This window comes from Pseudomonas sp. LBUM1664 (assembly GCF_059695895.1).
Genome location: NZ_CP166791.1, coordinates 2569320 through 2625054, shown reverse-complemented (window position 1 = coordinate 2625054; position 55735 = coordinate 2569320). Strand labels below are relative to the sequence as shown.

At 60.1% G+C, this 55735-nt stretch carries 56 protein-coding genes (2 of these 56 only partly in view); 31 read left to right on the top strand and 25 right to left on the bottom strand.

Annotated features, from left to right (window positions below):
• Positions 1 to 468, top strand: partial view of a TRAP transporter large permease gene (locus ACA047_RS12425; RefSeq protein WP_497359469.1) — the 3' portion only. 813 nt of this gene lie to the left of the window's left edge; only the last 468 of its 1281 coding nucleotides appear in the window; its start codon lies off the left edge, out of view; its stop codon occupies positions 466 to 468.
• A 110-nt stretch (positions 469 to 578) separates the two neighbouring features.
• The gene (locus ACA047_RS12420) at positions 579 to 1448 is read left to right on the top strand and encodes an aldose 1-epimerase (protein WP_497359468.1); all 870 of its coding nucleotides are present in this window, start codon (positions 579 to 581) and stop codon (positions 1446 to 1448) included.
• Positions 1449 to 1533: 85 nt separating this feature from the next.
• Here the strand turns inward: ACA047_RS12420 and bkdR are convergent, their stop codons facing one another.
• Entirely contained in the window at positions 1534 to 2022 is a 489-nt protein-coding gene (bkdR, locus tag ACA047_RS12415; protein ID WP_003202929.1) for a Bkd operon transcriptional regulator BkdR, read from the bottom strand.
• A gap of 192 nt (positions 2023 to 2214) precedes the next feature.
• Between bkdR and ACA047_RS12410 the strand changes: the two genes are divergently transcribed.
• From ACA047_RS12410 to ACA047_RS12390, 5 genes are all read left to right on the top strand, one after another.
• Positions 2215 to 3450, top strand: a complete 1236-nt coding sequence (locus ACA047_RS12410) for a 3-methyl-2-oxobutanoate dehydrogenase (2-methylpropanoyl-transferring) subunit alpha (RefSeq protein ID WP_497359467.1) — start codon at positions 2215 to 2217, stop codon at positions 3448 to 3450.
• 1 nt (position 3451) lies between these two features.
• Positions 3452 to 4510 (top strand): alpha-ketoacid dehydrogenase subunit beta, encoded by a 1059-nt coding sequence (locus ACA047_RS12405; protein ID WP_497359466.1) that lies wholly within the window; start codon positions 3452 to 3454, stop codon positions 4508 to 4510.
• The gene (locus tag ACA047_RS12400) at positions 4511 to 5788 is read left to right on the top strand and encodes a dihydrolipoamide acetyltransferase family protein (RefSeq protein WP_497359465.1); all 1278 of its coding nucleotides are present in this window, start codon (positions 4511 to 4513) and stop codon (positions 5786 to 5788) included. It begins immediately after the preceding gene.
• An 11-nt stretch (positions 5789 to 5799) separates the two neighbouring features.
• Positions 5800 to 7185, top strand: a complete 1386-nt coding sequence (gene lpdA, locus ACA047_RS12395; RefSeq protein WP_497359464.1) for a dihydrolipoyl dehydrogenase — start codon at positions 5800 to 5802, stop codon at positions 7183 to 7185.
• 130 nt (positions 7186 to 7315) lie between these two features.
• Positions 7316 to 8335, top strand: coding sequence for a branched-chain amino acid aminotransferase (locus tag ACA047_RS12390; RefSeq protein ID WP_497359463.1), 1020 nt, complete (start codon positions 7316 to 7318; stop codon positions 8333 to 8335).
• A 75-nt stretch (positions 8336 to 8410) separates the two neighbouring features.
• Here ACA047_RS12390 and ACA047_RS12385 read toward each other — a convergent pair whose 3' ends face one another.
• A complete protein-coding gene (locus ACA047_RS12385; RefSeq protein ID WP_497359462.1) occupies positions 8411 to 9166 on the bottom strand; it encodes an ArsR/SmtB family transcription factor in 756 nt (251 codons plus the stop codon).
• A gap of 132 nt (positions 9167 to 9298) precedes the next feature.
• Entirely contained in the window at positions 9299 to 9640 is a 342-nt protein-coding gene (locus ACA047_RS12380) for an FKBP-type peptidyl-prolyl cis-trans isomerase (protein ID WP_497359461.1), read from the bottom strand.
• Between the two features lie 258 nt (positions 9641 to 9898).
• Here ACA047_RS12380 and ACA047_RS12375 point away from each other — a divergent pair, with 258 nt between their 5' ends.
• Together ACA047_RS12375 and ACA047_RS12370 are read left to right on the top strand one after the other, a co-directional pair.
• Positions 9899 to 10960: a M4 family metallopeptidase gene (locus ACA047_RS12375; RefSeq protein ID WP_497359460.1), complete on the top strand. Its 1062-nt coding sequence runs from the start codon at positions 9899 to 9901 to the stop codon at positions 10958 to 10960.
• On the top strand, positions 10960 to 11292 hold the full coding sequence (locus tag ACA047_RS12370; protein ID WP_497359459.1) for a protealysin inhibitor emfourin: 333 nt from the start codon (positions 10960 to 10962) through the stop codon (positions 11290 to 11292). The genes ACA047_RS12375 and ACA047_RS12370 overlap by 1 nt, the downstream gene beginning before the upstream one ends.
• On the opposite strand, the gene ACA047_RS12365 is transcribed toward ACA047_RS12370, so the two are convergent.
• Positions 11273 to 11581 (bottom strand): RcnB family protein, encoded by a 309-nt coding sequence (locus tag ACA047_RS12365; RefSeq protein ID WP_497359458.1) that lies wholly within the window; start codon positions 11579 to 11581, stop codon positions 11273 to 11275. The genes ACA047_RS12370 and ACA047_RS12365 overlap by 20 nt on opposite strands.
• Before the next feature lie 163 nt (positions 11582 to 11744).
• On the opposite strand from ACA047_RS12365, the gene ACA047_RS12360 reads away from it, so the two are divergent.
• Entirely contained in the window at positions 11745 to 12368 is a 624-nt protein-coding gene (locus ACA047_RS12360; RefSeq protein WP_497359457.1) for a DJ-1/PfpI family protein, read from the top strand.
• A gap of 69 nt (positions 12369 to 12437) precedes the next feature.
• On the opposite strand, the gene ACA047_RS12355 is transcribed toward ACA047_RS12360, so the two are convergent.
• A complete protein-coding gene (locus tag ACA047_RS12355; protein ID WP_497359456.1) occupies positions 12438 to 14516 on the bottom strand; it encodes a putative bifunctional diguanylate cyclase/phosphodiesterase in 2079 nt (692 codons plus the stop codon).
• Positions 14517 to 14808: 292 nt separating this feature from the next.
• Here ACA047_RS12355 and pncA point away from each other — a divergent pair, with 292 nt between their 5' ends.
• Positions 14809 to 15444 carry a bifunctional nicotinamidase/pyrazinamidase gene (gene pncA, locus ACA047_RS12350; protein ID WP_497359455.1) on the top strand — a complete coding sequence of 212 codons (636 nt, stop codon included), beginning with the start codon at positions 14809 to 14811 and terminating at the stop codon, positions 15442 to 15444.
• Positions 15445 to 15485: 41 nt separating this feature from the next.
• Entirely contained in the window at positions 15486 to 16127 is a 642-nt protein-coding gene (locus ACA047_RS12345; RefSeq protein ID WP_497359454.1) for a DUF1345 domain-containing protein, read from the top strand.
• A 78-nt stretch (positions 16128 to 16205) separates the two neighbouring features.
• On the opposite strand, the gene ACA047_RS12340 is transcribed toward ACA047_RS12345, so the two are convergent.
• The 7 genes from ACA047_RS12340 to ACA047_RS12310 form a co-directional block, all read right to left on the bottom strand.
• The gene (locus tag ACA047_RS12340; protein ID WP_497359453.1) at positions 16206 to 17507 is read right to left on the bottom strand and encodes an ATP-binding protein; all 1302 of its coding nucleotides are present in this window, start codon (positions 17505 to 17507) and stop codon (positions 16206 to 16208) included.
• Between the two features lie 4 nt (positions 17508 to 17511).
• The gene (locus tag ACA047_RS12335; RefSeq protein ID WP_497359452.1) at positions 17512 to 18213 is read right to left on the bottom strand and encodes a response regulator; all 702 of its coding nucleotides are present in this window, start codon (positions 18211 to 18213) and stop codon (positions 17512 to 17514) included.
• Between the two features lie 315 nt (positions 18214 to 18528).
• The gene (locus tag ACA047_RS12330) at positions 18529 to 21063 is read right to left on the bottom strand and encodes an autotransporter outer membrane beta-barrel domain-containing protein (protein WP_497359451.1); all 2535 of its coding nucleotides are present in this window, start codon (positions 21061 to 21063) and stop codon (positions 18529 to 18531) included.
• Between the two features lie 245 nt (positions 21064 to 21308).
• Entirely contained in the window at positions 21309 to 21803 is a 495-nt protein-coding gene (locus ACA047_RS12325; protein WP_497359450.1) for a hypothetical protein, read from the bottom strand.
• Positions 21804 to 21940: 137 nt separating this feature from the next.
• The gene (locus ACA047_RS12320) at positions 21941 to 24121 is read right to left on the bottom strand and encodes a hypothetical protein (RefSeq protein ID WP_497359449.1); all 2181 of its coding nucleotides are present in this window, start codon (positions 24119 to 24121) and stop codon (positions 21941 to 21943) included.
• A 312-nt stretch (positions 24122 to 24433) separates the two neighbouring features.
• A complete protein-coding gene (locus ACA047_RS12315; protein WP_497359448.1) occupies positions 24434 to 25621 on the bottom strand; it encodes a pyridoxal phosphate-dependent aminotransferase in 1188 nt (395 codons plus the stop codon).
• A 40-nt stretch (positions 25622 to 25661) separates the two neighbouring features.
• Positions 25662 to 27287: a methyl-accepting chemotaxis protein gene (locus ACA047_RS12310; RefSeq protein ID WP_497359447.1), complete on the bottom strand. Its 1626-nt coding sequence runs from the start codon at positions 27285 to 27287 to the stop codon at positions 25662 to 25664.
• A gap of 355 nt (positions 27288 to 27642) precedes the next feature.
• On the opposite strand from ACA047_RS12310, the gene ACA047_RS12305 reads away from it, so the two are divergent.
• Positions 27643 to 28656: an aldo/keto reductase gene (locus tag ACA047_RS12305; RefSeq protein ID WP_497359446.1), complete on the top strand. Its 1014-nt coding sequence runs from the start codon at positions 27643 to 27645 to the stop codon at positions 28654 to 28656.
• A 121-nt stretch (positions 28657 to 28777) separates the two neighbouring features.
• Positions 28778 to 29662 (top strand): EamA family transporter RarD, encoded by an 885-nt coding sequence (gene rarD, locus ACA047_RS12300; RefSeq protein ID WP_497359445.1) that lies wholly within the window; start codon positions 28778 to 28780, stop codon positions 29660 to 29662.
• 37 nt (positions 29663 to 29699) lie between these two features.
• Here rarD and hppD read toward each other — a convergent pair whose 3' ends face one another.
• Together hppD and ACA047_RS12290 are read right to left on the bottom strand one after the other, a co-directional pair.
• Positions 29700 to 30776, bottom strand: coding sequence for a 4-hydroxyphenylpyruvate dioxygenase (gene hppD / locus ACA047_RS12295; protein WP_497359444.1), 1077 nt, complete (start codon positions 30774 to 30776; stop codon positions 29700 to 29702).
• Positions 30777 to 31024: 248 nt separating this feature from the next.
• Positions 31025 to 31969 (bottom strand): DMT family transporter, encoded by a 945-nt coding sequence (locus ACA047_RS12290; RefSeq protein WP_497359443.1) that lies wholly within the window; start codon positions 31967 to 31969, stop codon positions 31025 to 31027.
• 217 nt (positions 31970 to 32186) lie between these two features.
• Between ACA047_RS12290 and ACA047_RS12285 the strand changes: the two genes are divergently transcribed.
• Positions 32187 to 33050, top strand: coding sequence for a LysR family transcriptional regulator (locus ACA047_RS12285; protein ID WP_497359442.1), 864 nt, complete (start codon positions 32187 to 32189; stop codon positions 33048 to 33050).
• A gap of 422 nt (positions 33051 to 33472) precedes the next feature.
• On the top strand, positions 33473 to 33838 hold the full coding sequence (locus ACA047_RS12280; protein ID WP_497359441.1) for a histone-like nucleoid-structuring protein, MvaT/MvaU family: 366 nt from the start codon (positions 33473 to 33475) through the stop codon (positions 33836 to 33838).
• Between the two features lie 94 nt (positions 33839 to 33932).
• On the opposite strand, the gene ACA047_RS12275 is transcribed toward ACA047_RS12280, so the two are convergent.
• The gene (locus ACA047_RS12275; RefSeq protein ID WP_497360321.1) at positions 33933 to 34469 is read right to left on the bottom strand and encodes a DUF4946 domain-containing protein; all 537 of its coding nucleotides are present in this window, start codon (positions 34467 to 34469) and stop codon (positions 33933 to 33935) included.
• A gap of 183 nt (positions 34470 to 34652) precedes the next feature.
• Here ACA047_RS12275 and gloA point away from each other — a divergent pair, with 183 nt between their 5' ends.
• Complete coding sequence (gene gloA / locus ACA047_RS12270; RefSeq protein ID WP_497359440.1) at positions 34653 to 35174, top strand: lactoylglutathione lyase; 522 nt, start codon at positions 34653 to 34655, stop codon at positions 35172 to 35174.
• 180 nt (positions 35175 to 35354) lie between these two features.
• Here gloA and ahpF read toward each other — a convergent pair whose 3' ends face one another.
• The 4 genes from ahpF to galU form a co-directional block, all read right to left on the bottom strand.
• Complete coding sequence (ahpF, locus tag ACA047_RS12265) at positions 35355 to 36917, bottom strand: alkyl hydroperoxide reductase subunit F (protein WP_497359439.1); 1563 nt, start codon at positions 36915 to 36917, stop codon at positions 35355 to 35357.
• A gap of 125 nt (positions 36918 to 37042) precedes the next feature.
• Positions 37043 to 37606, bottom strand: coding sequence for an alkyl hydroperoxide reductase subunit C (gene ahpC, locus ACA047_RS12260; protein WP_497359438.1), 564 nt, complete (start codon positions 37604 to 37606; stop codon positions 37043 to 37045).
• A gap of 237 nt (positions 37607 to 37843) precedes the next feature.
• Positions 37844 to 39199, bottom strand: coding sequence for a glutathione-disulfide reductase (gorA, locus tag ACA047_RS12255; protein ID WP_497359437.1), 1356 nt, complete (start codon positions 39197 to 39199; stop codon positions 37844 to 37846).
• Positions 39200 to 39420: 221 nt separating this feature from the next.
• Positions 39421 to 40260 (bottom strand): UTP--glucose-1-phosphate uridylyltransferase GalU, encoded by an 840-nt coding sequence (gene galU, locus ACA047_RS12250; protein WP_003182953.1) that lies wholly within the window; start codon positions 40258 to 40260, stop codon positions 39421 to 39423.
• Positions 40261 to 40491: 231 nt separating this feature from the next.
• Between galU and ACA047_RS12245 the strand changes: the two genes are divergently transcribed.
• Positions 40492 to 40704 (top strand): hypothetical protein, encoded by a 213-nt coding sequence (locus ACA047_RS12245; protein WP_497359436.1) that lies wholly within the window; start codon positions 40492 to 40494, stop codon positions 40702 to 40704.
• A 115-nt stretch (positions 40705 to 40819) separates the two neighbouring features.
• Complete coding sequence (locus ACA047_RS12240; protein WP_497359435.1) at positions 40820 to 41101, top strand: hypothetical protein; 282 nt, start codon at positions 40820 to 40822, stop codon at positions 41099 to 41101.
• Between the two features lie 3 nt (positions 41102 to 41104).
• Here ACA047_RS12240 and ACA047_RS12235 read toward each other — a convergent pair whose 3' ends face one another.
• Positions 41105 to 41335, bottom strand: coding sequence for a hypothetical protein (locus tag ACA047_RS12235; protein ID WP_497359434.1), 231 nt, complete (start codon positions 41333 to 41335; stop codon positions 41105 to 41107).
• 109 nt (positions 41336 to 41444) lie between these two features.
• A complete protein-coding gene (locus ACA047_RS12230) occupies positions 41445 to 41795 on the bottom strand; it encodes a hypothetical protein (RefSeq protein WP_497359433.1) in 351 nt (116 codons plus the stop codon).
• A gap of 208 nt (positions 41796 to 42003) precedes the next feature.
• Between ACA047_RS12230 and ACA047_RS12225 the strand changes: the two genes are divergently transcribed.
• From ACA047_RS12225 to ada, 5 genes are all read left to right on the top strand, one after another.
• Positions 42004 to 42306 (top strand): DUF1883 domain-containing protein, encoded by a 303-nt coding sequence (locus ACA047_RS12225; protein ID WP_014337810.1) that lies wholly within the window; start codon positions 42004 to 42006, stop codon positions 42304 to 42306.
• A gap of 31 nt (positions 42307 to 42337) precedes the next feature.
• The gene (locus ACA047_RS12220) at positions 42338 to 42508 is read left to right on the top strand and encodes a hypothetical protein (protein WP_497359432.1); all 171 of its coding nucleotides are present in this window, start codon (positions 42338 to 42340) and stop codon (positions 42506 to 42508) included.
• A 172-nt stretch (positions 42509 to 42680) separates the two neighbouring features.
• Positions 42681 to 43397, top strand: a complete 717-nt coding sequence (locus tag ACA047_RS12215; RefSeq protein ID WP_497359431.1) for a 2OG-Fe(II) oxygenase — start codon at positions 42681 to 42683, stop codon at positions 43395 to 43397.
• Positions 43387 to 44064: a DNA oxidative demethylase AlkB gene (gene alkB, locus ACA047_RS12210; protein ID WP_497360319.1), complete on the top strand. Its 678-nt coding sequence runs from the start codon at positions 43387 to 43389 to the stop codon at positions 44062 to 44064. The genes ACA047_RS12215 and alkB overlap by 11 nt, the downstream gene beginning before the upstream one ends.
• Positions 44065 to 44152: 88 nt before the next feature.
• On the top strand, positions 44153 to 45226 hold the full coding sequence (ada, locus tag ACA047_RS12205; protein WP_497359430.1) for a bifunctional DNA-binding transcriptional regulator/O6-methylguanine-DNA methyltransferase Ada: 1074 nt from the start codon (positions 44153 to 44155) through the stop codon (positions 45224 to 45226).
• On the opposite strand, the gene ACA047_RS12200 is transcribed toward ada, so the two are convergent.
• Positions 45190 to 45678, bottom strand: coding sequence for a GyrI-like domain-containing protein (locus ACA047_RS12200; RefSeq protein ID WP_497359429.1), 489 nt, complete (start codon positions 45676 to 45678; stop codon positions 45190 to 45192). The genes ada and ACA047_RS12200 overlap by 37 nt on opposite strands.
• 148 nt (positions 45679 to 45826) lie before the next feature.
• Here ACA047_RS12200 and ACA047_RS12195 point away from each other — a divergent pair, with 148 nt between their 5' ends.
• The 5 genes from ACA047_RS12195 (at position 45827) to ACA047_RS12175 (ending at position 50815) form a co-directional block, all read left to right on the top strand.
• Entirely contained in the window at positions 45827 to 46900 is a 1074-nt protein-coding gene (locus tag ACA047_RS12195; protein ID WP_497359428.1) for an NAD(P)H-dependent flavin oxidoreductase, read from the top strand.
• A gap of 233 nt (positions 46901 to 47133) precedes the next feature.
• On the top strand, positions 47134 to 47886 hold the full coding sequence (modA, locus tag ACA047_RS12190; RefSeq protein ID WP_497359427.1) for a molybdate ABC transporter substrate-binding protein: 753 nt from the start codon (positions 47134 to 47136) through the stop codon (positions 47884 to 47886).
• Positions 47887 to 48567 carry a molybdate ABC transporter permease subunit gene (gene modB, locus ACA047_RS12185; RefSeq protein ID WP_497359426.1) on the top strand — a complete coding sequence of 227 codons (681 nt, stop codon included), beginning with the start codon at positions 47887 to 47889 and terminating at the stop codon, positions 48565 to 48567.
• A gap of 3 nt (positions 48568 to 48570) precedes the next feature.
• Entirely contained in the window at positions 48571 to 49656 is a 1086-nt protein-coding gene (modC, locus tag ACA047_RS12180; protein ID WP_497359425.1) for a molybdenum ABC transporter ATP-binding protein, read from the top strand.
• Positions 49657 to 49777: 121 nt separating this feature from the next.
• Positions 49778 to 50815, top strand: coding sequence for a DNA topoisomerase IB (locus tag ACA047_RS12175; RefSeq protein WP_497359424.1), 1038 nt, complete (start codon positions 49778 to 49780; stop codon positions 50813 to 50815).
• 79 nt (positions 50816 to 50894) lie between these two features.
• On the opposite strand, the gene ACA047_RS12170 is transcribed toward ACA047_RS12175, so the two are convergent.
• Positions 50895 to 51428 (bottom strand): DUF3087 family protein, encoded by a 534-nt coding sequence (locus tag ACA047_RS12170; protein WP_497360317.1) that lies wholly within the window; start codon positions 51426 to 51428, stop codon positions 50895 to 50897.
• Positions 51429 to 51645: 217 nt separating this feature from the next.
• Between ACA047_RS12170 and ppnN the strand changes: the two genes are divergently transcribed.
• Complete coding sequence (gene ppnN, locus ACA047_RS12165) at positions 51646 to 53019, top strand: nucleotide 5'-monophosphate nucleosidase PpnN (RefSeq protein ID WP_497359423.1); 1374 nt, start codon at positions 51646 to 51648, stop codon at positions 53017 to 53019.
• A 131-nt stretch (positions 53020 to 53150) separates the two neighbouring features.
• Here the strand turns inward: ppnN and ACA047_RS12160 are convergent, their stop codons facing one another.
• Positions 53151 to 53810: an HAD-IA family hydrolase gene (locus tag ACA047_RS12160; protein WP_497359422.1), complete on the bottom strand. Its 660-nt coding sequence runs from the start codon at positions 53808 to 53810 to the stop codon at positions 53151 to 53153.
• 134 nt (positions 53811 to 53944) lie between these two features.
• Between ACA047_RS12160 and ACA047_RS12155 the strand changes: the two genes are divergently transcribed.
• Positions 53945 to 54403, top strand: a complete 459-nt coding sequence (locus tag ACA047_RS12155) for a GNAT family N-acetyltransferase (protein WP_497359421.1) — start codon at positions 53945 to 53947, stop codon at positions 54401 to 54403.
• Positions 54404 to 54413: 10 nt separating this feature from the next.
• Here ACA047_RS12155 and ACA047_RS12150 read toward each other — a convergent pair whose 3' ends face one another.
• On the bottom strand, positions 54414 to 55735 hold the 3' portion of the coding sequence (locus ACA047_RS12150) for an MATE family efflux transporter (RefSeq protein ID WP_497359420.1). Its footprint extends 34 nt past the window's final position; only the last 1322 of its 1356 coding nucleotides appear in the window; the start codon falls outside the window, past its right edge; it ends in the stop codon at positions 54414 to 54416.

The following is a 55735-nucleotide window of genomic DNA, read 5'->3' as shown; positions in this document are numbered from 1 at the left end:
ACGGTACGCACCATCTCCATCGTGATGATTCTGATCGGCTTCGCCGCCAGCTTCGGCTACATCATGACGCTGATGGAGATCCCGGCGAAGATCACCACTGCGTTCCTGACACTGTCGGACAACCGCTACGTGATCCTGATGTGCATCAACGTGATGCTGCTGATCCTCGGCATGGTGATGGACATGGCGCCGCTGATCCTGATCCTGACGCCGATCCTGATGCCGGTGATCATGGGCATCGGCGTGGACCCGGTGCAATTCGGCATGATCATGCTGGTGAACCTGGGCATCGGGCTGATCACACCACCTGTTGGGGCGGTGTTGTTCGTCGGTTCCGCCATCGGCAAGGTCAGTATCGAAAGCACCGTCAAGGCCCTGTTGCCGTTCTACGGCATGCTGTTCCTGGTACTGCTGCTCGTGACCTACATCCCCGCCATCTCGCTGTGGCTGCCGCATCTGGTGTTGTAACCCTATAAACGAGCAAGCCCCTTGTGGCGAGGGAGCTTGCTCCCTCGCCACAAAAGCATTCACACAAGAATCGTCCCGAAGTTTTTTCCAACCCAGCAGACAAGACCAACATGACGCCGCCTCTTCTCCAACTCGAAGACGAACAGACTCGCCTCACTCTGGCCCCGCATCTGGGCGCCAGCCTCGTTGACTGGACCCTACGCGGTAACGGCGCGCCGCTGTTACGCCCTCCCGCCCCGCAAGCCCTGGAAAACGGCCTGCCTGGCAAGCTCGGCGGCTTCCCGTTGATCCCATGGTCGAACCGAATCGCCAATGGCGGCTTCGATTGCCCGGCGGGTTGGCTCGCCCTGGAGGCCAACAGCCCCAACGATCCGTTTCCGATCCACGGCAGCGCCTGGCAACAGCCGTGGCAGGTGACCGAACAGAGTGCCCAAGAGGTGTTGTTACAACTCGACAGTCAGCACCCATTCGCCTACTGCGCCAGCCTGCGAATCCGTTTGAGCGGCGGTCAGTTGCAAGTCGCAATGCACGTCACCCACATGGCCGAACAGGCCGCCTGGCACGGGCTGGGCTTGCATCCGTACTTTCCGCGCACCGCTGGCACGCGCCTGCAAACTCGCGCCAGCGAAGTCTGGCTGTGCGACGAGACCAAACTACCGACAGCACTGAGGAACGTTCCTGCACACTGGGACTTCCAGCAACCCCGCTTGCTGCCGGACACCCTCGTGGACAACGGCTTCGGCGGTTGGGATGGGCATTGCCTGATCCAGCAACCGGACCTGGGTTATGAGCTGCAATGCCGGGCCAGCGGCAGCGAATACTTCCTGCTCTACTGCCCCGTGGGCCTGGATTTCTTTTGCATCGAACCGGTCAGCCATCCAGTCAATGCCCACCACCTGCCGGGGCGACCGGGGTTGCGCTTGCTGGAGCAAGGCCAATCAATCGCGCTGGGGTTTTCAATGCAGTGCCGACTGCTGTAACACCACACTCCTGTGGCGAGGGGATTTATCCCCGCTGGACTGCGAAGCAGGCCCGAAAGTGCCGAAGGTTGCGATCTTTTGATCGTCAGGTCCCCAAGGTCAACCCGTTCGCGGGCAACGGCAACGCCGTCTTATATCGCACCTGCTTGAGCGCAAAGCTTGAGCGGATGTTCGCCACGCCCGGGACCTTGGTCAAAAAGTCCATCATGAAGCGCTCTAACGACTGGATGGTCGGCACCAACACACGGATCAGGTAGTCCGGATCGCCGGCCATCAGGTAGCACTCCATCACCTCCGGCCGGTCGGAGATCGCCTCTTCAAAGTGCTGCAGCGCCTCCTCCACCTGTTTTTCCAGGCTGACGTGGATGAACACGTTGACGTGCAGGCCCAGCAAGTCTGCGTCCAGCAGCGTGACCTGCTCGCGGATCACCCCCAGTTCCTCCATGGCGCGCACCCGGTTGAAGCACGGCGTGGGCGAAAGGTTGACCGAACGGGCAAGGTCGGCGTTGGTGATGCGGGCGTTTTCCTGAAGGCTGTTCAGAATGCCGATGTCAGTGCGATCCAGTTTACGCATGAGACAAATAATCCTGTTTTTTATCGTTGTGCAGATTTTTTATCTGCAAATGATCTGAACAGCAAGCCAACAGAGAAAAATATTCTTCTTCGTCGAGCCTATGATTGTTGTAGGACAATTTCCCCTACCCGGGGAAATTCGTCAGCTAGCGCGCCCACTACAAGAAATTCACAAGATCGAGCGTAGAAAGCCATGAACCAAGCGTACGAACCGCTACGCCTGCACGTCCCCGAACCCTCGGGCCGTCCCGGCTGCAAGACCGACTTTTCCTACCTGCGCCTGACCGATGCCGGCACGGTGCGCAAACCACCCATTGACGTCGAACCCGCCGACACCGCCGACCTGGCCCGGGGCCTGATTCGCGTGCTCGACGACCAGGGCAATGCCTTGGGTGAATGGGCCGAGAACATCCCCGTCGAGATCCTGCGCAAAGGCATGCGCGCCATGCTCAAGACGCGGATCTACGACAACCGCATGGTGATCGCCCAGCGTCAGAAAAAAATGTCGTTCTACATGCAGAGCCTTGGCGAGGAAGCCATCGGCAGCGCCCAGGCCCTGGCGCTGAACATCGATGACATGTGCTTCCCCACTTACCGCCAGCAAAGCATCCTGATGGCCCGGGATGTGCCGCTGGTGGACCTGATCTGCCAACTGTTGTCCAACGAGCGCGATCCGCTCAAGGGGCGTCAGTTGCCGATCATGTACTCGGTCAAGGAAGCCGGTTTCTTCACCATTTCCGGCAACCTCGCCACCCAATTCATTCAGGGCGTGGGCTGGGGCATGGCCTCGGCGATCAAGGGCGACACCAAAATCGCATCGGCCTGGATCGGCGACGGCGCCACCGCCGAATCGGACTTCCACACCGCCCTCACCTTCGCCCACGTCTACCGGGCGCCGGTGATCCTCAACGTGGTCAACAACCAGTGGGCAATCTCCACCTTTCAGGCCATCGCTGGCGGTGAGGCCACCACCTTCGCCGGACGCGGCGTCGGCTGCGGCATCGCCTCGCTGCGGGTCGACGGCAACGACTTCATGGCCGTCTACGCCGCTTCTCGCTGGGCCGCCGAACGCGCCCGACGCAACCTCGGCCCGACCCTGATCGAATGGGTCACCTACCGCGCCGGCCCGCACTCCACTTCCGACGATCCATCGAAGTACCGCCCCGCCGACGACTGGAGCCACTTCCCGTTGGGCGACCCGATTGCGCGCCTCAAACAGCACATGATCCGTATCGGCCAGTGGTCGGAAGAGGAACACGCCGCCGTCAGCGCCGAGCTGGAAGCCGACATCATCGCGGCCCAGAAAGAAGCCGAGGCATACGGCACCCTCGCCGGCGGCCAAGTACCCAGCGCCGCCACGATGTTCGAAGACGTCTACAAAGAGATGCCGGAGCACTTGAAGCGCCAGCGTCAGCAGTTGGGGATCTGACATGAACGATCACAACAACAATATTGCGTTGGACACCGCCATGACCACGACCACCATGACCATGATCCAGGCCCTGCGATCGGCCATGGACGTGATGCTCGAACGCGATGACAACGTCGTGGTGTTCGGCCAGGACGTGGGTTACTTCGGTGGCGTGTTCCGTTGCACCGAAGGCCTGCAGAACAAATACGGCACCTCCCGGGTGTTCGACGCGCCGATTTCCGAAAGCGGGATCGTCGGCGTCGCCGTGGGCATGGGCGCCTACGGGCTGCGGCCAGTGGCCGAGATCCAGTTTGCCGACTACGTCTATCCAGCCTCGGACCAGATCATTTCCGAAGCCGCGCGCCTGCGCTATCGCTCGGCCGGCGAGTTCACCGCACCAATGACCCTGCGCATGCCCTGCGGCGGCGGCATCTACGGTGGCCAGACCCACAGCCAGAGCATCGAGGCGATGTTCACCCAGGTCTGTGGCCTGCGCACGGTGATGCCATCGAACCCCTACGACGCCAAGGGCCTGCTGATCGCCTCCATCGAAAACGATGACCCGGTGATCTTCCTTGAACCCAAGCGCCTGTATAACGGCCCGTTCGACGGTCACCACGATCGCCCGGTAACACCCTGGTCGAAACACCCGACGGCGCAGGTGCCGGACGGTTACTACACCGTGCCACTGGATCTGGCCGCCATCACCCGTCCAGGCAAGGACGTGACCATCCTCACCTACGGCACCACGGTTTATGTGTCCCAGGCCGCTGCCGAAGAAACCGGCATCGACGCCGAAGTCATCGACCTGCGCAGCCTGTGGCCCCTGGACCTGGACACCATTGTCAAGTCGGTGAAGAAAACCGGCCGCTGCGTGATCGTCCACGAAGCCACCCGCACCTGCGGCTTCGGCGCCGAGCTGGTGTCGTTGGTACAAGAACATTGCTTCCACCACCTGGAAGCGCCCATCGAGCGTGTTACCGGTTGGGACACCCCCTACCCGCATGCGCAGGAGTGGGCGTATTTCCCAGGGCCGTCCCGTGTGGGTGCGGCGTTGAAACGGGTCATGGAGGTCTGAATGGGCACGCACGTTATCAAGATGCCGGACATTGGCGAAGGCATCGCAGAAGTTGAATTGTCGGTGTGGCACGTCAAGGTTGGCGACCTGGTGGTCGAAGACCAGGTGTTGGCCGATGTCATGACCGACAAGGCCATGGTGGACATCCCCTCGCCGGTGCATGGCCGGGTCATCGCCCTGGGCGGCGAGCCAGGTGAAGTCTTGGCGGTGGGCAGCGAACTGATCCGCATCGAAGTGGAAGGCGCAGGCAACTTGAAGGAGAGCCTGGAGGAATCGCCACATCCGGCTGCGGCTGTACAAGCACCGAAGCCTGCATCGGTGGCGACGCCTGGAGCCGTGGTGGAAAAACCAGCCGCCGCGTCCTGTCCGGCCCCGCAAACCCCGGTAGCTCGTGAACCCGACGAGCGCCCGTTGGCTTCCCCGGCCGTACGCAAACACGCCTTGGACCTGGGCATTCAATTGCGCCTGGTGCAGGGCAGCGGCCCGGCCGGACGGATTCTGCATGAAGATCTGCAAGCCTATCTGGCCCAAGGCCCATCGATCCAGGCCAAGGGTGGTTCGGGCTACGCCGAACGCCACGACGAGCAGCAAATCCCGGTGATCGGCATGCGCCGCAAGATTGCCCAGCGCATGCAGGAGGCCACCCAACGCGCCGCCCATTTCAGCTACGTCGAGGAAATCGACGTCACTGCCCTGGAAGAGCTGCGGGTGCATCTGAACGAAAAACACGGCGTCAGTCGCGGCAAGCTCACCCTGCTGCCGTTCCTGGTCCGGGCGCTGGTCGTGGCTGTGCGGGACTTCCCGCAAATGAATGCCCGCTACGACGACGAAGCCCAGGTGATCAATCGCTCAGGCGCTGTGCATGTGGGTGTCGCCACTCAGAGCGATGTCGGCCTGATGGTGCCGGTGGTGCGTCACGCCGAAGCCCGCAGCCTGTGGGACAGCGCGACGCAAATCTCGCGCCTGGCAACGGCGGCCCGCAATGGCAAGGCCAGCCGCGATGAACTGTCCGGCTCGACCATTACCCTGACCAGCCTCGGCGCCCTTGGCGGCATCGTCAGTACGCCGGTGCTGAACCTGCCTGAAGTGGCGATTGTCGGCGTGAATAAAATCGTCGAACGGCCCGTGGTGATCAAAGGCCAGATCGTGATCCGCAAGATGATGAACCTCTCCAGCTCCTTCGACCACCGGGTGGTCGACGGCATGGACGCGGCGCAATTCATCCAGGCCCTGCGCGGCCTGCTCGAACAACCCGCCACCTTGTTCGTCGACCAATAATAGGAGCCGGCATGCAACAGACTTTGAACACCACGCTGCTGATCATCGGCGGCGGCCCTGGCGGCTACGTGGCGGCGATTCGCGCCGGTCAATTGGGCATCTCGACCATTCTGGTAGAAGGCCAGGCGTTGGGCGGAACGTGCCTGAACATCGGCTGCATTCCATCCAAGGCGTTGATTCATGTGGCCGAGCAGTTCCACCAGACGCGGCACCACAGCCAGGGCTCGGCCTTGGGCATCACCGTGTCGGCACCCACCCTGGACATCGGTAAAAGTGTGGAATGGAAGGACGGCATCGTCGATCGCCTGACCACCGGCGTCGCCGCGCTTCTGAAGAAGCACAAGGTCCAGGTCATTCACGGCTGGGCCAAGGTGGTCGACGGCAAGACCATTGACGTCGGCGACACCCGCATCCAGTGCGAACACCTGCTGCTGGCCACCGGCTCGAAAAGCGTCAACCTGCCGATACTGCCGATTGGAGGGCCGATCATTTCCTCCACCGAAGCCCTCGCCCCGACCTCGGTGCCCAAGCACCTGGTGGTCGTCGGTGGTGGCTACATAGGCCTGGAGCTGGGCATTGCCTACCGCAAGCTTGGCGCCGAGGTCAGTGTGGTCGAAGCCCAGGAGCGGATCCTGCCGGCCTATGACGGCGAGCTGACCCAACCGGTGCATGAGGCGCTCAAACAATTGGGGGTGAAGCTGTACCTCAAGCACAGCGTCGAGGGTTTCGATGCCCAGGCCAGCACCTTGCAAGTGCGTGATCCCAGTGGCGACACACTGAACCTGGACACCGACCGGGTGCTGGTGGCCGTCGGGCGCAAGCCCAACACCCAGGGCTGGAACCTCGAAGCGCTGAACCTGGCGATGAACGGTTCGGCCGTGAGCATCGATCAGCGCTGCCAGACCAGCATGCGCAACGTCTGGGCCATCGGCGACCTGAGTGGCGAACCGATGCTCGCCCACCGGGCCATGGCCCAAGGGGAAATGGTCGCCGAGCTGATCGCAGGTGAGCACCGTGAGTTCAACCCTACGGCCATCGCTGCGGTGTGCTTCACCGACCCGGAACTGGTGGTGGTGGGCAAGACCCCGGACGACGCCAAGGCTGCAGGGCTGGACTGCATCGTCTCAAGCTTCCCGTTCGCCGCCAATGGCCGGGCCATGACCCTGGAATCGAAAAGCGGCTTCGTGCGGGTCGTGGCGCGACGGGATAATCACCTGATCGTGGGCTGGCAAGCGGTCGGCGTCGGCGTATCGGAGTTGTCCACGGCGTTCGGTCAGTCCCTGGAAATGGGCGCACGCCTGGAAGATATCGCCGGCACCATCCACGCCCACCCGACGCTCGGCGAGGCCGTGCAGGAAGCGGCACTGCGGGCGCTGGGGCATGCGTTGCATCTGTAACCATACCTGTGGGGGCAAGGATTGCATTCCAGGCTGCGAAACAGCCCCGGAATGAAGTATTGTTGTCCCCATCCAAAAAACGTCAGAAGCCTTGAACCGTTTCGACGGTTGTTAAGAAATAGAGGGTGTCATGGGTAACGAGAGCATCAATTGGGACAAACTGGGCTTTGACTACATCAAGACCGACAAGCGCTACCTGTCGCACTGGCGCGACGGCGCGTGGGACGCCGGCACCCTGACCGACGACAACGTGCTGCACATCAGCGAGGGCTCCACCGCCCTGCACTACGGTCAGCAATGCTTCGAAGGCCTGAAGGCCTATCGCTGCAAGGACGGTTCGATCAACCTGTTCCGCCCGGACCAGAACGCCGCCCGCATGCAGCGCAGTTGCGCCCGCCTGCTGATGCCGCACGTCGAGACCGAACAGTTCGTCGAAGCCTGCAAGCAAGTGGTCCGCGCCAACGAGCGCTTCATCCCGCCTTACGGCACCGGCGGCGCGCTGTACCTGCGCCCCTTCGTGATCGGCGTGGGTGACAACATCGGCGTGCGCACCGCACCCGAATTCATCTTCTCGATCTTCTGCATCCCGGTCGGCGCGTACTTCAAGGGCGGCCTGACCCCGCACAATTTCCTGATCTCCAGCTTCGACCGCGCCGCGCCACAAGGCACCGGTGCGGCCAAGGTCGGTGGCAACTACGCTGCCAGCCTGATGCCCGGTTCCCAGGCCAAGAAGGCGAGCTTCGCCGACTGTATCTACCTGGACCCGATGACTCACTCGAAAATCGAGGAAGTCGGCTCGGCGAACTTCTTCGGCATCACCCACGACAACAAATTCGTCACGCCCAACTCGCCTTCGGTACTGCCGGGCATCACCCGCCTGTCGCTGATCGAACTGGCCAAATCGCGCCTGGGCCTGGAAGTGATCGAAGGTGACGTGTTCATCGACAAGCTGTCGGACTTCAAGGAAGCCGGCGCCTGCGGTACCGCTGCGGTGATCACCCCGATTGGCGGCATCAGCTACAAAGACAAGCTGCACGTGTTCCACAGCGAAACCGAAGTCGGCCCGATCACCCAGAAGCTCTACAAAGAGCTGACCGGCGTACAGACCGGCGACGTGGAAGCGCCGGCGGGCTGGGTCGTCAAGGTCTAACTCGCCACAGAAACATCCACTGTTCCACAAAAAAGCCCACCCCTGCCTCGGCACGGGTGGGCTTTATGCATGGGCTCACCGCAGCTCGCTTGTGGAAGCGAGCTTGCTTGCGATAGGGCTGGCAGGCGCAGCATCAATTTCTGTACTCACACCCAACCGCACCGCAATTTCCCTGCGACCGCTGGCCGTCAACCCCAGCGCCCGGCTATCCAGATCCTGGATCACCCACTTGCGCTTGATCGCCGCTTGCAACAACGCCGCCCCCAAGGCACCGCCCAGATGCGGACGGCGCATGCTCCAGTCCAGGCATGGACAGGCAAATCGGCGGCGCTGAGTGGCGAGGGCCTGGACGTCAACGCCCAACCCTTCGAACAGCGCCTCGCCGGATTCGCTCAACCGATAACCCTTCCCCTCCACCTCCACCAGCCAGCCGGCCTCGAGCATTCGATCATGCAGCCGCACCGCCAAGGTACCGGCCATGTGGTCGTAGCAGGTGCGGGAAAATTGCAGGCGATCCGGGGTACGTGGCGTGAAGGTTGGCGCGGTGTTCTGGCCAATCACCATCAACGCTTCGAGGGCCTGGGCAACGCGTTGGTCCGCCAGGCTGTAGTAACGATGACGGCCCTGGACGTGCAGCCGCACCAAGGCCAGGTCCTTGAGCTTGGCCAGGTGGGCGCTGGCTGTCGAGGCGCTGACATCGGCGATGCTCGCCAATTCCGTACTGGTTCGGGCATGGCCGTCCATCAACGAGCACAGCATTCGGGTGCGAGCCGGTTCGGCAATGGCCGCGGCCACCTGGGACACGCCAAGATCATGTTGCTCTGCGTTCATATTTTGCTCCCGGACGAATCAAGCCATGTCTCGACTGAAGATAGTAGCAACACTTTCCCCACTGCGAACAAGGCAGCGCTTCATGGACCCGATCACCGAGCACGAAAGCTCCAGGGCTCGTGCTTGAGGGATTCAATCGTCCCGAGTCAGCACTTGCAGCAACTCGATTTCGAAGATGAGATTGGCGTTGGGCTTGATGTGCGCGCCCATGGACCGTTCGCCGTAGGCCAGGTGGGCCGGCACCAGCAGCTTGCGCTTGCCACCGACCTTCATGCCCATCAGGCCCTGGTCCCAACCCTTGATGACACGGCCGGTACCGATCACGCACTGAAAGGGTTTACCGCGACTGTAGGACGAATCGAATTCAGTGCCGTCTTCGAGGGTACCTCGGTACTGGGTGGTAATCAGCGCACCTTTGACCGCCGCCTTGCCGTCGCCGGCGATGAGGTCGATGATTTGCAGTTCTTCGTTCATGGGGCATTCCCGTGTGGTTCAGGCGCGGGGTTTTCGCAGAATTGCGCGCATCTGGCAATTTTTTTGTGGCGAGGGGATTTATCCCCGTTGGGTGCTGTAGGCGCTGGCAAAGCCTGCGATCTTTTGATCTTGATCTTTCGCTCCAGACTCAATTGGCAGAGAAAAGATCGCAGCCTCGTATTCCATACAGGAGGGAACCGCAGCGGTTGCTTCGGTTCACATGGGTATTGACCCTTCATTTCAGATAAGGACTTTCTGATGATCGACTCTCGCCCGTTCCACGGTTTCATTCCTCCCTATATTCTCAATCGCATCATCGCCAACGGCTCCGAACAGCAACGTTCGGTTGCCCTCGGCACCCTGACCCACGTGAACAACCTGCGGCACAATCCCGGGCCACCCGGCAAATCTCCCGCCGCCGCGAAGCTGCCCAAGCCTGGCAAGGCCGGGCAGCCACAACGCAGCGTGCATGACGCACAAAACACCATGGAACTGCCCGGCCAGCCGGTGCGCCTGGAAGGCCAGCCGGCCACTGGCGATGCGGCCGTGGACGAGGCCTACGACGCCCTCGGCGCCACCTATGAATTTTTCTGGAAGATCCTGGGTCGTGACTCCATCGACAACAAAGGCCTCGCCCTGGCGGGCAGCGTGCATTATGGCCAGGGCTACGAAAACGCCTTCTGGAACGGCGCGCAGATGGTATTCGGCGATGGCGATGGCGAAATCTTCCAACGCTTCACCCGCTCCCTGGACGTAGTGGCCCATGAGCTGGCCCATGGCGTCACCGAAAGCGAAGCCGGGTTGATCTACGCCAATCAGTCCGGCGCGTTGAACGAGTCGATCTCCGATGTGTTCGGCGTGCTGGTCAAGCAATTCGTGCTGGAGCAGACCGCCGACCAGGCAGACTGGCTGATCGGCACCGACCTGCTCACCGACAAGATCAATGGCGATGGCCTGCGCAGCATGGCCAACCCAGGCACCGCCTACGATGACCCGTTGCTGGGCAAGGACCCGCAACCGGCGCACATGCGCGAATTCGTCATCACCCGCGAGGACAACGGCGGCGTGCATATCAATTCCGGCATTCCCAATCGGGCTTTTTATCTGGTGGCCACTACGCTGGGCGGATTTGCCTGGGAAAAGGCCGGCAGGATCTGGTATGAAACCTTGTGTGACAGAAGACTGGCCAACGACGCAACCTTTAGCGCCTTCGCCCGTCTGACCGTCGAGCACGCCCGCCAGCGCTTTGGTACGCGGGAAGTGCAGGCGGTGCAGAACGGCTGGATCCAGGTCGGCGTCGATCTGACAAAGGAGAACTGATGAAAACCCTTCCAGACCTCGACGATAAAGCCGTGGTGCGGCTGTCACGCCAGGGTGGCGTGGCGGCCATCCCTACCTTGGCCTACCCCCGGGAAATCGAGTTCGCCCAATGCGACCTTGATCAGCGTACCCGCATCTGCTCGGTGCTGGAGGGCTGCCTGCCCCTGGCTTCCGACACGTCAGGGCGTGGCGACCAACGTTTTTTCCAGATCGAAGTGCGCTATCGCACCAACGACCAGGACGACGAAATGGTGTTGCAGGTGCCTGAAGACCAGGCACCCGGCGAGTTGGTTCGTCTGTGGAACAAGGGGCTTAACGCGTGGCGGGAGTGATTTTGAGAATCCGACCGGAGGCAATCACAACCATCACGTACTTATCATTGATCTGCACCCATTGCGCGCCTTCCTCGGGCGCTTCGAGCCCCTTCTGCCGCCAGTTTTCCAGGGCATTATCCGCGCGCTGATATTGCGCCGGGGTTCGGTCGGCTTCTACCAATCTGCGGCCGTTGTTGGGCGAGTGCTCCACAGCATCTCCGGTGGGCTCGACCGCTTGCGCCACGGGGCCGAGGGCTGCGAGACCGGCGATCAGGACCAGGCTGGCGATCAGGGTTGGTTTGCGCATAGAAAAACTCCAGTTATTCGGGGTACTGGATCTCCGACTTCAACGACGGCAAATCATTCCTTTTTACTGTAGCGACGAATCTGCCGCCGACTGTACGGGGCGGGCCTATCTGGAACAGGCGTAGGCTGACGAAAAAACCACCCAAAATAAACCGGGGCTCGCCATGCACATCGCCATTTTGACCTTCGACGGCTTCAACGAACTGGACTCGCTGATTGCCTATGGCATGCTCAGCCGTATTTCGCTGGTGGGCGACAAGGATTGGCGCGTGAGCATCGCTTCACCCACCCCGCGGGTCACCTCCATGAATGGCTTGACCATTGACGCCCAGATCGACCTGGAAGAGGCGTGCGAGGCCGATGCGGTGCTGTTCGGAAGCGGCATGAAGACCCGGGAGGTCGCCGATGACCCGGCCATCATGAGCCGGTTGCGCTTAGACCCGGCCCGACAACTGCTCGGTTCCCAGTGCTCCGGCACATTCCTGCTGGCGCGCCTGGGCTTGCTCGGCCAGGCACCGGCCTGCACCGACACCACCAGCAAACCCTGGGTCGTGGCGGCGGGCGTCAACGTGGTCAACCAGGCGTTCCACGCCAACGGCAACATCGCCACCGCCGGTGGCTGTTTCTCTGCCCAGTACCTGTCGGCCTGGGTGCTCGCCCGGCTCAAGGGGCTGGAAACCGCGCGCGAAGTGCTGCACTACTTTGCCCCGGTGGGCGAGAAAGAGGCGTACGTGGAGCGTGGGCTGGGGCATATCCGCCAGTATGTGAATGAGGCGGTGGTTGCCTGATACTGGGGTGTGCAACTCGTGGCGAGGGAGCTTGCTCCCGCGCCACGGTCACATCCCCATAAAGCGGACTCAGGCCACTGCCACCCGTTGCGCCTGGCGGATGTCGTGCAGAAAACGCTCGGCCGGCAGCGGATGGCCCAGCAGGTAACCCTGCAGCGAATCGCAACCCAACTGGGTCAGGAAGTTTTGTTGCACATCGGTTTCCACCCCTTCGGCGACGATGCGCAAGCCCAGGGCCTGGCCGAGGGCAACGATGGCCGAGACGATAGCCGCGTCATCGCTGTCGTGCTCCAGGTCGCGGACGAAGCCGCGATCGATCTTCAGCTCGTTGGCCGGCAGGCGCTTGAGGTACATCAGGCTCGAATAGCCGGTGCCAAAGTCATCGATGGACAGATCCACGCCCATGTCCGAGAGCTGCTGCAGCACTGTCATGCTCGCGTCCGCATCGCTCATGGCGGTGGTTTCGGTGATTTCCAGGGTCAGGCTGTTGGCCGACAGATGATGGGTAGCCAGCGCCGTGGCCACACTCTGCACCAGGCCCACATGGCAGAACTGCAAGGCTGACAGGTTCACCGCAATGCGCCAGTCGGTATAACCCAGCACGTACCATTCGCGCATCTGGCGACAGGCTTCGTTCAGCACCCATTCGCCAATGGGAATGATCAACCCGGTCTTTTCCGCCAGGTCAATGAAGGCGTCGGGCATCAGCATGCCCTGGGTCGGATGCGTCCAGCGCAACAAGGCCTCGGCCCCGACTGGGCGACCGTTGGCGGCGTCGAACTTGGGCTGGTAATACAAGCTGAACTGCCGCTGCTCGACGGCCATGCGCAGGTCTTGCAGCAACTGCAACTGCTTGCGGGCGTTGCTGTTCATCGAGGCATCGAAAAAGCTGTAGCCGTTTTTGCCAGCGCCTTTGGCGTGGTACATCGCCGCGTCGGCATTCATCAGCAGTTCTTCGGCGCTCTGGCCGTTGCCCGGGTAAACCGCGATGCCGACGCTGGCGGAAATCTGCAAATCATGATCCGCGACCCGGAACGTGCGGCCGATCAGCCCGACCTGACGCGCTGCCAGTCGCAACGCATCGTCGGGCTCGGCCAGTTGCACCAGTAGCACGAACTCATCACCGCCGATCCGTGCCAGGGTGTCCTGGCTGCGCAAGTCTTCACGCAGGCGCAGGGCCACGTCCCGCAGCAACAAGTCGCCCATGTGGTGACCAAAGGCGTCGTTGACCGGTTTGAAGCCGTCCAGGTCGATGAACATCAAGGCGAAACAACCGCCCTGCTCTTGCACCAGATGCATGGCCTGGTCGATACGATCAGCCAGCAGAACGCGATTGGGCAGCCCGGTGAGAGGGTCATGCAAGGCCAACTGAGTCAGTTCCCGGTTAGCCAGGGTCAGCGATTGAGCCAGTCCGGCCGTACGGGCTTCCAGGCGCGCGTCGAGAATTGAAGTCAGCAAGGCAATGGCCAGCACCGCCAGGGTGGTGATCAGCACCAAATTGTCCAGACCCTTGCCGCTCAAGCCGTCCAGGGCACCGCAAAAACTGCCTTCGCTGAACCGCGCCCCAGCCATGCCGGTGTAATGCATGCCGACAATGGCGACGCCCATCACCACCGCGGCGCCGGCACGCGCCAGGCGCACGTGGGGGGTGTTCTGGCGCAGGCGAAAGGCAATCCACAATGCCGCCGCTGAGGCCCCGACCGCAATCACCAGCGAAGCCCCGAACAACGTCGGGTCATAATCGATACCCGGCTGCATTCGCAGCGCTGCCATGCCGGTGTAATGCATGGCACTGATGCCCGCGCCCATGATCAGCGCGCCGAAAGCCAGTTGCCACGCTGGCAATCGCGGCTGGCTGGCAAGCCACAGGGCAAAACCGCAGGAAAGGATGGCGATCAGCAGCGACAGCGCGGTGATCGGCGCATCATAGCCAAGCTCCACCGGCAAGGTGAACGCCAGCATGCCGATAAAATGCATGGACCAGACGCCCACTCCCATCGCCAGCGCGCCACCGGCCATCCACAGATGCGCCGCGCGCCCCTGGGTGGTGGCAATACGCCCGGCCAAGTCCAGCGCGGTGTAGGACGCCAATACCGCAACAAACAAAGAAATCGAAACAAGGGCGGGGGAATAACTGCCGATGAGCATGGGTTTTCTCGTGACTGGAAAGCCGAACTGCTTCCATGCCTGGTTGAAAGGCGGCGATTGTACTTAATCGTACCGAGGACGCACGAACCAAATGTCAAAAAGCCATCAACCCTGAGATATTTTCGACGAACGACATTTCGCCTGCTGAATAAATAAAGACAACCCAATCTTCTGTGGGAGCCGAGCCTGCTCGCGATAGCGGCGTGTCGTTTTGTGAAGATGTTGGATACAAACACCTGGGCCTCAGGCTGTTCGGCTAAGCTGTGGTGGGGCATTTTCAGGAGATCCCTCCATGACCACTCCAACCACCGCGTTAGTGGTAATAGACGTCCAGAACGACTTCATCCCCGGTGGCCAATTGGCCGTGCCAGGAGGCGATGAGATCGTGCCGTTGATCAACCAACTGGGCCGTTCATTCAGGCACGTCATCCTCGCACAGGACTGGCATCCGGCCGGGCATGCTTCGTTTGCGTCCAGTCATCCGGGCAAGCAGCCTTTCGAGATCATCCCGTTGCCGTACGGCGAGCAAAAGCTTTGGCCCGACCACTGCGTACAGGGCAGCGACGGCGCCGCGCTGCACCCGGCGCTGGACCTGGCCCATGCCCAACTGATCATTCGCAAGGGCTGCAACCCGGACATCGACAGCTATTCGGCCTTCATGGAAGCCGACCGCCAGACCCCCACCGGGTTGACGGGTTATCTCAAAGAGCGCGGCATCGACACGGTGTACCTGGTGGGCCTGGCCCTGGATTTTTGTGTGATGTTCTCGGCCCTGGACGCCCGGGTGGCAGGGTTCAATGCGTTTGTGCTGCTCGACGCGTGCCGGGGCATTGATAGCGAGGGTTCGGAGGTGGCGATCAGACGGATGCAGGAAGCGGGTGTGCAATTGATTCAGTCCACTGCAATAGCAGGCCAATCCTTCGCCTGATCGCTCATACTGTGTGCCCCTTTCCCGGACAATGAGCCCCCATGCCCTTCCTTGCCCGCACTCACCCGCGTCTTTCCAGCGCTACGGTCATTGGCCTGGCGGTGGGTCTTCTGGTTCCCGTGGATTCAATCATCAGCAAAATCCTGATCGGCTGGAATTCCGGGGTCTGGACGTACCTGGTGCTGATGTTCTGGCTGACCGTGCGGGCCAAGGCGCCCGACGTCAAACGCATCGCCGAAATCGAAGACGAAAATGCCGGGCTGGTCTTGCTGGTGGTCTGTATCGCGGCGTTGGCCAGCCTGGCAACCATCACCTTTGAACTGGCTGGCAGCCGCGACTTGCAAGCCGCTAGCAAGCTGCTGCATTACGGTTTCACGGCGATGACAGTGATCGGTTCATGGTTGCTGATCGGGATGATTTTCAGCGTTCACTACGCGCGGCTGTATTACACCTGGGAAGGCAAGGAACCGGCCCTGCGGTTTGCCGAGGGGCTGACCACGCCCAACTATTGGGATTTTCTTTATTTTTCTTTCACCATCGGGGTGGCGGTGCAAACGTCGGACGTGGGCGTCGCCACGCGACAGTTGCGCAAGATCGTGTTGGCGCAATCGTTGATCGGGTTTGTGTTCAACACGGCGATTCTTGGGTTCTCGATCAATATTGCGGCGGGGTTGTTTGGTTGATGCTGTTTGCTGACAACCATGGGGCCGCTTCGCGGCCCAGCGGGAGCAAGCTCCCTCGCCACAGGGACCGCATGAGGTTCAGGGCGGTGTTGGCAGCCATAGCCTGAACCGCGCCCCACCCAGCGGCGAGGCCTCGACCGCCAGCGTGCCGCCCTGGGCTTCCAGGGCACGGCGGCTGATGGCCAGGCCGAGGCCGAAACCGCCCGTGGCGCGATCGCGGCTGCGGTCCAGGCGGTAGAACGGCTCGAACACCCGCTCGCGTTCGCTGTCGGGAATACCGATGCCGTCGTCGTCGACCCAGATCTCACAGCCCCTTTCGCCGACCAACACACCAATCTGTATCCGCTTCTCGCAGTAACGCATGGCATTGCGCAGCAGGTTCTGCAAGGCACGGGCCGTCAGGCGCGGGTCCAGCGCAAAACGCTCCAGTGCCCCGTGCAGCAGCACATCGATCACCACGTCCGGCGCCGCCAGGTCCTCGTCGACGCTGCCCAAAATGCTGTCGATGAACTCGTCCAACGGCACTTCGACCCGTTCGGGCAAACGCTCGGGGTTCTGCAAACGGCTGTAGGACAGCAGTTCCAGCACCAGTTCATCCAGCTCGCGAATGTGTGCCACCAACCCTTGCAGACGCTCGCGACTGGCCGGCGGCAGGTCTTCGGACAACGCCAGGGCCAGGCCGAAGTCGAGCCGGGTCAATGGCGTGCGCAATTCATGGGACACCGCGTTGAGCAAATCCCGCTGCTGGTTGAGCAGGTTCTCAATGTCGCCAGCCATGGTGTCGAACACATGAGCCAGGCTGCCGATGTTCGAACTGGAGGCAATGTGCGTGCGCTCGCGCAGGTGGCCTTTACCGAAACGTTCAGCGGTGCGTTTGAGGCGTTCCAGATCGCGCCAGTGGGGCCGCAGCCACAGCAGCAGGCACGCGAGCAGCGTCGCGCCGACCAGCACGTTGATGCTCCAGTACAACCAACTGACGTCAGTCGGGTCGGGGGGCACGATCATCTTGACCGCTGTGTGCTCATCCAACGGCGCGGCCGCCAGGGTTCGCCAGGCCCAATCGCCGATGCGCACCACGTTCTCACCACGCTTGAGACGCGCCTGCTCATCGACGCTGAAACCTTCATCATCGATAGCCGCCAGTTCGATGTGCAGCGGCTCGAACTCCTTATCCATCTGCACCGCCAGCGCCGGCCATTGCTCGCTGGACACGGTGCGGAACTGCTTGACCATCAAGGTTTGCAGACCACGGGAAGAATCGAGGTTGTAGGTCATAAAACGCTCATGGAACAGACGGATCACCAGTTCCGGCATCAGGTACATGGCCGCGCTGTAGGAGACGATGGTGACCAGATAAAGGCGAATCAGCAGCTTCCACATCGGTTCAGCATTCCCACTCGGAACGGCTGAACAGATAACCCTTGCCCCACACGGTCTTGATCTTTCGCGCTTCCCCAGCGTTGTCGTCGAACTTGCGCCGCAGCTTGGAAATCGCCACATCCACCGAGCGATCGGTACCGTTGAACTCGATGCCCCGCAGGCGCTGCAGGATCTGGTCGCGGCTCAGCACTTCGCCGGAGTGACGGGCCAGCACCACCAGCAGGTTGTATTCGCCGCTGGACAGCTCCACCGCCTGCCCGCGCCAGATCACGGTGCGCTCGCTTAGGTCGATGCACAGATTGCCCATGAGAATCCGGTCGTTGGCCGTCTGCGGCTCGGTGAGGCTGCTGCGACGCAGCAAGGTTCGCACCCGCGCCAGCAACACCCGGGGCTCGCACGGTTTGGTGACGTAGTCATCGGCGCCCATTTCCAGGCCCAACACCTGGTCGTGGCTGTCGTCCCGGGCAGTGAGCATCAGGATCGGCAAGGTCGCCGAATTGGCCCGCAGCAAACGGCAGACCTGCAAGCCGTCCAGACCCGGCAGCATCAGGTCGAGGATCACCAGGTCCGGCGGATTGACCCGCGCCCGTTCAGGCACATGATCACCACGACTGAGCACACTGACCTGATAGCCGTTGCGCTCCAGGTAACTGGCGATCAGTTCGCAGAGGGAGGTGTCGTCTTCCACCAGGAGAATGTTGGGCATGGTGTTTCCAGAAAGTGCTGTGGCACCGGGCACGCCGCTATCGCGAGCAGGCTCGCTCCCACATTTGGTCTTCAGTGCGGCATAAAACCAGTGTGGGAGCGAGCCTGCTCGCGATGAGGCCCTGCCAGACGCAGAAAATCTCAAGCCACCAAGGATATACGCCCTCACCCACCCACGAGCAAAACCCTTACACAATTTCACACAGCCGCTACAAAGCTTCACGGCTGGGCCTGTCGCTGCGGACCTGGTCGAGAAGGCAAAAAAAATGCCCCGGCATTACCTGGGGCATTTTTTGTCATTCAGCTAAAGCGAAGATCAGAAGAAATAGCTCAACCTTAAGCTACCGCTCCAGTCCTGGCTGACCGTCGTGCCTTTACTGCCGCCGACCTGGCCGGAAACCTGCCAGTTGCGTTGGGCCGGCGTCCACTTCAGACCCGCTCCGTATTCGAACGCAGTGCTGGCACGGTCATCCTTGAAGCTGTCGTCGTTGATCTTGACTTCATTGGTCTTCACAAATTCGTGATTAACCCCCGCCGACAAACTTGGCTCCAGCAGACTGCCGTTTTCAAGAGTAATCACCCGGCCGCCCCTGACGCCCACATTGCCTTGTAATGAACGCATGGTGTCGGCTTTTACCTCAAGACCATTGTCGAGGCTATAGCTGTCACTTTGAGTGACGCCGGCCGAGACCCGAACCTGGGGCTCAATAAAGTAGTTGTCCTTCAGACGAATATGCTTGCCTACCGCCACCGAGCCGCTGGCGCCCAATGCCTTGTAGTCACCCTTGGCTCGCGTGCCGTCGCTCATGGTGACTTTGGCCTTGTTGTCAAACTGGTTGATCTTGGCCAGGACGTTGACGAAAACTCCACTTTGGGCATCGAACGTGCTGCCATAAACACCGGCATTCACACTATCGACGGTCGCGCTGGAACCGTACCTGAGGTCCATGTTGGTACGACTGGTGCCAACGAACCCACCCAGTACCCATGAACGACCGCCAAGATCCGCCAACGTATCGGCACCGCCTGTGATCCCGGTCTGGGTTTGCGAGTAACCGTCGCCATAGGCGTTATCGACGCTGTATTGATTGCCATAAGTGCGCACCCAGACGCTATTGCTCAGCTTCGTGGTGTCACTGTCGTTGGCCGAGCGCATCGCAGCATCGGGCCGGGCGCTGAGCCCACGATCGCCGATCTGGTCATTGAGCATGTTCATTTCCGCATTCAATACACTGCGCGCGCTACCGGCCAGCGCCAACGCGGTATTGCTGGAGGTACTGACCGTGTCATCGTCAGGATTGAGGTACAAGCCCTCCCCGTCCTGCTTCAACCGATAGACGAACGTACCGGCATCGACGGTATCGCGACCCGCGAGCGAGAAGCTCGCATCACCGGCAGCGATGTTCCCGACCTTCACCGCCTCGGCGGTATCCGGTGTGGTACCGGTCGCGGCAACTTGCAGTTGATATTGCCCGCTCGCAGTGCCGGTGACGTTCAGGTAGTCCGTGGCCCCGGTACCCAGGTCGGTGCCCATCACGAAGGTACCGTTCCCGGAAAGGTCACCCACGTTCAGTTGCAGGAACTGTTCGTCGGTGCCCATGCGAACCACGCCATTGCTCAGGCCAAGACTTTGCACCGTACTGTCGCCGGTCATCACCCATTGGGCACCGTTGTTGATATTCACGCTGCCCGAGTTGCCGATCTGGCCGGTCAGCACCGAGTTGTTATCCAGCAGTACGCTGCCATTGGTGTCGGTGAGCACGTCGCCAGTCAGGCTGCTGCCATTGTTCAACGACAGGTCAACCACGTTTTCTACGTTGCCAGTGATCGACGAACCGTTGTTGACGTTGACCGTAGCATTAGTACCTGCAACCGCCAGCACGTCGCCATTCAGGGTGCTGTTCGAATTGAGGCTGACCGTGGAGACGTTTTGCAGATTGCCATCAAGCGAGGAGGCATTTTGCATCAACAACGAAACAGTGCTGCCGGTATCGGCAATGACATTGCCGCTCAAAGAACTGGCATCAACAGTGAGGCTGGCCGTGGAGCCATTGGTGGCCAGCATCAGTGTTCCATTGCCGCTGTTCAGTTGCGAGCCATTGCGCACAGTGATATTCGCGACCGCGCCGGTACCGCCGAACGAACCCAGCACAATCGCCGAGCCTGTACCGCCCGTTACGCTGGTATTGTCCAAAGTCACCGAGCTGTTCGTGACGCCGGTGTTATCGACGCCGATTCGCAGGCCGTCCTGCCCACCGGAAATCGTGCTACCCGTTGCAGAGAGCGTTGCTCCTTCCAACTGGATGCCATAGCTGGTGGCTGCGGTGCCACGAAGGGTCGAATCGCTGACATTCAGGACGCTATGGCCGGTGAGATTGGCGCCGCCGGTGAGCCCGGTGATCGTGCTATTTCCTGTAACCGTCGCACTGGAGGCTGTCGTGGTACTGATGTAACGCCCCATCAAAAGCCCAACACTGTTGGCGCTGGTAATGGTACTGGCATCGATCGTGGCAGTGCTTTCTAGTAATTGGATCCCACCTCGTCCCGACGCGCTGTCAACCGTGGCGCCCGAGAGGTTTAATAAAGAGGAAGTGGCATCGATGCGTTGACTCTGACCACCATTGAAAACAACGTTGGCGTTTTGTGCACTGATGGTCAGCGAGGTACCGTTATCGATTGTGAGCGTTCCGCCTGCCGATACCCCCCAGCTTTCAACGGGGGATGTGCTATCGACCGTACCATCCTGCCCCGGTTGGAGTATGGCGGCGAACGTCTGGGAAGAAACTAAAAAAACTGAACCGAGCAAATAAAAGCTTGCTCTTTCACCTATTGAACCTGACATGCGAGACATAGTGCTTTCCTGACATTAGACATAACCGCAAAAATGATTTTCCAATAGAGCGAAAAACCATCTCCCGAATGCGCCCGACAGAATAGGGATCGTTTACCTAGCCGAATGTAGGAAAAGTCCGCCAATGACTAGGGATAATTCCGAAGTAACATGCACGATTTTATTCCTCTGCATCAACGAAAAAGCTTTATGCCAAGGGGGAAATCCCCTTGGCATAAACTCTCCTTGGCCAGAGACCTCAATTACTAAGGTGCAGGTGCAGTCATCCGATCGCAGTACTCAAAACTGGTATTGATAATGTCGAACGATTTGATGATCGGCGCAGAGCTTTGCATACCGCCAATATCCGCCTCATACCAGTATTTGCCGAAAGCCACCGCACCACGCGTAGGCTGGTTCAATTTAAACTTGTCAGCCGTGCCAACATGGGCAATGTCTTCAACGCCGGCAGCCTTGATCGTGTAAGGCTGCGAATCCGCAGTTCCCGACACTTCTGTCGCGCCGATCATGTCGGTCACACCGACGAAATGAACCGTGATGTCTTTCCCCACTGGCAAATACGTCGGATCTTTCGGTATCCCAATGGCCAACGTCCAGTTAGTCAGGGTGTCATCCATTGCATAGCAAGCTATTTCGTCACGACTACGGATTCTGATGGTGGGTGGTAATAGATCAATTTTCTTGGCATTGACAGTGACATCCCGCTCGGGCGACTTAATAATATTGTGGTCACTGCCCACATACTTGACCGTCCAATACGCCTTTACGATGCCAGTTGGCAATGCCGTGATGAATGCGGCTGTAACATCAGCTTTAAATTCTATTTCACCACCAAATGGCTGAAACTCACCGGCATGTTTGCCATCGATATAAAAGTCTATTTGCTCCCCCCCACCACGGCTGGCAAACCGAACCAGGCCGGCACACTGACTGTGCCAGCCTTGTCTCGATCGTCAGGTGTAATGATGTTGGCCGTACCAGAACGACCCGTCACCGTTACGGTGTCCAGGTTAGGATTGGTCAGATCGGGTAAGTCAGGGTTCGTCGGACCCGCGTGTACAAAATCCACATAAATGTAAATCACAGGGCTGTCTAGTATTGTTCCGGCTCGCTCGTGTTCATACCAGACTTTAACTTCCAGGGGATCTGTCGCGTCGGCAAACAGGCTTGCAAGGCTGGCGTAGTCGAGGGTGAATTCGAGATCAGTCGTACCGAGCGGTAGCGGACCAAATGGGACGCTCCTTGACTGATCGGCGGCATCTTCAACGTACAGTGTGATTTGATCCGTAGCGATGCCGTGCTCAGGCAATTTGACCACCGCAAGCACAGGGGGCGCCCCGGTCGCAAAGTCATCGAGCACAAGAGGAACGGTTTGGCCCGGATTGGTCTTGGGCACCTCAGGAGCGAGCAGGACGGGATCCTGTGCAAGCCGAAGGTCAAAGACAGTCGTGGCATCAGATTGCAGGCTCAGATTGCCTGGCAAATCCCTCCATTGATAAGAATGAGAGATTCGCGTCCCGTTGGGCAATCGGCGTAGCTCAGCACTGTCAACCTCGAACTCCCCAGCAGTCGTAACCGTGCCTTCATAGACCGTTAGAACAACGCTGGGGGACGCCGAAGACAGAAAGTAGCTCAGTACGTCATCATCACGCCGCAATGCGTAATTCACGGGTACTTCGCAAATCAATTTGGGGTTGGCTGTGATCCAGGCCTCATCCAAGATATAGCTCGGAGCTACGGGCCGATTGGTGATATTCACCGCAGGCGTGGGTTTACTTTTTTTCTTCGCTGGAGTTTTAACTTCAAACGGAGCCGTACGGTCGATGGAGAACTCAACAATATTTGACGCATCGGCGTTGCCACCGCCAGCTTTATATATCTCATAGTCGACTTCATAACGGGTGGGTGTAGCAGGTGTTTGCTCTTCGGGAAACCAGCTTGTTTCCACTTCTATTCGAAACGGGTCGTCACGTCCGGTAGCGGCTCCCATCTCAACGGTGCCTATTATCTTTCTTGTACCACCCGCCACCCTGTAATAGAGATCGAGTTCGTCATTATCCTGAGGATCGGCGAAATTTGTAGCAGTAAAAATCAAATTGCCCGAATCCAGAATACTGATCGAAATCGACTCGTCAGCGAGTTTTCCTTCTACGTCGGCATCGACTGTAACGACTCCTGAACGCACGGTACTGATACGTGTTTTGGGAGGTTGAAGTTTTGCGACCATTTCAAAATCTCCTATTGCATTCATTGAATTTGTATCCAGGCCGGACGGCCCGCTTTCTCCCGGTGTCACTCTGTCTATCCTCACCAACCCCTTCTTTGACTCAGCAATTAAACCTCCACCTCTGTAAAGACGACAAAACACCAGTGCCGAGTCGTTATCAATTAACGGTCGAATATGTGGTTCAAATGGAACAACCAACGAATATCCATTATTCACGTCATCCAGAGACAAGGTTCGGGACCATGTGCCATGCGCTTCCTGCACCGGTGCTCCACTACCGTTCAAACTGCGGTAGCCCGTCCAGTGCACCTCATTACGATCACCGGCAAGAGCAATACCCGCATCTACTGTGGCTCCATCAGTTAACGGCGGTACCGTATTGTTATTCAAATACCCCCACAACGTGGCGTCAGGAAAACTAGGTTCTTCCAATACCAACAACGCGGCATGGTTAATCGTTAATTTACGTCGTGGTGAATCATCCGAATTTCCGCCGCCACCTTTCCAGACCCGATAATAAATAAATGCCTCCCCGTCCATGGACATGTGTGCAGCTGTCAAGTCCACGTATATGAAAGGGTCGGTTACCGCCGTTGGATAAGTGTTGTCAAATATCGGGGCTTCCACACTATTTTGTAGCCATGACACCAGGAGTTGATCACCGGCCCCCGGATCTGCCCAGCGAGGAATGACCACGCGGGTACCTCGTTGCAATATATCCAGAGGCACATACCCATCGGGGTCATTGTCATTCACTCCTTCAACGGACAGCGGCTCAGCCGTTATCCCTGAAGAACTGCGCGTCGATACATTCAATAGGACCCCAGTCATAATTCAGCGCCTCAACGACGTTAACGTCATGGGGAAATTAGGCGCTGACATTTAATGGTTGCCTACTGTCAAATCTGACAGGTTTTATGACCATTCGTCGGTTTTTGAAGGACCATCGCTTGCTAGAACTTTAAACAGCGCACGACTTGAGCGAACTTAACGTGGAGGGTGTCGGGTTATTTTGAATTGGTATTTGAGGAGCCGCGGGATGTTCATTATCGGAACCTTGCCACGGCTGATCACACAGTTGAATAAGTAGACCGAGGTCACGCTGTTGGAGACCTCGCCGCCCGAAAGCGGATTTAGCGTTTGTCAGGCTCTGCGCATCTGAAGTAACTGCGCCGCACACAAGGCAATCCGCTGACACGCGTCCGCCAGTTTCACCCGGTCCACCACCAACCCGATGCGAATGTGCCCCGCAGCGCTCGGCCCGAACGCCTCGCCCGCCAGCACCGATACGCCATACCCTTCCAGTAGGCGCTCGGCAAATGCCTGGGCGCTGAGGCCGGTATGACGCACGTCGACCATCACGAACATGCCGCCATCGGGCCGCACGGGCTTGAGGCCCGGGCAGTCATCCAGCGCTGCACACACCAGGTCTCGGCGCTGGCGATACTCCTCGTACATATGCGCCACTTCCGGCAGATCCTCCTCCAGCGCAACCTGGGCCGCCCGCTGCACGAAATCCGGCAGGCCGAACAGCATGCACAACGACAGGTTCGCCAGATGCTCGGCCAAGGGTTCGGGGCCGATGACCCAGCCGATACGCCAACCGGTCATGGCGTGGGACTTGGACAGGCTGTTGATGGTGGCGGTGCGCTCGGCCATGCCCGGCAGGCTGGCCGGGCTGATGTGTTCGCCTTCGTACAGCAGATCGCTGTAGACCTCATCACTGATCAACCACAGGTCATGTTCGATGCACAACCGCGCCAGTGCTTGCCAGGTAGGCCGTGACAGGCTGGCGCCAGAAGGGTTGTTAGGGCTGTTGAGCAACAAGGCGCGGGTACGCGGCGTAATCAGGCGGGCCACGTCGGCCGGCTCGACCCGAAAACCGTTTTCCGAGCGCACCGCCACTGGCACCACCTTTGCGCCGCAGGCACCGAACACCGCTTCGTAGGTGACATACATCGGCTCGGCGACGATCACTTCATCACCGGGGTTGAGCAGGCACTGCGCCACCGCATACACCGCGCACTGCGCCCCCGGCAGCACGGTGACATGGCCAGCGCCCACCGGCTGACCGCAACGCTGGCGATGGCGTCGGGCAATGCTGGCGCGCAAGGTGTGCAGGCCACGGACGTCCGAATAGTGGGTATCGCCGGCCCGCAGGCTGCCCACGGCGGCGTCGACAATAGCGCGCGGTGTGTCGAAGTCCGGATCGCCCACCGAAAGCAGCAGCACGTCCATGCCCTGCTCGCGCATGGCCAGCGCCCGGTCGTGTATTTGCCAGGCGGCAGAGCCGTCGCCGGTGATACGTTGAGTTAAGGCTGAATAGCGCATGGTTTCTCCTGATTGCGCGGTGTCCAGCCCCAACCCTATCTCAAATCACAAATCGCGCCACCATCGCATTCAAACCCACCGCCAGGCGCGACAGTTCGTGGGTCGCGTCGCTGGTCTGTTTCGCGCCGCTGGCCGATTGGGTGGCCAGGTCGCGGATGTTCACCAGGTTGCGGTCCACTTCACGGGAGACCTGGGCCTGTTCTTCCGAAGCGCTGGCGATGACCAGGTTGCGTTCGTTGATCTGGTGGATCGACTGGGTGATCTGCTCCAGGGCCACGCCGGCGGCACGGGCCAGTTCCAGGGTGCTGTGAGTGCGCTGGTTGCTTTGTTGCATCGATTGCACAGCCTGACCCGTACCGTTCTGGATGCCAGCGACCATTTTTTCGATTTCCTGGGTCGATTGCGCAGTGCGATGGGCCAGGGCCCGGACTTCGTCGGCCACCACCGCGAAACCGCGTCCGGCCTCCCCGGCGCGGGCGGCTTCGATGGCGGCGTTGAGGGCCAGCAGGTTGGTCTGTTCGGCGATGGCACGGATCACATCCAGCACCTTGCCGATGTCGCGACCCTGGACAGCCAGGCCTTCGATCATCGAGGCAGTGGTTTGCACGTCGTGGGTCATGGTCTGGATCGCATCGACGGTTTCCACCACGCGCGAGCGGCCTTCCCGGGCGGCCTGGGTCGACTGGCTCGAGGCTTCGGAGGTGGACACCGCGTTACGGGCAACCTCTTCGACGGCGGCGGTCATTTCATTGACGGCAGTGGCGGCCTGTTCGATTTCGTTGTGCTGCTGTTGCAGGCCACGGGAAGATTCCTGGGTCACTGCGCTCAGTTCCTCCGCCGCAGCCCCTAGCTGAGTGGCGGAACCGGCGATCTGCTCGATGGTTTGACGCAGGCTGCCCTGCATCGCGGCCAAGGCCTGGAGCAACCGCGCGGGTTCGTCCTTGCCCTCGTCTGCGATGACCTGGACCAAGTTCCCACCGGCAATAGTCCGAGCGGCCTCCAGCGCCCGGTTGAGCGGCGTGACGATGCTGCGGGTCAACAACCACGCCAGCACCACAGTGGCCAGCGCGGCAATGATCGAGACAACAATGATGCCAGTGATGGCGCTGTTGTAGTTTTCGCCCGCCTTGTTCGATGCCTGATGGCCAGCGGCCACGTTCATCGCGATGAGCTTGTTGAGCTGCTCGCCCATCAGGTCGGTGCCTTCCTTGATCCGCGTATTGATATGGGTACGCAGTTGGTCGGCCTTGTCCTGTCGTGACAGCTCGAGCATTTCCTGCTGGGCTTGCAGGTATTTTTCGAGGGTCGCCGAAAAGGTCTTGTACAGCTCGATCTCTTCCGGGTCGGTCGGCAGCTTAGCGTAACTGTTATTAGCCTTGTGCAGCTTTTCCACCAGCACGCCGATGCGGGTCTCGGCTTCTTTCAGGCTGGCCGGGTCTCGGTTGACCAATATGCGAAACGAGAGGATACGCATGCGCAGCACGTTTTCCATCACGTTGGCCAGGTACCCGAGACTGGGTACTTGGGACTGCTCCATTTCCAGCGAGGCCTGGCGGATAACGGACATGCGACTGGCGGCGAACACGCCGAGGGCAACCACCAGTAAGGCAATGACGGCAAAGCCAAGAAAGGCTCGGGGCGCAATATTCAAGCGACGAAGAGACATGGGAGGACCTCGATGTGAGACGGTCGAGCATCCATGCAGTAACAGCGTATCGGTTGGGATAATTGTGTATACGCCTCCTCCTTATCGGCAGGGCTTGAGGCTTTTAACAGGGGGATGGTGAAATATATTTCGCGCAGTCCTTACCGGGCAGCCACTTGCCAAAACCGTGCAATGTCTTGGGCCCGCTCGCACAGCAGGCGTGGCGCATCGGCGCAGGCCTCTTGCAGCGTCACTGGCCCGTTGGCCAAGCAAGCCCGCTCCACATTTGATTCGGGATGTTCGATAAATCTGTTTGATCCGTGCGGTTGTTCTGGTATTTGATTGAGCCTTTCCCCTCGATAAAAGGATTTTGTCCATGAGCTACCGCACGCTAGGCCATTCCGGGTTGCAAGTCTCGACGTTGACCCTGGGCACCATGATGTTCGGCGAACAGACCAGCACCGAAGACTCGCTGCGGATCATCGACAAAGCCTGGGACCAGGGCGTCAATTTCATCGACACCGCAGACGTCTACACCAACGGTCGTTCCGAAGAGATCGTTGGCGAGGCGATTGCCCGTCACCGTCACGAATGGGTGCTGGCCACCAAGGTCGGCTTCGGCCCGCCGGACGGCGTGCCCAACCGCAGCGGTCTGAGCCGCAAGCACCTCTTCAATGGCATCGAGGCCAGCCTGACGCGCCTGGGCACCGACTACCTGGACATCTATTACCTGCACCGCGAAGACCACAACACGCCGCTGCAGGTGACGGTGTCAGCCATCGGCGACTTGATCCGCCAAGGCAAGATCCGCTACTGGGGCTTGTCGAACTACCGTGGCTGGCGCATTGCCGAGGTGATTCGGATCGCCGACAGCCTGGGCATCGACCGGCCGGTGATCAGCCAGCCCCTGTACAACATCGTCAATCGCCAGGCCGAAACCGAGCAGATCACCGCTGCACAGAACTATGGCCTCGGCGTGGTGCCCTTCAGCCCCCTCGCCCGGGGGGTCCTCAGCGGCAAGTACGCACCCGACGCCGCACCGGACGCCAACAGCCGCGCCGGTCGCCAGGACAAACGCATCCTGGAAACCGAATGGCGGGTCGAATCCCTGCGCATCGCCCAGCAGATCCAGCAATACACCCAGGGCCGCGGTGTGGGCATCGTCGAGTTCGCCATTGCCTGGGTACTGAACAACCGCGCCGTCACCTCGGCCATCGTCGGGCCGCGCACCGAGGAGCAATGGGACGCGTACACCAAGGCGCAGGCGGTGAAGATCACGGCGGACGATGAAGCCTTTATCGATTCGCTGGTCACACCGGGCCATGCCTCGACGCCGGGGTTCAATGACGTCGGCCATTTCGTGTCGGGGCGTGTGCCGCGTACATCTTAAGATCGTTGACCCCAGCCAAACACCATTGTGGCGAGGAGATTTACCTGTGGGAGCATGGCTTGCTCCCACAGGTAAATCCCCTCGCCACAGGTTGGTATTGATCGCTATCAAGAGAATCACTGTGTCCAAAGGCATCGCTCTATCGGTCTCGGCCTCTACGCTGTTCGCCGTCATGTACTACTACACCTCATTGCTTGCGCCGCTTACCGGCGTGGAAATTTTCGGCTGGCGCATGCTGTTGACGATGCCGTGCATGACGGTGTTCATGCTGGTAGCAAAGGAATGGAAACGGGTGACGGAGCTTGGCCGACGCCTGATCGCCACACCATGGCTGTTGATCGGCGCGATGGCCTCTTCGGCGCTGATGGGCGCGCAGTTGTGGCTGTTCATGTGGGCGCCGCTCAACGGCTACAGCCTGGACGTGTCGCTGGGGTATTTTCTGTTGCCGTTGTCGATGGTCCTGACCGGTCGCATCGTCTACGGCGAACGCCTGTCCTACCTGCAGAAAATCGCCGTGTTCTTCGCCACACTCGGCGTGCTCAATGAGTTGTACCAAGTGGGTGGTTTTTCCTGGGCGACCCTGCTGGTGGTGCTGGGCTATCCCCTCTACTTCATCCTGCGCAAACGCCTCGGGACCGACAACCTGGGCGGGCTCTGGCTGGACATGACGCTGATGCTGCCACTGGCACTCTGGTTCGTGCAGAGCGGTGAACAGGGTTTCAATGTGTTCGATCAATACCCAAGGCTGTCACTGCTGATCCCGCTGCTCGGCGTGATCAGTGCTTCGGCACTGGTGGCTTACATCATCGCCAGCCGGTTGCTGCCGTTCAGCCTGTTCGGGCTGTTGAGCTATGTCGAACCGGTGTTGCTGCTGGGGGTTGCGCTGTTGTTGGGGGAAAGCATCAAGACCGGTGAGTGGCTGACCTACATACCCATCTGGATGGCCGTGACAGTGCTGGTGTTCGAAGGGTTCAAGCACCTGATGCGGCAGCGGCGCAGAACCTGAGGCTCACACCGCTCCCACATTCAGATTGGGTCAGGCTTTACTCGGTAGCCAGCACGCCACGACGCACCTGGTCTCGCTCGATGGATTCGAACAGGGCCTTGAAGTTGCCTTCGCCAAAGCCATCGTCACCCTTGCGCTGGATGAATTCGAAGAACACCGGCCCCATGAGGGTTTCCGAGAAAATTTGCAGCAACAGACGCCTGTCGCCCTGCTCGGAAGCACCGTCCAACAGAATGCCCCGCGATTGCAATTCATCCACCGGTTCGCCGTGGTTCGGCAGGCGGCCTTCGAGCATTTCGTAATAAGTGTCCGGCGGCGCGGTCATGAAGCGCATGCCAATGCTTTTGAGCTGGTCCCAGGTTTTGACCAGGTCATCAGTGAGGAACGCCACGTGCTGGATGCCTTCACCGTTGAACTGCATCAAAAACTCTTCGATCTGCCCGGCGCCCTTGGACGACTCTTCGTTCAGCGGGATGCGGATCATGCCGTCCGGAGCAGTCATGGCCTTGGAGGTCAGGCCGGTGTATTCGCCCTTGATGTCGAAGTAACGGATCTCGCGAAAGTTGAACAGCTTCTCGTAGAAGCCGGCCCAGTAGGCCATGCGCCCGCGATAGACGTTGTGGGTCAGGTGGTCGATGATCTTCAGGCCCGCGCCCACCGGGTTGCGGTCAACGCCTTCCAGAAACACGAAATCGATGTCGTAGATCGAGCTGCCTTCGCCAAAACGGTCGATCAGGTACAGCGGCGCACCACCAATGCCTTTGATCGCCGGCAGGTTCAGCTCCATCGGACCGGTCTCGATGTGAATCGGCTGGGCGCCGAGTTCCAGGGCACGCTTGTAGGCCTGTTGCGAATCCTTGACGCGGAACGCCATGCCGCACACTGACGGACCATGCTCGGCCGCAAAATACGATGCCACGCTGTGGGGTTCGTTATTGAGGATCAGGTTGATCGCGCCCTGGCGATACAGGTGCACGTCCTTGGAGCGGTGTGTGGCCACCTTGGTGAAGCCCATGATCTCGAAGATCGGCTCCAGGGTGTTGGGTGTTGGGGATGCGAATTCGATGAATTCAAAGCCCATCAGGCCCATCGGGTTTTCGTATAGATCTGCCATGTCGGCGCCTCATCATGCTTATCAATTAACGGAACGTTAGTTGCTGGCCATGCTGAGGGCGTGCGGTGGCGCGCAGGAAATGCCGCGAACGCTGCGGGCGAGAAAATCGCCATAGATCAGTTGAAACCCAAGTATCTTCATTGTCGACCCAAGGCTCTTGCGGGCGAGGCTTCTGCTGCCAGAAGACGTTATTCTTATATGCGTAAATCGATTCTACACAGCGTAACCCGGTTTGTCCGTCTTCTGTATCAAATCGCCTTTTTCGCCGACCGCGCAAGGGGTTTGTTGCACAGGAAAATGCCCGTCAGGATCAAGCCGCCGCCTACACACATCCAGACACTGAGCCGTTCATCCAGCAGCAGCGCCCCCAACAACACCGCCGTCAGCGGATTGAGTGCAATGAACACACCGGAACGGGTCGCGCCAATCCGACGAATGCCGTCGTACCAGGCAATGTAGGCCAGAGCCGAACCCAGCACACCGAGGTACAACAGGCTCAACCATTGCCGGATGTCCAGCCCGCGCAATGTTTCGAAGCGAACCTCGCCCCCGGTCGCGCACGCCACCCACAACATCAACGTGCCCAGCAGAATCGACCAGGTCACAGTCTGCAAAGGGCCGAGGCTTTCATTCAGGCTTCTGGAAAACAGTGAGTAGATGCCCCACCCCAGCACACAGCCAAAAATCAGCACGTCGCCGATCCAGCCCTGCGCTGCGTTCTGTAGCAAGGACGGATTGCGACTGACGATCACCAGCCCCGCCCCGCCGAGGCACAGCACGATGCCCGCCACTTTCAACCGGCTCAGCCGTTCCTTGAACAGCCACCAGGAGGCCAGCCCGATCACCGCCGGATTCAAGGCCACGATCAACGAGGCCCGCGATGCATTGATGTACTGCAAGCCATAGAAGAAACACAGGTTATAGAAAAAGATGCCAAAGAACCCCAGCACGGCCAGTTGCAGCCCCTGTTTCACGCTGGGCCTGGCCAGGGGGATCCTGGCCAGCCCGAGAAACAGCAGCAGCGCGAGACTCGCCAGCAGAAAGCGCAGGCTTGCGGCGAGCATGGGCGCCAGGGCATCGGAAAGGATCCTGCCGGCCACGAAGGTACCGCCCCAGATCATGGTGACCATGGCCAGTTTCAGGTAGACCGGCAAGTCCGAGGGGGTTGGGACAGATTGTTCGAGGGTTTTCATGGTTCACCATTTGAAATCAATCGGATACCCGTGGCGAGGGAGCTTGCTCCCGCTGGACCGCGCAGCGGGCCCATTGCTGATTGAGCCGCAGGGGGCTGCTTCACGCCCTGAGTTCCAGCTCCCTCGCCACAGAAAGCGTCTCAGCCACAGTTCATGCGTGCTTGAGATAGCGCATTGTTTACCTCATGCTTGATCATCGTAAAATGAGTAATCCCTCATGACCCTCACCCAACTCGAAATCTTCTCCCTGGTCGCTGAACTGCGTGGTTTCACTGCGGCGGCGACGCGGTTGGGCATCAGCCAGTCGGCGGTGTCCCACGCCATCAAATCGCTGGAGCAAGAGTTGGGTGTGGAATTGCTCAGGCGTCATCAGTCTCTGGTGGAGCTCAGCGACATTGGCCAGCAACTGCTGCTGCGGGCCCGGGCCATGCTCGGGCTGGCCAACACCTTGCGCCAGGAAGCCGCCGATGCCCGTGGCATGCGCCGTGGCACCTTGCGCATCGGCTCGTTCGGGCCGACGTCGTCGATGAAATTGTTGCCCGCCATCCTGCAACGCTACCGCGCTTTGCATCCGGGGATCGAAGTGCACGTCGACGAAGGGCCGGACCGTCAAGTCATCCAATGGCTGGATGAACGGCGGATCGACATCGGCTTCGTGGTACTGCCCGAGGACCGTTTCGATACGTTCGCACTGCTGGAAGACCAGATGGTCGCCCTGCTGCCCACCGCCCACCCTCTCGCCGCCCAGGCCAGCCTGAGCCTCCAGGATCTGTGCAACGACCCTTTCGTGCTCACCGAGGCCGGATCGTCGGAGCTGGTCACGCGACTGTTCAACGCCGCCCGGCTCACACCGAACGTTCGCTATCGTTGCTCGCAACTGCTCAGCACCCTGGACGTGGTCAGCCGCGGCGAGGCCGTGACCTTGGTGTCCGAAGGCTCGCTGCCGGCCAGTGAAAACCCCGGCTTCGTCACCCGGCCATTGTCGCCGCGCGTCCCGCGCCAGATCGGCCTGGCGGTCCTGGACAACCGCCAGGCGTCACCCGCCACCCTGGCGTTTATCGAACTGGCCCGCCAGTTATGACACCGAACCTGTGGGAGCGGGCAAGAAAGCGGAAGGCCATCTATCATGGCCGGTACTTGTTGCCGAAGGCGCCGAAACTGTCGACCAAAAGCAATTACCTTACCGCCCATGGGGGTGAACTATTTACAAAGTTATCTATTTGGCCGACCGATTAGCGGGCGGGACTTCATTGCAACCCTGACCGTAGTTAACGGCAATTAACTGCCGCCAGCCTATTGACAGCGATGGGCCAATTGATAAAACGCGTGCTCTTGTTACATAACGAAAAAGTTACGATTTACACTTTTCAGATTAACTACTACAATTTTTTGTACCTGTGCTAATAGCAGGAGGTTCATTGTCACCAAGTCGCTACAAGGCGCTTGGCTTATAGCTTTTGTTGCGGTTGGTATCAGCCAAATATTCTGATTGGAGTAACGATTTTGTCCAGACTTGCTGAATTTCGTGCAGCCGAAAAGGCCCTTCAGGAACAGCTCAAGCAGCTGGAATCGCTGAAGAATGACGCCGGGCTCAAGAAAGAAATCGAATTCGAAGAAAAGCTCCAGGGACTGATGAAGACCTACGGTAAGAGTCTGCGCGACATCATCGCCATTCTCGACCCGACCCCGTCCAAGGCAGGCCTGCACTCCGCCAAGCCTGTTAAAACCCGCCGTGCGCGAGTGGTGAAGGTTTACCAGAACCCGCACACAGGCGAACTAATCGAAACCAAGGGCGGCAACCATCGCGGTCTGAAAGCCTGGAAGGAACAATACGGTGCAAGCACCGTTGATTCCTGGTTGCGTGGCTGACACTCACCTAGATGAAAAAGCCCTGAGTACATTCAGGGCTTTTTTATGGGCTAAACTTTTTGGATCACGCCCGTGGCCTATTACGTTGACGGCCTTATAGTTTCAGGCTGTTTCGTACCGACTGTATTTCATCCTGGCTTTCAACAAACACCTGCGCCTGTCCCGCATAGGACAGCACATAAGCCCTGCCCTCATTTAGTGCCGCGACAAGCGTTTGAGACAACACATGTCGGCCGTTCTGCGTGATCGTGCAAGTGGTCTCCAGTGCTGTTACCCCGCCCAACAAAGAAGAATGAATCTTATTGCAGACACTTTGATAACCGCCCTGAAAAAAATCTTTCTGAATTGATTTGCGCATTTCCAGTAGCACGCCTTGCAAGTTGACCTGATGATCGGGTTCGACGGCAGTTGTAGTCAGTTCCATGACCATCACCGCATTGCCCGCAGAATCACTCTTGGTCGCACGTTGTCGGGAGGTCTTCGGCGCCGGCGTCGAGGCAGGTGCATCGGAGGGCAGCGGCTCGATGACCCAACCCTGCGGCCATGCGACCTGCGGTTCTGCCGACTGAACACCAGCACTCGCAACGGTGGCCAACAGCAGGACAAACAGCGAAAGGAGCGGTCGAATCATGGTGTAGCACTCAAGGACGAATCGTAAAGTCTGAAGCCCGCCGCAGAACCAGGCAATAGCCACACACGGTTTGGCGATGCCGCCGCCCTTGCGTATCATGGATGCATCACATTCAGCACAAGCCCAGAACCGTCGCAGTAACGTTTGCGACGCCGTTTGCCCCACTTATTTTCCGGAGGGCCCATGAGCCTGCACGAACTCAATACGTTCCCTGGCGTCACCGCACACCCCGACAACGCCACAGCCAAATTCGTCTTCAACCACACCATGCTGCGGGTCAAGGACATTACCAAGTCCCTGGATTTCTACACCCGTGTGCTGGGTTTCTCGCTGTTGGAAAAGCGCGACTTCCCGGAAGCCGAATTCAGCCTGTATTTCCTGGGCCTGGTGGACAAGAGCCAGATCCCAGCAGACGCTGCGGCGCGTACCGAATGGATGAAGTCGATCCCGGGCATTCTGGAACTGACCCACAACCACGGCACTGAAAGCGATCCGGCGTTCGCCTACCACAACGGCAACACCGACCCGCGCGGGTTCGGCCATATCTGCATCTCGGTACCGGACGTTGTCGCGGCCTGCGAGCGCTTTGAAGCGCTGGGCTGCGACTTCCAGAAACGCCTGACCGATGGCCGCATGAAAAGCCTGGCCTTCATCAAGGACCCGGATGGCTACTGGGTCGAAATCATCCAGCCTGCGCCGCTCTAAGCTCCACTTTCATCCATTGTGGGAGCGAGCCTGCTCGCGATGACGGCGGCACATTCAGCATAGATGCAGGCTGACCCACCGCCCATCGCGAGCAGGCTCGCCCCCACAGAATTAAGCGCAACCCATAAAAAACCCCCATGAGCCAAGCCCATGGGGGTTTGTTTTCCAGCTATAGGCCGATTATGCCGGCGCAGAGGTACGGATCAAGTGGTCGAAGGCGCTCAACGAAGCCTTGGCCCCCTCGCCCACGGCGATCACGATCTGCTTGTACGGCACGGTGGTCACGTCACCGGCGGCGAACACGCCCGGGATCGAGGTTTCACCGCGGGCATCGACGATGATCTCGCCACGCGGTGACAGCTCGACGGTGCCTTTGAGCCAATCGGTGTTGGGCAACAGGCCGATCTGCACGAAGATACCTTCCAGCGCCACGTCCCGCACTTCACCGCTTGGACGGTCCTTGTAACGCAAGCCGTTGACCTTCTGGCCATCCCCCGTCACTTCAGTGGTCTGGGCGTTGGTGATCACCGTCACGTTCGGCAGGCTGTGCAGTTTGCGCTGTAACACCGCGTCGGCACGCAGTTGCACATCGAACTCCAGCAAAGTGACATGGGCCACAATACCGGCCAGGTCGATGGCCGCTTCGACGCCGGAGTTACCACCGCCGATCACCGCCACGCGCTTGCCTTTGAACAGCGGGCCGTCGCAGTGCGGGCAGTACGCCACGCCCTTGTTGCGATATTGCTGCTCGCCCGGCACGTTCATTTCGCGCCAGCGGGCACCGGTCGCCAGGATTACGGTCTTGGCCTTGAGGCTTGCACCACTGGCGAATTTCACCTCGTGCAGTGCGCCATCCTTACCCGGTACCAGCGCATCGGCCCGTTGCAGGTTCATGATGTCCACGTCGTACTGCTTGACGTGTTCTTCCAGGGCAACGGCCAGTTTCGGGCCTTCGGTTTCCTGGACCGAGATGAAGTTCTCGATGGCCATGGTGTCGAGCACCTGACCACCGAAACGCTCGGCCGCCACACCGGTGCGAATGCCTTTACGGGCCGCGTAGATCGCCGCCGAAGCGCCGGCCGGGCCACCGCCGACCACCAGCACATCGAAGGCATCCTTGGCACTGATCTTCTCGGCCTGGCGCTCAATGCCGCTGGTGTCGATCTTGGCCAGGATTTCTTCCAGGCCCATGCGGCCCTGGCCGAAGTTCACACCGTTCAAATAAACGCTCGGCACGGCCATGATCTGGCGTTCATCGACTTCAGCCTGGAACAGCGCACCGTCGATGGCAACGTGGCGGATGTTCGGGTTGAGCACCGCCATCAGGTTCAGCGCCTGGACCACGTCCGGGCAGTTCTGGCACGACAGCGAGAAATAAGTTTCGAAATTGAACTCGCCTTTAAGGGAACGGATCTGTTCAATCACGTCACTACTGGCCTTCGAAGGGTGACCGCCGACTTGCAGCAAGGCCAACACCAGCGAAGTGAATTCGTGGCCCATGGGGATACCGGCAAAACGCAGGCTGATATCGGCTCCCGGGCGATTCAACGAGAACGAAGGCTTGCGCGCATCGGTGCCGTTGTCGAGCAAAGTAATCTGGTGAGAAAGACTGGCAACGTCTTGGAGTAACGCAAGCATTTCCTGGGATTTCGCACCGTCGTCGAGGGATGCGACGATCTCGATCGGCTGGGTGACCCGTTCCAGGTATGACTTCAACTGAGCTTTAAGATTGGCGTCCAACATACGGGCGATTTCCATTTTTTTGAATTTCAGAAAAAACAACGCCCGGGCGAATCTCGCCCGGGCGTTTTTTGGGGCGAAGCGGCTTACCTGATTAAGAGCGGATCGCCCTCGGATGACTCACAGACTTAGATCTTGCCAACCAGATCCAGGGACGGAGCCAGCGTGGCCTCGCCTTCTTTCCACTTGGCTGGGCAGACTTGGCCCGGGTGAGCGGCAACGTACTGAGCGGCCTTGATCTTGCGCAGCAGCTCGGAAGCGTCACGGCCTACACCGCCGTCGTTGATTTCAACGATTTTGATCTGGCCTTCTGGGTTGATCACGAAAGTACCGCGGTCAGCCAGGCCAACTTCTTCGATCAGCACGTCGAAGTTGCGGGAGATAGCGTGGGTCGGGTCGCCGATCATGGTGTATTGGATTTTGCCGATGGCTGGCGAAGTGTTGTGCCAGGCAGCGTGGGCAAAGTGGGTGTCGGTCGACACGCTGTAGACCTCGACGCCCAGTTTTTGGAATTCGGCGTAGTTGTCGGCCAGGTCTTCCAGCTCGGTTGGGCAAACGAAGGTGAAGTCAGCTGGGTAGAAGAACACGACAGACCACTTGCCTTTCAGGTCGGCGTCCGATACTTCGACGAATGCGCCGTTTTTGAAAGCGGTAGCGTTGAACGGTTTAACTTGGCTGTTGATGATAGGCATCGATGACTCTCCGTCAGGGGTTGAAAAGTTGATGGAGGGAATCTTAACCACTCATCCCCTGGCTGGCTCATTGGCAAACCTCATGTGAATGATTGGTTTTGGCTATCAGGAATCGATATAGATAGAAGAAATCTGTAGGAGCCGCCGAAGGCTGCGATCTGTTGATCTTCGCTCAAGACTCAATTGGCTGGGGAAAGATCGCAGCCTCGTTGCACTCCTCAGCGCCTACAGACGGCGTCAGGCGGTGGGCGTGCGCATTGTGACAAATTCCTCGGCGGCAGTAGGATGCACACCGATAGTCTCGTCGAAATCACGCTTGGTGGCGCCAGCCTTGAGAGCAATGGCCAGCCCCTGGACAATTTCCCCAGCGTCCGGCCCGACCATGTGGCAACCCAGCACTTTGTCGGTCCGGGCATCCACCACCAGCTTCATCAACGTGCGCTCTTGGCATTCGGTCAAGCTCAGCTTCATCGGCCGGAAACGGCTTTCGAAAATCTGCACCTCATGGCCCTCTTCCCGGGCCTGTTCTTCGGTCAGGCCAACCGTGCCGATATTTGGCAGGCTGAACACGGCCGTGGGAATCATTCGGTAATCCACCAGGCGATACTGTTCGGGCTTGAACAAACGCCGCGCCACGGCCATGCCTTCCGCCAGGGCAACGGGTGTGAGCTGGACGCGACCGATCACATCGCCGATGGCGAGGATCGACGGTTCGGCGGTTTCATACTTCTCGTTGACCTGGACAAAACCCTTCTCGTCCAGCGTGACGCCGGTGTTTTCCAGGCCGAGGTTATCGAGCATCGGCCGTCGGCCTGTGGCGTAGAACACACAATCGGTGAGCAACGTGCAACCATCCTTGAGGACCACCCTCAAACTGCCGTCGTCCAGCTTATCGATACGTTCGATGTCAGCGTTAAATTGCAAATCCAGGCCACGGCGAGTCAGTTCTTCCGCCAGATGCTTGCGCACTGAACCGTCAAAGCCGCGCAGGAACAGCTCGCCGCGATACAGCAAGGAAGTCTTCGCCCCCATGCCGTGGAAAATCCCCGCGAACTCCACCGCAATGTAGCCGCCGCCCACCACCAGCACACGCTTGGGCAGTTGCTTGAGGAAAAATGCCTCGTTGGAGCTGATGGCGTGCTCACGCCCTGGGATATCCGGGATCACCGGCCAGCCGCCGGTGGCGATCATGATGTGCTCGGCGGTGTAACGCTGGCCGTTGATTTCGACCTCATGGGGCCCGGTGAGCTTGGCGTGACCTTCGTGCAGTACTACGCCGCTGTTGACCAGCAGGTTGCGATAGATCCCGTTGAGGCGATGGATTTCCCGGTCCTTGTTGGCGATCAGCGTGGCCCAGTCGAAACTCGCCTCGCCTGCCGTCCAGCCATAGGCCGACGCCTGCTCGAAGTCCTCGGCGTAATGCGCGCCATAGACCAGCAGTTTTTTCGGCACACAGCCCACGTTCACGCAGGTACCGCCCAGGTAACGACTTTCCGCCACGGCCACCTTGGCCCCGAAGCCGGCCGCGAACCGCGCAGCCCGCACACCACCGGAACCGGCACCAATCACATACAAGTCAAAATCGTAGGCCATTTCTATCTCCTTCGGCAGGCCATCAGCATACCCGCTGTTTTCACCTGAGGCAGCGATGCTGTTGGTTATGGGGGCGGAAAATGAAAAGCCAACCGCAAGCCCAAAACCGGTGGGGACAAATCCCCTCGCCACAGGTTTTTGTGAATGCTCGATAACTTTTTTCAGCATAAAAAAAACGCCCCGAACCAGTCGGGGCGTTTTTCAAGGCGTGGCGCAGGCTATCAGTAAGCCTTACCCGTCTTGTAGAAGTTCTCGAAGCAGAAGTTGGTCGCGTCAATGTAGCCTTCGGCGCCACCGCAGTCGAAACGCTTGCCTTTGAACTTGTAGGCCATGACGCAGCCGTTCTGGGCCTGCTTCATCAGGGCGTCGGTGATCTGGATTTCGCCGCCCTTGCCTGGCTCGGTCTGTTCGATCAGGTCGAAGATGTCCGGGGTCAGGATGTAGCGACCGATGATCGCCAGGTTCGACGGTGCGTCTTCAGGCTTTGGTTTTTCAACCATGCTGTGAACGCGGTAGATGTCGTCACGGATCATCTCGCCGGCGATCACGCCGTATTTGTTGGTTTCCTGTGGGTCGACTTCCTGGATCGCCACGATGGAGCAACGGAACTGCTTGTACAGCTTGACCATCTGGGTCAGCACGCCGTCGCCTTCGAGGTTGACGCACAGGTCGTCCGCCAGGACCACGGCGAACGGTTCGTCACCAATCAGCGGGCGGCCGGTCAGGATCGCGTGGCCCAGGCCTTTCATTTCGGTCTGGCGGGTGTAGGAGAACGAGCATTCGTCCAGCAGTTTGCGGATGCCGACCAGGTATTTTTCCTTGTCGGTGCCCTTGATCTGGTTTTCCAACTCGTAGCTGATGTCGAAATGGTCTTCCAGGGCACGCTTGCCACGGCCAGTCACGATGGAGATTTCCGTCAGGCCTGCATCGAGGGCTTCTTCAACGCCATACTGGATCAGTGGCTTGTTCACCACCGGCAGCATTTCTTTGGGCATGGCTTTAGTCGCTGGCAGGAAGCGAGTACCGTAACCGGCTGCTGGGAACAAGCATTTCTTGATCATATAAGTCCTTGAAAAGGCGGTGTGTACAAGTTTCGGCGCAGTCTAATCAGGCGGCAGGAACCTTACAATGCCTGCACTGGCCAACCGATGCCATCATAGAGAAATAAACCGGCGGATAGTTCAATTGCCTTTCGTTTCGCTGGGTTCAGCGGTCCCACTCTACGCCCATGAGCACTGTTTGCGAGCATTTGACGTATCATGGCGCCTTGATCCCGCCAACGAGGCAGCTAGATGTCGGCAACACAAAACGCAAACGGTTATTCGGTCAACCAAGACAAGGACGGCCAATGGTGGATTACCAACTACCACGGCGAGCAAGTCGCCGGCCCATTGCCCAGCAAAGCGATGGCCGTGGAAGTCGCCGCCGTGTTCCAGGATGAGCGTGCTCCTGCGGTACGGGAACGTGAACCTGCCCAGGCCCGAAGCCCTCGCCGCAAGAAGTAAACAGACAAGCCTCAAGTAAATGACGTTCGGCATTGAACGAGGCTTTGTTTATCTGTACCAGAATGGCCATTCGCTATAACCTCGCGCCTGCCCCTCCCTTCTTGATGACGATCCCATGAAAACACCTCTGGCGCTGTTAGCAGTCCTGGCCTTGGCAGGCTGTGCCTCGGCCGAAAAAACCTACATGAACAACGGCGAACAAGGCCTGACCATCGACTGCTCAGGTGAAGCCAACTCCTGGGCCACGTGTTATGAAAAGGCTGATGCGTCCTGTGCCGGCACCGGCTACCGCATCGTCGGCACCGATGGCACGCCGCAGGCCAAGGAAAGCGAAAAAACCCTGGGTGTCGATGTCGGCAACTACACCAGCCGCAGCGTTCTGGTGGTGTGCAAGTAAAGACTAAATGTGGATCTCGGCGAACTTGATTCCCAGCCCGCGTATGGTCTCGACCAGGTCGTCGAGACGGCTGAAGGACTCGATTTCGTCCTGGTCATCCACCAGAAAATAGCTGCGTCCAGCGCTTTTCTTGAAGAAGACGATCCATTCGCCTGGGTTCGCCGGGTTCTGAATCACATGAGTGACATGGATAAGACCTTCTGCTTGGCGCTCACGCACCTGCTCGCGCTTCATCAACTAGCTCCATAAATGACAATGCCGCCAACGTTGACCGTAGCGGCATTTTTTGTCGAGGACGTCAGTTTATCCGATGCCCGGCCTGCTCGTCAGGCCGCAAGCGTATTCAGCCGGAAATGCAGGCGTTGGCCGCCTCCCGCACATCGCCCGGGCGCACAGGGACGTTGGACAGGCTTTCGTGCAGCTTGATGCTGCTGCCACTGGAGCGCTCGTCTATGTCGAACACCGCCGCCGGCAGGGAGGACAGCTTGCCTGGGACAATCAACCGCATGCCGTTCTTGTGGGGTTCCATCTGCAGCGAACCACGGGTTTTGGCCAGCTTGTCAGCGACGCATTTGGCATATTCGTGAGGTTTCTTTCCGGAGATGACGCTCATGGTGGGCGGCGTCTGGTTGATGTCCGATACCGATGCACATCCACTCAAGGCCAATGCCAACACCCACACGCTGCGCTTCATATGATTCCTCCAATAAAGATCCTCCGACAGTGCAAACGTTGTTTTTCTCCAGCGCCCGTCACCTTTTTTTTCGCGCGTCCTGCGATAAATAAACAAAGCCTGGGGCGCGGGGCCGGATATTAACCCTAGGTGCTGATAAACTGCGCGCCATTATTGCTGCCCCTTGCTACCGTTTTGATTTGTAGAAAAAGCCCTTCTGGAGGCGCCCTTGAAATTCATCCACCAGCGCGAGCACCTCAACGAAGACGATATCGTCGTCATCGAATGCTCCCAAATGTGCAACATCCGCTTGATGAACGACGCCAATTTCCGCAGTTTCAAGAACGGCGGCCGGCACACCTATCATGGCGGCGCGTTCGACACGTTCCCGGCCAGGATCACCGCACCGAGCACCGGTTTCTGGAACATCACCATCGACACCGTCAGCCATCGTGCCATCAGCGTCACGCGCAAGCCGACCCTGACCCACAAGATCAAAATCATCCGGCGTTCCAGCTCGAAACTGAGCTAAACATCGCCCATTGTTCAAGACAGGCATACCCATGGCCCAGACGACAAAATACGTCATCAAGTACAAGCTCAACGACAAGCGCCGCTTCGAATTCGCGCAACTGGAAACCGGCACCGAGGAAGAAGCCAAGACAGCGCTGCAGGCGCTGCACGGCCAGACCGATGATGAGATTACCGACGTAAAGGTCAGCAAAGCGTTGTAACGCTGTGGGAGCAAGGCTTGCTCCCACAGATAAATCCCCTCGCCACAGGGTGATGTGGTGTGTCAGCTCGGGATGGGTGAGCGCTCGGATATTGACGCACCGCAAGATCCGGGGTGCCAGCCGTCGAAGCCCTCCCCAGACTGACCAATCCTTTCTACCAAGGATTGTAGGCATGTCCCTGCCCTCACTGACCCAACGAATCAACACCCTTGACTGGCCCGCCCTGGAACAAAGCCTTGAGCAGGACGGCAGCGCCGTCATCCGCAACCTGCTACCGGCCACGCAGTGCCGGATGCTCAGTGGCTTGTACGCCGAACCCGGGCTTTTTCGTTCCAGGGTGGTGATGGCCCGGCATGGATTCGGCCGCGGTGAGTATCAGTATTTTCGTTATCCGCTGCCCGATATCGTCCAGCAACTGCGCCAGTCGTTGTACCCGGCGTTGGTACCATTGGCCAATCGCTGGAACGAATGCATGGGCATTGAGGTGCGATATCCTGACGAACACCCGGCCTTTATTCAGCGCTGCCATGGCGCTGGGCAACAGCGTCCTACCCCCTTGCTGCTGCAATACGACCCGCAGGACTACAACTGTCTGCATCAGGATTTGTACGGCGAGCAGGTGTTCCCATTGCAGGTAGCGATTCTGTTGGCGGAGCCGGGCCAGGACTTTAGCGGCGGTGAATTCGTGCTTACCGAACAACGCCCGCGCATGCAATCGCGGCCCCAGGTCATCGATCTGAAACAGGGCGATGCCGTGGTGTTCGCCGTGCATCAACGCCCCGTCAAAGGCGTTCGCGGTTATTATCGAGTGAACTTGCGCCATGGCGTAAGCCGCGTGCACAGCGGCAGGCGGCACACCCTAGGAATCATTTTTCATGATGCGCAGTGATGACCCCTCGATCATGCTGGACTTGTTCGCCGACCAGGCGCCCATCCCGCCCGGCCAGACCGAACAGATAGGCCAGCAGGCGTTCGTGCTGCGCGGCTTCGCCCTGCCCTGGCTGGACCGTTTGCTGCCAGCCTTGGAAACGGTCTTGCAGGCTGCGCCGTTTCGGCAAATGGTGACGCCCGGCGGCTTCACCATGTCGGTCGCCTTGAGCAGTTGCGGTGCGCTGGGCTGGACCACCGACCGCAGCGGCTATCGCTATACGGCCCATGATCCACAAACCGGCCAACCCTGGCCCGACATGCCAACCGTGTTCCGCGAACTGGCGCAGGCGGCCGCCCAGCAGGCGCAGTTCGAGCACTTCGAACCCGACGCTTGCCTGATCAACCGCTATGTACCCGGCGCACGGATGTCGCTGCACCAGGACAAGAACGAACGCACCCTCACGGCGCCCATCGTCTCAATGTCCCTGGGCCTGCCAGCGGTGTTCCAGTTCGGCGGGTTCGAGCGCAGCGACAAGAGCCTTCGCGTTCCGTTGTTCCATAGCGACATCGTGGTCTGGGGCGGCGTGGACCGGTTGCGTTACCACGGTGTGCTGCCGCTCAAGCAAGGACAGCATCCGCAGCTGGGTGCCCAGCGGATCAACCTGACGTTTCGCACCGCCGGGTGAAGGTGCAGAATTCAACCGCAAGACCCGGAGTGTTGCCACCTCGCAGGCTCGCTACTGTAGGCAAAACGGGCCAATGGACAGAACGACCATGAACAACACTTCGAACACTCTCGCCCCTGAACTGGACCCTCGCTGGGCCGCCGTGCTCGCTCGCGATCCGCGCGCCGACGGGCAATTCGTCTATGGCGTGAAAACCACCGGTATCTATTGCCACCCCAGCAGCCTCTCGCGTCTGCCCAACCCGCGTAACGTTGAATTTTTCGACACCCCGGAGCAAGCCCAGGCAGCGGGCTACCGTCCCAGCAAGCGCGTGGCCAGGGACCAGACCCAGATTGCCGCCCAACAAACGGCCCGGGTCGCGGCCGCCTGCCGGCAGATCGAGGCGGCCGACGAGTTGCCAGGGCTCAATGAACTGGCACACAGCGCCGGCTTGAGCCCCTTCCATTTTCATCGGGTATTCAAGGCCGTTACCGGCCTGACACCCAAGGGCTACGCCGCCGCCCACCGCTCGCGCAAGGTGCGCGAACGTCTGGCCGATGGCGGGACAATCACCGAAGCGCTGTACGACGCAGGTTTCAATTCCAACAGCCGCTTTTATGAAGCCGCCGACAAAGTGCTGGGCATGAAACCCACCGACTACCGCGCCGCCGGGCAGAACACCGACATCCGGTTCGCCGTCGGGCAATGCTCCCTCGGGGCGATCCTGGTGGCGCAAAGCGAACGTGGCGTGTGTGCGATCCTGCTGGGGGACGACCCGGACGCGCTGGTGCGGGACCTGCAGGACAAGTTCCGCCGCGCCAACCTCATCGGCGCCGACCGGGAGTTCGAGCAATTGATCGCCCAGGTGGTCGGCTTTATCGAAGCGCCGGCATTGGGCCTGGACCTGCCCTTGGATCTGCGGGGCACGGCGTTCCAGGAACGGGTCTGGCAGGCCCTGCGGGACATTCCGTCGGGCAGCACCGCCAGCTACGCCGAGATCGCCCAGCGTATCGGTCTGCCCAAAGCCGTGCGCGCCGTGGCCCAGGCCTGCGGCGCCAACAGCCTGGCCGTGGCGATCCCTTGCCACCGGGTGGTGCGCAGCGACGGCAACTTGTCGGGCTATCGCTGGGGCGTGGAGCGCAAACGTCAGTTGCTGGCGCTGGAACGCTCGTCCGGGGACTGAACGCCGATGTAGATCGCGACCGAATCGGGGCCGCTATAAACCTCGAAATCAGTGGTGAAGCGGCGCAGGGTCTGCGGGTTGTCGGCGAAATATTCCCAGATCAGACCCCAGGTCTGGATCACGCAATCGGGCATCGGCCCTTTCGCTGAGAACACCAGGTAATCCCCGCCCTCGATGTTAACGGCGGGGTAGCCTGCGCTCGTGGCATCCACTTCCACGCCGGCCGTCACATCGAAGTGGCCGGTGGCGTCGGACTCGTAATTGGAATAGACCCCATAGACGAACGACTCCGACTGCCTGGCCGGGACCTTGTCGAACAGCCCTTCGGTGAAAAACTGCTGCCACATCGGGCCGATCTTTGCCGTGTCGGGCCGCTGCTCGTCGGAGTTGCGGGTGTGCACCTGTAAACCGGCCACGCTGAAGGGCTCGACTGCCTTGAGTTTAACGTCCATGGTTCATGGCTCCTTGATAAGTGAAGCCGCATGGTAACCCTCCCCCCGCCGGGATCAAGCTGCAGCGCTCGATTGAAAAACTCGACTGGCCCTGACTGGGCCACACCTGCTAAAAACGCTGTTTCCTTCTGCCGTCGAGACCCCACACATGAGTCAGTGGCCAGACACCCGCATTCTTGACCTGCTCGGTATCGAACTGCCCATCATCCAGGGGCCACTGGCCGGGGTGACCGGTCCGGCCATGGTGATAGCCACTTGCAATGCCGGCGGGCTGGGCTCGATGCCGGCGGCGATGCTCGACGTCGAACAATTGCGCCAAGCGCTGGCGACGATCAGCGAACAAACCGACAAACCATTCAATGTGAATTTTTTCTGTCACCAGCCACCGGTGCTCGATGAGCAGCGGGCCGAGGCCTGGAAGCAACGGCTAAAGCCTTATTACCAGGAACTGGGCGCCGATTTCGACGCGCCGACGCCGGTGTCCAACCGCACACCATTCGATGATGCGGCCTGCCGCGTGCTGGAAGAAATGCGCCCCAAAGTGGTCAGTTTCCACTTCGGCCTGCCGGAAAAATCCCTGTTGGATCGGGTAAAAGCTACTGGCGCGAAAATCCTCTCTTCGGCCACCACCGTCGAGGAAGCCATCTGGCTGGAACAGCGAGGTTGCGACGCGATTATTGCCATGGGCTATGAAGCCGGCGGCCATCGCGGGATGTTCCTCAGTGACGACGTCAACACCCAGGTCGGCCTGTTTGCCTTGCTGCCCCAGGTGGTGGATGCGGTGAAGGTGCCGGTTATCGCCACGGGCGGCATCGGCGATGCGCGGGGGATCGTTGCGGCGTTTGCCCTCGGCGCATCGGCGGTGCAACTGGGCAGTGCCTATTTGTTCACCCCTGAGGCCAAGATCAGCCCGTCCCATCACCGGGCGCTGCGCACGGCCAAGGAAAGCCAGACCGCCGTCACCAACCTTTTCACTGGCCGCCCAGCTCGAGGTATCGTCAACCGGGTGATGCGCGAAGTCGGCCCAATGAGCCCGATGGCGCCGGCATTTCCGCTGGCCGGTGGTGCGTTGATGCCGTTGCGCGCCAAGGATGAAGCCGACTTCAGCAACCTCTGGGCCGGCCAGGCGTTTCCCATGGGCCGGGAGCTGTCGACCGCCGAACTGACACGGTGCCTGGCCGAAGAGGCACTGGCCCGACTCAACAACCGTGGCCGGTCCTGATGATCATCATCGCCTGTTAGGCCGTCATCGCGAGCAGGCTCGCTCCCACAATGAATCTGTGGCAACCATCACATCCGGGTAGACCGCCGGACCTGTGGGAGCCTGCTCGCGATGGCGGCTGCCCATTCACCATCGCTCACCGCTGATCCCCTGGCAAAATGTCGCGTTCCGTTTGTCAGCCATTCGCTATATATTTCTATATATAGCGAACCTGATCCTACGGAGCTTCACTTATGCACCTCACCCGCTTCGCGCCGTTGCTGCTGATCACGCTCTTTACCGTTGGTGCCGTTCAGGCCGATGAGGTGCAGGTGGCCGTGGCCGCCAACTTCACCGCGCCGATCCAGGCCATTGCCGCCGACTTCGAAAAAGACACCGGCCACAAACTGGTGACGGCCTATGGCGCGACCGGACAGTTTTACACCCAGATCAAGAACGGCGCGCCGTTCGAGGTCTTCCTCGCCGCCGACGACTCCACCCCGGCCAAGCTGGAAAGCGAAGGCGACACCGTCAAAGGTTCGCGTTTCACCTACGCCGTCGGCACGCTGGCGCTGTGGTCAGCCAAGGACGGTTATGTCGACAGCCAGGGGCAGGTACTCAAGAACAACGATTTCCAGCACCTGTCCATCGCTAACCCGAAAGCCGCGCCCTACGGCCTGGCCGCGACCCAAGTGTTGGACAAACTGGGGTTGACCGCGCAGGTCAAAAGCAAGATTGTCGAAGGCCAGAACATTACCCAGGCCTATCAGTTCGTCTCCACCGGCAACGCCGAACTCGGCTTCGTAGCCTTGTCCCAGATTTACAAGGACGGCAAAGTGGCCAGCGGTTCGGCATGGATCGTCCCAGGTGAACTGCATGACCCGATCAAACAGGACGCGGTTATCCTCAGCAAAGGCCGGGATAACCCCGCTGCCGTGGCACTGATGGATTACCTCAAGGGCCCGAAAGCCGCCGCCATCATCCAAGCCTACGGTTATCAACGCTAAATGCCGCTGACCAGTGCCGACTTCGCCGCCATTTGGCTGACCCTGAAACTGGCGTCGTTGACCACAGTGATCCTGCTGCTCATCGGCACGCCCATTGCCCTGTGGCTGTCGCGCACCCAGTCTTGGTTGCGCGGGCCAGTGGGTGCGGTGGTGGCCCTGCCGTTGGTGCTGCCGCCCACCGTGATCGGCTTTTACCTGCTGCTGGCCCTCGGGCCCAATGGGTGGATCGGCCAGTTCACCCAGGCCCTCGGGCTGGGCACCCTCACCTTCAGCTTTACCGGGTTGGTGATCGGCTCGGTGATTTATTCCATGCCGTTTGTGGTGCAGCCGCTGCAGAACGCTTTTTACGCCATCGGCAGCCGCCCCCTGGAAGTCGCCGCCACCCTGCGAGCCGGTCCCTGGGATACTTTTTTCAGCGTCATCCTGCCCCTGGCCCGGCCCGGTTTCATCACCGCCGCGATTCTCGGCTTCGCCCACACCGTCGGCGAATTCGGCGTGGTGCTGATGATCGGCGGCAATATCCCTGAGAAGACCCGGGTGGTTTCAGTGCAGATCTACGACCACGTTGAAGCGCTGGAATACGCCCAGGCCCACTGGCTGGCGGCGGCGATGCTGGTGTTTTCATTCTTTGTGCTGCTGGCGCTGTATTCCAGCCGCAGAACCCGGGCCGGCTGGAGCTGATCGATGATTAAGGCGCGTTTTCAGCTCGACCACGGGGATTTTTCCCTGGACCTGGATGTGCAATTGCCGGGCCGGGGCGTGACCGCGCTTTATGGTCAGTCCGGCTCCGGCAAGACCACCTGCCTGCGCTGCATCGCCGGGTTGGAACGGCCAGCGCACGGCTTTATCGAGGTCAATGGTCAGGTATGGCAAGACAGTGATCGCGGCGTGTTCGTGCCGCCCCATCAACGGGCGCTGGGGTATGTGTTTCAGGAGGCAAGTCTGTTCGCGCACCTGTCGGTGCGGGCCAACCTGGCGTTCGGTCTCAAGCGCATTGCGCCAGCGCAACGGCGTGTGAATATGGACCAAGCAACCGAGCTGCTGGGCATCGGCCACCTGCTTGATCGACAGCCACACAACTTGTCCGGCGGCGAACGCCAGCGAGTGGGCATCGCCCGAGCCTTGTTGACCAGCCCACAACTGTTGCTAATGGATGAGCCGCTGGCCTCCCTCGATACGCGGCGCAAAAACGAGATCCTGCCGTACCTGCAACGGCTCCACGATGAGCTGGATATCCCGGTACTGTACGTCAGCCATTCCCAGGATGAAGTGGCGCGCCTGGCCGACCATCTCGTGCTGCTCGACGCCGGCCGCGTGCTGGCCAGCGGCCCCATCGGCGAGACCCTGGCCCGGCTCGACCTGCCGCTGGCTTTGGGGGATGACGCGGGTGTGGTGGTCCAAGGCAAGGTCAGCGGTTATGACGCCAACTATCAACTGCTGACCCTGAATCTGCCCGACAGCCAGTTGAGCGTGCGCGTGGCCCACACGCCACTGGCCATCGGGCAGCCACTGCGCATCAAGGTCCAGGCTCGGGACGTCAGCCTCAGCCTCAGCCTGGCGGGCGATGCCCAGACCAGCATCCTCAACCGCCTGCCGGTCACAGTGGTCAGCGAACTGGCCGCCGACAACGCCGCCCATGTGCTGATCCGCCTGGAAGCCGCCGGCACACCGCTGCTGGCGCGCATCACTCGCTACTCCCGCGATCAGCTGCAGCTCCATCCGGGGCAGTTGCTGTGGGCGCAGATCAAGGCGGTGGCGGTGTTGGCGTAGGCCTCGAAGTCTTTAGATGGAACCAATGTGGGAGCGGAGCACCCTCAAAATCTTGGCACGTCCGCAACGGCCTGTGGTCAATAAATCACAGGCATCCGGATTCGCTGCCAAGGATTTTTTTATGCCCGACACCCTGCCGCCGGATGCATTACCGGCCGACCTGCATTACGTCGACGACACCGCCCCTGGCATCACCCGCAGGAAGCTGCGGGGCAAGTTCTGTTATTTCGACCCGCAGGGCCTACGCATTACCGATGCAGCTGAAATCCAGCGCATCAACGCCCTGGCGGTACCGCCGGCTTACACCGATGTCTGGATCTGTCGCGATCCGCGCGGCCATCTCCAGGCCACGGGCCGTGATGCCCGTGGGCGCAAACAATACCGCTACCATTCGCGCTGGCGGGAAGTGCGCGATGCGGACAAGTATTCGCGAATACTGGAGTTCGGACGCACCCTGCCCCGCCTGCGCAAACGCCTGGAGGCGATCCTGGCCACGCCCGGTTTCAGCCGCGACAAGGTCATGGCCACGGTCATCACCCTGCTGGACATGACCTTGATCCGGGTCGGCAATACCCAATACGCCCGCGCCAATCGCTCCTACGGCCTGACCACCCTGCGCAGCAAACATGTCGAGGTCAACGGCAGCGCCATCGCGTTCCAGTTCCGCGGCAAGAGCGGCGTCGAACATCAGATCACGGTGAAAGACCGGCGCCTGGCGCGAATCATCAAGCGCTGCCAGGAAATCCCCGGGCAGAACCTGTTCCAATACCTGGACGAAAACGGCGAGCGCCACGCCATCAGTTCTTCGGACATCAACAGTTACCTGAAAACCCTCACCGGCGCCGACTTCACCGCCAAGGACTACCGCACCTGGGCCGGCAGCGCGGCGGCGTTGGCCGGGCTGCGAATGCTGTGCTGGGAAACCGAGACCGAGGCCAAAAAACACGTCGCAGAGATGGTCAGGCAGGTCGCCCGGCAACTGGGCAATACGCCCGCCGTCTGTCGTAAATGCTACATTCATCCTGCAGTGGTCGAGGCTTTTCTGCTCGGTGCCCTGAGGGAACTGCCCAAACCCCGGGTACGCAAAGGCCTGAGCGCAGAAGAAGCCGCACTGGCGATGTTCTTGCAGCGCATGGCGCAAGCCGCCGAAGCGTGCTGACCGGGGCGATGGATTTTACGCGTTCACGAAGGTGGGGCTTAGGCGAGGAGCATGGCGCGCTACTGCCAAAGCGAGTCAATCAACGCTCGACATAGGCCCTTTTCACTGCCTCGATCCAGGCCGGGTCCAACTTCGGCTGTTCGGTGTCCAGGTTCAGCGCCTGCATCTTATCCAGGTGCTCGTCGATCTCCCGGGTCAGTGAGCCCTGGGCGCTGGAGTTGGCGTCCAGCTGATGCATCTGCGCCAACCCCAGGTGATAGAAGCGCAGCAGCTTCATGGCCGTCGGGTCCTGGACCTGCACACCGGCCGTCACCTGGTGCATCACGTTGGTAACGCTCATCAGGCTGCGCTTGAGCTGCCAGCCGTATACCGCCGCGGCCATCCACGGCTGCGACCAGAAGTACAGGCGCATCAGCGCGATCATCACCAGTACCGCAGCAATCACTCCACCCAGATTGAAGCGAAAGTTATCGCCCCCAGGCGTGCCGAACAGGATCACGGCCAGGCTGGACAGCAGCATCGCCAGCGCCACGAACGCCACCACGACGATGAGGGTGCTGCGGCGCGTCTGCTGTCGGTAGGTGTTGGCATCCCACGGTTTGATCTCGAACATCGCGATGCAATTTCCTTGTACGGCATAAAAAGAGTCACGCATTATCGCCTCCCCGGTCGATTTAGCTATGCTGGGGCTCGTTTTGTGTTGCAACCGACCCGAAGGATTCGGATCAAAGTCCGTGGCGATACCGCATGGATCGTGCGATCTTTCTGCGTGGACGTTTTTTTCAAGATGCCGTCGTCGTGTGTACGGCATCGTTTTCAAGGAAAGCTGAATGACTCAAAGACATGTAATCAACGCCTCTGTGAGCCCCAAGGGCAGCCTGGAGACCCTGTCCCAGCGCGAAGTCCAACAACTGAGCGAAGCCGGTTCCGGCAGTATCTACACTCTTTTCCGCCAGTGCGCCCTGGCTATCCTCAACACTGGCGCCCATGTTGATAACGCCAAGACCATCCTGGAAGCCTACAAGGACTTCGAGATCCGCATTCACCAGCAGGACCGGGGCGTACGCCTGGAGCTGCTGAACGCGCCGGCCGACGCCTTCGTCGACGGCGAGATGATCGCCAGCACCCGGGAAATGCTGTTCAGCGCCCTGCGCGACATCGTCTACACCGAGAACGAACTGGACAGCCAGCGCATCGACCTCGCCTCGTCCCAGGGCATCAGCGACTACGTGTTCCACCTGCTGCGCAACGCCCGCACATTGCGCCCCGGCGTGGAGCCGAAAATCGTCGTGTGCTGGGGCGGTCACTCGATCAACACCGAAGAATACAAGTACACCAAGAAAGTCGGCCACGAACTGGGCCTGCGCAGCCTGGACATCTGCACTGGCTGCGGCCCGGGCGTGATGAAAGGCCCGATGAAGGGCGCCACCATTGCCCACGCCAAGCAGCGGATCCAAGGCGGCCGTTATCTGGGTCTGACGGAGCCGGGCATCATCGCCGCCGAAGCACCGAACCCGATCGTCAACGAGCTGGTGATCCTGCCGGACATCGAGAAGCGCCTGGAAGCCTTCGTGCGCGTCGGCCACGGCATCATCATTTTCCCGGGCGGTGCCGGTACGGCGGAAGAGTTCCTGTACCTGCTGGGTATCCTGATGCACCCGGCCAACCAGGACTTGCCATTCCCAGTGATCCTCACCGGACCGAAAAACGCGGCGCCGTACCTCGATCAGTTGCACGCGTTTGTCGGTGCGACCTTGGGCGAGGCAGCGCAGAAGCATTACCAGATCATCATCGACAACCCGGCCGAAGTGGCGCGGCAGATGACCAACGGGCTTAAAGAGGTCAAACAGTTCCGTCGCGAGCGCAACGACGCTTTCCATTTCAACTGGCTGTTGAAAATCGACGAAGGCTTCCAGCGCCCGTTCGACCCGACCCACGCCAACATGGCCAGCCTGGGCCTGAGCCGCGGCCTGCCCCCCCACGAACTGGCCGCCAACCTGCGCCGCGCGTTCTCGGGGATCGTGGCCGGTAACGTCAAGGACAAAGGCATCCGCCTGATCGAGGAGCGCGGCCCTTACGAAATCCACGGCGACGCCGCCATCATGGAACCCCTCGACCGCCTGCTCCAAGCCTTCGTCGCCCAACACCGCATGAAACTGCCGGGCGGCGCAGCGTATGTGCCGTGCTATCGCGTCGTGACCTGACCGGTTCAAGGAACCACAGATAAAAATGTGGGAGCAAGGCTTGCCCGCGATGGCATCGGCACATTCAACACGAATGCAAGCTGACCCACCGCTATCGCTAGCAAGCCCGCTCCCACAGGGGATTTGTGTGGTTACAGAATTCGCATCAATCCAGCTTCATTCATCTCAACTGCAAGCCCAAGGTAATCCTTGATTTGCGGATGGCGGGTGTCCACTGGATGCGTGTGCGTCGCCGTCACCACCCTTACATCCGCTCCCACCGCTTCGCCGGCCTTGATTCCCGCGTCGGCGTCTTCAAAAACCAGGCACTCCTGGGGCGGCACTTGCAACCGCTCGGCGGCCAGTCGATAGCAGGCGGGGTTTGGCTTGCCGTCGCTCACATCCTCGGCAGTGACCATCACCCCGGGGCGTGGAATTCCAGCCGCTTCCATACGGCGCAAGGCCAACGCCATGGGCGCCGAGGTGACAATCGCCCATTGGGCTGGCGGCAGGTTTTTCAGAAACGCCACCGCACCGGGCACTTGCACCACGCCTTCCACATCCTCGATTTCCTCCCGGGTAATCTGCTCGGCCTCGGCCTGGGCATCCACCCCCGGCAGACACTGGCGAGCAATGGTGTCGATGGCGCGCACGCCATGGATGGTCGGCAGAAACGTCGCCACGTCCACGCCTTGGCGTATTGCCCAGCGCGTCCAGATCCGCTCGGCGGCGGCGATGGAATTGAGCAGCGTGCCATCCATGTCGAAGAGAAAGGCGCGGTAAGCGGTGACAGAAGGGGAAAGTACAGGCATCAGGGTCCTCGAGTGATCGCACGGCAGACGAAACTCACTGTAACATCGCCCCTCTTGACACTGCACCGCCCGAACAGACATCTGACTCAGTATCGCCATGGGGGCGCCGCGCCCTATCATCCAAAGGATTGCCGATGATCCACTACGACTGGCTTGCCCATCACATGCATCACTGCCAGACCTATGCCGCCTGGCTGTACCGTCAGTTCCAGTACGAATATGCCACCCAATCCCTGGCCGAATGGCAGATCGAGTTCGCCGAAGGCCAGTTCAATGGACAGTGGCCGTGCCTGATTGCCCTGGATGGCGACCAATTGCTCGGCGGCGCAGCGCTCGCCAAAGATGACCTGCCCGAGCGCCCTGAACCTGGCCCCTGGCTGGCGTGTGTACTGGTGACGCCCCAGGCCCGAGGCCAGGGCATTGCGCAGCAATTGATCGAAGGGATTTGCGCCCGAGCCAAAGACAACGGCGTCGAGCATGTGTACTTGCACACCCACGACCGCAGTGACTACTACGCCCAGCGCGGCTGGCACGTGCGGGAACACTTCATGGCCTGGGGCGAGCAACAAACCTTGATGACCAAGCCACTGTGAATCACCTCACCTAAACCAACCGCTCGATTGGCTGATGCTGCCAGACCAGTTTGTAGTACAGCGTCTGCAACAGCAGCATGCTCAAGTAAGCCACCGGAAACGCCATCCACACCCCTTGCAGTCCGAGACGGGCATCCAGCAGGTAGGCCACCGGCACTTGCACAGCGATGATGCAGAAGATCGAGATGGCCACCGGTATCAGCACCGTGCCGCTGGCGCGCATGATGCCGCCGACGATCGCCTGGAAGCCGAACACCAGCAGGCTCCAGAGCATGATGTGCAGCAGATGTTCGGCCTGCACCCGCGCCGCCGGGTCGGTGATAAACAGCCCCAGCAGCCAGTGGGACAACAGATACCCAAGCAACACCAGCCCACCGGTGAGCCAGACGTTGATCACCAGCCCCGTGCGCAGGATCGGCCCCAGACGCTCCTGCCGACCGGCGCCTATGGCCTGGGCGCCGAGGATCGAGGCGGTGATGGCAATCGACAGCGCCGGGAACTGCACGTAATTGACGATCTGCGTCACCGCGCCGTAGGCCGCCGTGGCTTGGGAACCGTGACGGTTGACCAGCGCCAGGATCACCAACTCCGACAGCGAGATCACCACCATCTGCAACCCCGTGGGCAGGCCGATGCGCAGTACCTTGCCGAGAATGTCCATGTCCAGGCGCATCGCCGCGAACAGCGCCCGATCCGGTGCCAGGGCATGCTCGCGACGGTTCAGGCGCCACGCCAGCATCGCCATGGACGACGCGGCACCCACCAGCCCCGCCAATGCCGCGCTCTGGATGCCCATTTGCGGCAGCCCCAGCCAGCCGCGAATCAGCGCTGGCGTGAGCATCAACCCGACGATGGTAGACACCAACAATGCGAGCAGCGGTGACACCGTATCGCTCACCCCACGCAACAACTGGGTGAACAGCACGAACACCAGCAGTATCGGCAGAATCCACATCATGACCCGGGCATACGAAACAGCGTCCTCCAGCACATCGGCCGGGGTGCCCAGCCCCTGCAAGGCCTGACGCGCAAAGACACTGCCGAGTACCGCTGCCACCAGCCCGATGATCGCCCCCAGAAGCAGCGTTGTGCCAGCAATTGCCTTCACCGTACTGGTTTCTCCGGCGCCGTAGGCCTGCCCGATCAACACCCCCGCTCCCACGCCGAGTCCAATCACCAACGCGATGAAGAAAAACACGATGGGAAACATGCCCGACACCGCCGCCAATGCCTGGGTGCCCAGCATCTGGCCGATATAGATGCTATTGAGCGTGCCGGACATGGCCTGCAGGAAATTGGACAGGACCATGGGGGTCAGGAACAGGAGATAGG

What these genes read in the sequence shown, in the direction of transcription:
- ACA047_RS12420 (WP_497359468.1), top strand. Translation starts at nt 579, where the DNA reads ATGACGCCGCCTCTTCTCCAACTCGAAGACGAACAGACTCGCCTCACT.
- bkdR (WP_003202929.1), bottom strand. Translation starts at nt 2,022, where the DNA reads ATGCGTAAACTGGATCGCACTGACATCGGCATTCTGAACAGCCTTCAG.
- ACA047_RS12410 (WP_497359467.1), top strand. Translation starts at nt 2,215, where the DNA reads ATGAACCAAGCGTACGAACCGCTACGCCTGCACGTCCCCGAACCCTCG.
- ACA047_RS12405 (WP_497359466.1), top strand. Translation starts at nt 3,452, where the DNA reads ATGAACGATCACAACAACAATATTGCGTTGGACACCGCCATGACCACG.
- ACA047_RS12400 (WP_497359465.1), top strand. Translation starts at nt 4,511, where the DNA reads ATGGGCACGCACGTTATCAAGATGCCGGACATTGGCGAAGGCATCGCA.
- lpdA (WP_497359464.1), top strand. Translation starts at nt 5,800, where the DNA reads ATGCAACAGACTTTGAACACCACGCTGCTGATCATCGGCGGCGGCCCT.
- ACA047_RS12390 (WP_497359463.1), top strand. Translation starts at nt 7,316, where the DNA reads ATGGGTAACGAGAGCATCAATTGGGACAAACTGGGCTTTGACTACATC.
- ACA047_RS12385 (WP_497359462.1), bottom strand. Translation starts at nt 9,166, where the DNA reads ATGAACGCAGAGCAACATGATCTTGGCGTGTCCCAGGTGGCCGCGGCC.
- ACA047_RS12380 (WP_497359461.1), bottom strand. Translation starts at nt 9,640, where the DNA reads ATGAACGAAGAACTGCAAATCATCGACCTCATCGCCGGCGACGGCAAG.
- ACA047_RS12375 (WP_497359460.1), top strand. Translation starts at nt 9,899, where the DNA reads ATGATCGACTCTCGCCCGTTCCACGGTTTCATTCCTCCCTATATTCTC.
- ACA047_RS12370 (WP_497359459.1), top strand. Translation starts at nt 10,960, where the DNA reads ATGAAAACCCTTCCAGACCTCGACGATAAAGCCGTGGTGCGGCTGTCA.
- ACA047_RS12365 (WP_497359458.1), bottom strand. Translation starts at nt 11,581, where the DNA reads ATGCGCAAACCAACCCTGATCGCCAGCCTGGTCCTGATCGCCGGTCTC.
- ACA047_RS12360 (WP_497359457.1), top strand. Translation starts at nt 11,745, where the DNA reads ATGCACATCGCCATTTTGACCTTCGACGGCTTCAACGAACTGGACTCG.
- ACA047_RS12355 (WP_497359456.1), bottom strand. Translation starts at nt 14,516, where the DNA reads ATGCTCATCGGCAGTTATTCCCCCGCCCTTGTTTCGATTTCTTTGTTT.
- pncA (WP_497359455.1), top strand. Translation starts at nt 14,809, where the DNA reads ATGACCACTCCAACCACCGCGTTAGTGGTAATAGACGTCCAGAACGAC.
- ACA047_RS12345 (WP_497359454.1), top strand. Translation starts at nt 15,486, where the DNA reads ATGCCCTTCCTTGCCCGCACTCACCCGCGTCTTTCCAGCGCTACGGTC.
- ACA047_RS12340 (WP_497359453.1), bottom strand. Translation starts at nt 17,507, where the DNA reads ATGTGGAAGCTGCTGATTCGCCTTTATCTGGTCACCATCGTCTCCTAC.
- ACA047_RS12335 (WP_497359452.1), bottom strand. Translation starts at nt 18,213, where the DNA reads ATGCCCAACATTCTCCTGGTGGAAGACGACACCTCCCTCTGCGAACTG.
- ACA047_RS12330 (WP_497359451.1), bottom strand. Translation starts at nt 21,063, where the DNA reads ATGTCTCGCATGTCAGGTTCAATAGGTGAAAGAGCAAGCTTTTATTTG.
- ACA047_RS12320 (WP_497359449.1), bottom strand. Translation starts at nt 24,121, where the DNA reads ATGACTGGGGTCCTATTGAATGTATCGACGCGCAGTTCTTCAGGGATA.
- ACA047_RS12315 (WP_497359448.1), bottom strand. Translation starts at nt 25,621, where the DNA reads ATGCGCTATTCAGCCTTAACTCAACGTATCACCGGCGACGGCTCTGCC.
- ACA047_RS12310 (WP_497359447.1), bottom strand. Translation starts at nt 27,287, where the DNA reads ATGTCTCTTCGTCGCTTGAATATTGCGCCCCGAGCCTTTCTTGGCTTT.
- ACA047_RS12305 (WP_497359446.1), top strand. Translation starts at nt 27,643, where the DNA reads ATGAGCTACCGCACGCTAGGCCATTCCGGGTTGCAAGTCTCGACGTTG.
- hppD (WP_497359444.1), bottom strand. Translation starts at nt 30,776, where the DNA reads ATGGCAGATCTATACGAAAACCCGATGGGCCTGATGGGCTTTGAATTC.
- ACA047_RS12290 (WP_497359443.1), bottom strand. Translation starts at nt 31,969, where the DNA reads ATGAAAACCCTCGAACAATCTGTCCCAACCCCCTCGGACTTGCCGGTC.
- ACA047_RS12285 (WP_497359442.1), top strand. Translation starts at nt 32,187, where the DNA reads ATGACCCTCACCCAACTCGAAATCTTCTCCCTGGTCGCTGAACTGCGT.
- ACA047_RS12275 (WP_497360321.1), bottom strand. Translation starts at nt 34,469, where the DNA reads ATGATTCGACCGCTCCTTTCGCTGTTTGTCCTGCTGTTGGCCACCGTT.
- gloA (WP_497359440.1), top strand. Translation starts at nt 34,653, where the DNA reads ATGAGCCTGCACGAACTCAATACGTTCCCTGGCGTCACCGCACACCCC.
- ahpF (WP_497359439.1), bottom strand. Translation starts at nt 36,917, where the DNA reads ATGTTGGACGCCAATCTTAAAGCTCAGTTGAAGTCATACCTGGAACGG.
- ahpC (WP_497359438.1), bottom strand. Translation starts at nt 37,606, where the DNA reads ATGCCTATCATCAACAGCCAAGTTAAACCGTTCAACGCTACCGCTTTC.
- gorA (WP_497359437.1), bottom strand. Translation starts at nt 39,199, where the DNA reads ATGGCCTACGATTTTGACTTGTATGTGATTGGTGCCGGTTCCGGTGGT.
- galU (WP_003182953.1), bottom strand. Translation starts at nt 40,260, where the DNA reads ATGATCAAGAAATGCTTGTTCCCAGCAGCCGGTTACGGTACTCGCTTC.
- ACA047_RS12245 (WP_497359436.1), top strand. Translation starts at nt 40,492, where the DNA reads ATGTCGGCAACACAAAACGCAAACGGTTATTCGGTCAACCAAGACAAG.
- ACA047_RS12240 (WP_497359435.1), top strand. Translation starts at nt 40,820, where the DNA reads ATGAAAACACCTCTGGCGCTGTTAGCAGTCCTGGCCTTGGCAGGCTGT.
- ACA047_RS12235 (WP_497359434.1), bottom strand. Translation starts at nt 41,335, where the DNA reads ATGAAGCGCGAGCAGGTGCGTGAGCGCCAAGCAGAAGGTCTTATCCAT.
- ACA047_RS12230 (WP_497359433.1), bottom strand. Translation starts at nt 41,795, where the DNA reads ATGAAGCGCAGCGTGTGGGTGTTGGCATTGGCCTTGAGTGGATGTGCA.
- ACA047_RS12220 (WP_497359432.1), top strand. Translation starts at nt 42,338, where the DNA reads ATGGCCCAGACGACAAAATACGTCATCAAGTACAAGCTCAACGACAAG.
- ACA047_RS12215 (WP_497359431.1), top strand. Translation starts at nt 42,681, where the DNA reads ATGTCCCTGCCCTCACTGACCCAACGAATCAACACCCTTGACTGGCCC.
- alkB (WP_497360319.1), top strand. Translation starts at nt 43,387, where the DNA reads ATGCGCAGTGATGACCCCTCGATCATGCTGGACTTGTTCGCCGACCAG.
- ada (WP_497359430.1), top strand. Translation starts at nt 44,153, where the DNA reads ATGAACAACACTTCGAACACTCTCGCCCCTGAACTGGACCCTCGCTGG.
- ACA047_RS12200 (WP_497359429.1), bottom strand. Translation starts at nt 45,678, where the DNA reads ATGGACGTTAAACTCAAGGCAGTCGAGCCCTTCAGCGTGGCCGGTTTA.
- ACA047_RS12195 (WP_497359428.1), top strand. Translation starts at nt 45,827, where the DNA reads ATGAGTCAGTGGCCAGACACCCGCATTCTTGACCTGCTCGGTATCGAA.
- modA (WP_497359427.1), top strand. Translation starts at nt 47,134, where the DNA reads ATGCACCTCACCCGCTTCGCGCCGTTGCTGCTGATCACGCTCTTTACC.
- modB (WP_497359426.1), top strand. Translation starts at nt 47,887, where the DNA reads ATGCCGCTGACCAGTGCCGACTTCGCCGCCATTTGGCTGACCCTGAAA.
- modC (WP_497359425.1), top strand. Translation starts at nt 48,571, where the DNA reads ATGATTAAGGCGCGTTTTCAGCTCGACCACGGGGATTTTTCCCTGGAC.
- ACA047_RS12175 (WP_497359424.1), top strand. Translation starts at nt 49,778, where the DNA reads ATGCCCGACACCCTGCCGCCGGATGCATTACCGGCCGACCTGCATTAC.
- ACA047_RS12170 (WP_497360317.1), bottom strand. Translation starts at nt 51,428, where the DNA reads ATGTTCGAGATCAAACCGTGGGATGCCAACACCTACCGACAGCAGACG.
- ppnN (WP_497359423.1), top strand. Translation starts at nt 51,646, where the DNA reads ATGACTCAAAGACATGTAATCAACGCCTCTGTGAGCCCCAAGGGCAGC.
- ACA047_RS12160 (WP_497359422.1), bottom strand. Translation starts at nt 53,810, where the DNA reads ATGCCTGTACTTTCCCCTTCTGTCACCGCTTACCGCGCCTTTCTCTTC.
- ACA047_RS12155 (WP_497359421.1), top strand. Translation starts at nt 53,945, where the DNA reads ATGATCCACTACGACTGGCTTGCCCATCACATGCATCACTGCCAGACC.